Below are 57671 nucleotides of genomic sequence, written 5' to 3' on the forward strand. Positions count from 1 at the left end.
CCTGCGCCACCAGCGCCAGCGACAGGCCCTGGTAATACACTCGCAAGTCACCCGTTCCCTCCTCACCCGCTCCCAAATCCAGCACCAGCGCCGTGTTGAGCAGGCTCAGCAGCGTCGCCGCCTGCCCGTCCGGCGCTCCCAGCGCCGCGCTCGCGTTGAGCACCGTCCCCGTGGTGCCAGACGCCACCGCGTCCGCATACGGGTCCCACGCCAACTCCTGGCTCGTTTGCGTCAACTCCCCATCACCTCCGGGACGCTCCGTTTCATCGAGAGATTCCACTCCGCAAGAACCCAGCAACAACGCCAACGTCGCACTCAGTCCCCACGACAACAGCGCACTTGTACGCATACTCATGGGATACATCCCCCGAGGCATAGGGCGAGACCCGGAATGAGCCACGCTGCCTCACGGAATGAATCGCATGACCGCTCGCACTCCACAGCTCACACACATGACACACTGGCTGGCAACGTCCTCCGGCCAGCAGCAGACATGTGCGAAGGGACAATGGACAGCTACCCAGTCCCGTGTGTTTCATGATGCATGCGCCAGCGGTGCGGGCATGGCTCAAGCCTCCGAGCAGCGCCAGCAAGTCCGCAAGCACCACTTCTCGCCAGCGCCCGCCCCGGAGCAGGTGCGCGGCGGCCCTCCCCACGCCCGCGTGAGCGGTCAGGGGGTGCCTCGCGGCGGACAGCGCCAGGCTCGCTCCATACGAGTCTTTCGGAGCCACGCCCATGCGGGATTCAACCCCCAGCAGCTCGATAGCCCTACGAGACGAGCGCTACCCCGTCGATCAACCACCGGCCCGCACGGAGAAGTCCGGTGCGGGCCGGTGTCTGTCATTTCTCGTGCATCAAGGGTAGGTCACGGAGCCGACGTAGGTGGGCTCGCCAGGAGCGCAGTTCGACGACGACTCGACCGAAGTGTACGCGCCAGGGAAAACACGGTCCGGCTGACCGGGGACACGCACCTTGATGTCGTAGTTCAGGGGATTCCCTGGCGATGGTGGGTGATTGAATTCGATGACTGACAGGCAGAAGTCATAGGTGCCACTCGGCGGCGTCTGGTCCGGTGCCCAGAAGATGTTCTCGGGTCCATCCCCTTCCAGGTCATCCACGTCCAGCGCACCGAAGTCCGTCCCCTCGTCGGGCCCCGTGTTCTCGAAGGAGATGACCTTGCCAGAGGGCGTCCTCACGTAGAGGTCCGCGTCTCCACCCCGGCTCCAGGTCGCGGTGAACTGGAGGTTACCCGTACCCACGCACACTCCCGAGACACAGGACTTCCCCTGGGCGCAGACATTGCCGCAGCCGCCACAGTGGTTGTTGTCGGTGTTCGGGTCGACGCAGGACTCACCGCAGACGAGGCGCGGCGGATTGCACGTGGGCTCCTCCTCCTCGCACTCGAAGCCTCCGGGCGTATTGACGCACACCTCTCCCGGAGCGCACGTGCCCGTGCCCAGGGCGCACTCGTCGATATCCGTGCAGACGCTCGGCGCTCCCGCACACGTGTAGCCCGTCTCCACCTGGCAGACGCTGTTGCAGCCATCCCCGGAGAGCTGATTGCCGTCGTCACAGACCTCCACGCCGCCTGGCACGCCGTCACCACAGATGGGCCGGATGGACGTCTCCACTGCGTCCACCAGGTAGAGCGCGAGCACCGCGCCGCGCAGACGGACGTATCGGTAGGGCTCGTGGCCCGGGTACGTCGCCACCGCCACATGCGTCCCCAGGCCCAGCTCCACCAGGTGCAGCGGGCTGGAGCCGATGAGCGTCCCATCCGCCTTCAGGAAGTCCACCTGCGCCACCAGCGCCAGCGACAGGCCCTGGTAGTAGACGCGCAGGTCGCCGGTGCCCTCCTCACCCGCCCCCAAATCCAGCACCAGCGCCGTGTTGAGCAGGCTCAGCAGCGTCGCCGCCTGCCCATCCGGCGCCCCCACCGCCGCGCTCGCGTTGAGCACCGTCCCCGTGGTGCCGGACGCCACCGCGTCCGCGTACGGGTCCCACGTCAGCGAGGACTCCTCGCTCGTGTACGTCAACGCACCGTCACTTCCCCCATCGTCGAGGGACTCCACACCGCAAGAGCCCAGCAACAACGCCAACGTCGCACCCAAGCCCCACGACAACAGCGAACCTGTACGGCTTCTCATTAAATGTCTCCCCAGAGGGATGGGATGAAACCCGGAATGGGCCATCCCCCTCATGGAATGAATCGCACCACGGCTGACGACCTACTGCTGCTCACGACGCGGGGCCGTCAATCCGGCCCCGCGCCAGTCCTGGGCCTATTGGCAGACGTAGCTGCCCGGCGTATTCACACACACCGTGTTCGCGGGGCACGCGTGAGTCCCCAGCGCGCACTCGTCGCGGTCCACACAAACACTCGGTTCTCCCGAGCAGGTGTAGCCCGTCTCCACCCGGCAGATGCTGTTGCAGCCATCCCCGGAGAGCTGGTTGCCGTCGTCACACAGCTCCCCGGTGCCGTAAATCACGCCGTCACCGCAGATGGCCCGGCGGCGTGCCACCACGGCGTCCACGTTGAAGGGCTTTCCGGCCACGCTCCGGATGACGACGTAGCGATAGGGAATGGTCTGCGAATACCAGACATACTGCATGTCCACCCCCTCCCACCGGCTCCGCAGGTACAGCACGCCGCTCGAGAAGTAGCCCCCGTCCGCCGTCAGGAATTGCACCGTCGCCTGGGCGGACGAGCCCACGGGGCCCTGGGTGTAGACCTCCAGGATGCCGCTGGACTCCTGCCCTTCACCCAGGTCCAGCATCAACCCTTCGCCGGCCTCGCTCGGGAGCGTCGCGAAGACGCCGTCCGGCGCGCCCACCGCCGCCTGCGGATTGAGCACCAGCGCCGTCGTGCCCTCACCCACCGCGTTCGCGTAGTTCGGGTCCTCCAGCGAAGACGTCACCGTTCCCGTGACGTCTTCCTCCGTGACCTGCTCGACGCCACACGCGCCCAACAGCAGACACGAAAGCACCACCCACGCGGAGCCGCTTCCCATGCGTTTCATTGAAGCCCCCATCCCCGAGGCGGGAGAGAGCTCGGCATGAGCCCTCACTCCCCCGGCGAAGTGGGCGGCAGACTATTCCTGGATTTCCGGCTCTTGTCTATTCAAGCCTGCACGTCGAAGCCAGTGTTGGCCCGCCAACAGTCAGCGGTGTCTGGCGCGGCGCCAGCCTCCCAGGAGCGCCAGCACGCCCGCGAGCGCAATCCCTCCCGGAGAGGAGGCACAGCCGCTCGGGGGCTCCTTGCCCGTCACACACGACACGCTCGCGGAGACGACGAGCTCGCGCTCCTCGCCATCGACGGAGACGATGAAGGTCTCCTCCTCGAAGCGCTCCTCCGGCTGCGCCTTCATGGGCAGGGACAACCCGCGCCCGTCGGAGAAGTAGAAGGAGGCCTCCTCCTCCGGCAGGAGCTCCTCGTCACACCGCCCGCCTTCGCACTGGACGAGCGGCCAGCCCTTCAGCGTCACGGGCTCGTCACAGGCATTGCGGACGGTGCTCGCGCCACAGGTCGCACGCGAGGAGATGACGAGGCACGGCATCTCCGACACCACGCTCTGGCGCTCGGTGATGCACTCACACTGCTCGCTCCTGGCGTGTGCCGCCAGCGAGCCACCCACACCCGCCAGCAGCATCCATCCAAACCACGCGGCCCCAACGCGGGGCCTGAAAGTCCTCGCTCGCATCCTGTCTACCTCCGTCTCGAAGTCCTGGCCCCCCAGAGGCGCGCATCCTGCCGCTCGATGGGAATCAACGCCAAGTCATCGTTGCCGGAGGCAACTACCCGGGGCGGCTACTTGGTGCCGAAGAGGCGGTCCCCCGCGTCACCCAGTCCAGGCAGGATGTAGCCGTGCTCGTTGAGGCGCTCGTCCACCGCGCCGGTATAGACATGCACGTCCGGGTGGTGCTCCCTCAGGTTGGCCAGACCCTCCGGACACGCCAATAGACAGACGAAGCGCAGCGAGCCGGGCTTGCTCTTCTTCACCCGCTGGAGCGCCGCCACCGCGGAGTTGCCCGTGGCGAGCATCGGGTCACACACCACCACGTCGCGGTCCGCGAGCTGCCCCGGCACCCGGTAGTAGTACTCCACGGGCGTCAGCGTCTCCGGGTCCCGATACAGGCCGATGTGGCCCACGCGCGCGGAGGGCACCAGTTGGAGCATCCCGTCCAGGATGCCCTGGCCCGCGCGCATGATGGCCACCAGCACCAGCTTCTTGCCCTCCAGCACCGGCGCCGTCATGGGCGCCATGGGCGTCTGGATTTCCTCGTCACGGACCTTCAAGTCCCGCAGCGCCTCGTAGGCCAGCAGCAGGGAGATTTCCTGGAGCAGGGCCCGGAAGGAGGCGGTGCTCGTCTCCGCGCGGCGCATCAACGTCAGCTTGTGCTTCACCAGCGGATGGTCCACCACGGTGCAGTTGGGGAACTCCATTGCGTCCTCCCTCTTGGTCAGCGGTTGTCAGAACACCGTTCCGTCGCTCTCCACGCGAATCGGCGGCACGCCTCCGGGGCGTCGCTCGGCGGCGACCTTGCGCCCCGCCGTCCACGTCCCGCCCTGCAGCACCTTCGCCAGCGGCAGCTCCTCCGCGCTCATCCCCAGCCGGCCACGCACCAGCGCCGCCACGCGGTCCAGCAGCGCCACCGTCAGCGCGCGCCACTCGACGATGGGCTCCTCGCTCGGGTGCAGCGCCTCCTGGGTGAGCCGCGCGTCCCTGGGCACCAGCACGCCCAGGTCCACGAAGAGGCCGCCGTTGCGGTACTCGGGCAGGCCGGTGAGGCCATCCAGCTCCACCACCCGGAGTCCCGCCTCCGCCAGCGGCTCCACCAGCGAGTACGTCAGCCACTGCGACAGCTTGTGGAAGGGCACCAGCGCGTCCACGCTCTCCACCGGGCCCAGCGCGGAGTGCGGCCACACGTCGCCCAGGTTCACCGCGTCCACCATGACGCGGCCCGGCCAGATGGGGCCGAGCGACTCCAGCACCACGCCCAACAGCTCCGAGCCGCGCACGCTCCTGCCCTGCGCGGCGACGATGTCGTGTATCGCGCCCGGCCGGGGCAGCACGCGCGACAGGCCGTGCATCAGGTGCAGCCGCCCCTCCAGCCCGTCCAGCGGATTCGTGTCGGAGACCTGGAGCCCGCGCGCCAGCGACTCGCGCGACAGCCGGCCCAGCGCCTCCGCGTCCGCGCGCAGCGGCCGGTCCGGGTCCGAGGAGAACACGCCGTCCATGAACATGCGGAAGCTGGCCACGGCCAGCCCCTCCGAGCGCGCCCACGTCGTGCCACCCTGCTCGCGGTAGCTCCACTTGGGGCCGCTGCCCGCGTCCAGCAGCACGCTCACCACGGCGAGGTCCAGCTTCGCCCGCGCGCGCTCCTGCGGCGTGACGTCCTTGAGCCGAGCCTCCAGCTCCGCCACGCGCTGGACGCCGCCCGCGTCGAAGTGGCGCCAGCGGCTGTGCAGCGGGATGTCCAGCGTGGGGTACGCCTCGCGCGTCACCTCCAGCACCGTGTCCACCACCGTCGGCAGCCGCGAGGGCTCCACCCGGAAGTGCGACAGCTTGCCGGCCAGTCCCAGGTCCAGCAGTTGATGGCAGCGCTCGCGGATGGCGGCCGGCGTGCGCAACCACGCCACCGCCGGGGACACGTCCGCCCTCGCCAACGGCCGCTCAGACATCGAGGCCCCGTCCCTTCACCTGGGTCAGCGCCGCGGCGTCCGCCACGGGCCCCTTCGTGAAGTAGCCCGCCGCCTTCTTCGCCTCCATCTCCACCTTCGCGTCGGCGGGGACCAGCTCCTCGGGGATGGGCACGCGCTCCAGGATTTCGATGCCCGAGCGGACAATCGCGTCGTGCTTCATGTCGCTCATCGACACGAAGCGGTGGATGCGGGTGATGCCCAGCCAGTGCAGCACGTCCGGCATCAGCTCCTGGAAGCGCATGTCCTGCACGCCCGCCACGCACTCGGTGCGCTGGAAGTAGGTGGCCGCGGAGTCGCCGCCCTCCTGCCGCTTGCGCGCGTTGTAGACGAGGAACTTCGTCACCTCGCCCAGCGCGCGGCCCTCCTTGCGCAGGTAGACGATGACGCCCGCGCCGCCCGCCTGGGCCGTGCGCACACACTCCTCGATGCCGTGGGCCAGGTACGGACGACAGGTGCAGATGTCGCTGCCGAACACGTCGGAGCCGTTGCACTCGTCGTGCACGCGCACGGCCAGGGGGATGTCCTTGTTGGACACCGAGTTGATGTCCCCGAAGGCATACAGCGTGAGCCCGCCGATGGGCGGCAGGAAGACGTGCAGGTCCGGGCGCGTAATCAGCTCCGGGAACATGCCGCCCGTCTGCTCGAAGAGGCCCCGGCGCAGCGCGTTCTCCGTCATGCCGAAGCGCTTGGCGATGCCCGGCAGGTGCCACACCGGGTCCACCGCGGCCTTCACCACCTTGATGTCGCCGTTGGCGGTGAGCAAGTCCCCGTCCGGCTTGAGGCGGCCGGCCACCACCGCGTCGCGCAGCTCCGGCAGGTTGATGTGCGCGCGCGTGACGGCGATGGTGGGACGGAAGTCGATGCCCTGCTCGGACTGCGCGCTGAACGCCTGCGGCGCGACGGCGCCCCACGGGTCCAACGACACAATCCGGTCCGGGTTGCTCCAGGACGGGTGCGGGCCGATCCGCGCGGCAGGCGAGGTGTCCTTCAGGTCCGCGCGGTGGTCCTGCGGCAACATGCCGGCGGCCACGGCGAGCGCGCGATAGACGGCGTAGGAGCCGGCGTGCGTGCCGATGACGTTGCGATGCGCGGGCTCGGTGAGCGTGGCCACCACGGGGCCGCGGCGCGTCGGGTCCGGGTCACCCCAGCGGATGGAGACGGCGTCCCCATCTGGATGCGAGGTGAGGCGGATGTGATTGACGGGCTTCTTGTCTGCCATGGGAGCGCCCTCCTTGCGGGCGCGTTTTGGAGCTCGAGCGAAGCGGACGAGAGGGGCGCGCGACTCAGCTCATCCAGGAGCCGTCGGTGCGCGCCGACCACTTGCGGGTGACCTTCTTGAGCTGCGTCCAGAAGTCGAGGCCGGACGGCCCGGTGATATCCCCGTGGCCGAAGCGCGACTCGCCGGTGCCGCCGAAGGAGAACGGCTCACGCGGGACGGGGACGCCCACGTTGACGCCCACCATGCCCGCGCGCACGCCCTCCACCACCGTCTGCGCCACCACGCCGCTGGTGGTGAAGATGGACGCCGCGTTGCCGTAGGACGACGCGTTCTCCACCGCGAGCGCCGCGGACAGCGTGGGCACGCGGATGATGGACAGCACGGGGCCGAACAGCTCGCGCCGCGCGGCCTCCATCTCCGGCCCCACGTGGTCCAGGATGGACGGCCCCAGCCAGTTGCCCTGGGCCCACGCGTCGCCCTTGGGACGACGACCGCGCCCGTCGAGCACCAGCTTCGCGCCCTCCGACGAGGCCTGGTCGATGGCCGTCTCCAGCCGCTCCACCGCGCCCCTGTCGATGATGGCGCCCATGCCCGGGCCCATCTCGATGCTGCCCGCGCGGCGGACGATATCCGCCAGCAGCGACTCCACGTTGCCCACCGCGAGCACCACGCTGCCGGCCATGCAGCGCTGCCCCGCGCAGCCGGTGAACGAGTCCACCACGGCCTGCGCGGTGAGCTCCGGGTCCGCGTCCGGCGCGACGATGAGGTGGTTCTTCGCGCCACCCAGCGCGAGCACGCGCTTGCCGCGCTTGCTGCCCTCCGCATAGAGGTGCCGCGCCACCGCGGACGAGCCGACGAAGGCCAGCGCCTTCACGTCCGGGTGCGCCACCAGCGCGTCCACCGCCTCCTTGCCACCGTGCACGATGGAGAAGACCCCGGCGGGATAACCCGCCTCGCGCATCAATTCGCCGAGCGCGCACGCGGTGAGGGGGACCTTCTCCGACGGCTTGTGGATGAAGACGTTGCCCAGCGTCACCGCGATGGGGAACATCCACATGGGCACCATCGCCGGGAAGTTGAAGGGCGTGATTCCCGCGACGACGCCCAACGGCTCGCGGCGCAGCTCACACGTGACGCCCCGGCTGACCTCCATGTGCGCGCCGCTGTCCAGGTTCTGCAGCGACAGCGCGAACTCGCACACCTCGATGCCCTTGAGCAGCCCGGCGCGCGCCTCCGCCACCGTCTTGCCCGCCTCGCTCGCGGCCAGGTTCGCCAGCCGCGCGAGGTTCTGCTCCAGCAGGTGCCGGAAGCGGAAGAGCAGCTGGGTGCGCTCGCGCAGCGGCGTGGCGGCCCACGAATCGGCGGCGGACCGCGCGGCCTCCACCACCTGGGATACACCCGCGGCGGAGGTGAGTGGAACTCGGCCAATGACGGTGCCGGTGTACGGACTGCGTACGTCCAGCAGCGGCGAGCCTTGAGGCAGCTGCCACTCGCCTCCCACCAGGTTTCGACACGGAACGACGCTCTCGGGAAGCTCTACGAACGACAAGCGCACCCCCAAAAAATTCAGGTGAGGACGTGCACCTCATCGTATCCGGGAATGCAGACAGATCGGCAACCCACCCCCCAGAAAGCCTGTCAGCGCTGCGGCCGAGTGTCCGGCACCCGAGCACTTCTCCTGTCGGAAACAGGACCGGCTCCCGCGAGGCTTCACCGGACTTCAATGCATGGCGTCATGAAGGCCGCGACGCGTCATGAATTGAACGAGGGTGAGCGTGGACTCAGGTGGGAGGGCTGACTTTCAAGCGCGAGCCGAGGGCCCGAGCCAGGCGCGCAACCGGGTGAGGACGGCGGTGTCCTCGTCGTCGTGGGGACGTCCCAGGGCGCGTGATTCGGCATACAGCGCGAGCGCATAGTGGAAGCGCGCGGTGGCGGTCCGCGTGTCGCCCTGGTCCTGGTGCAGCTCGCCGTCCTCGGCCACGAGCCGGGCCAGCACCTTCACTCGCAAGGGGTCTCCGAGCATCCGCGAGGTGGAGGCGGCGTCCACCATCAGCAGCGCGTCGTACTCCATGCCCAGCGTGTCGAGCGCGGTGGAGCGCAGGAGTTGGGCCGCGTCCGCGAAACGCTTCTCCTGACGGGCCTTGAGGAGCCGGGCCAGGGCGGCGGCGAACTGCTCGACGAGGCGCTCGATGTAGTCCTTGCGGATGGACATGGGAGGTGAAGGCTGAGGCCTGGGTGGAGGCGACGCAAGCGGTATGGGCGCGCCCACTCGGTGGGGCCCGTCGCCGACGGGAGCGCCCCACCCGGGAGGTCGTGGCGAAGCCCACATGCCCCGAGGACCGATGCGGCACGGCCTCGTGACGCTGGCCTCCATGACAGGGAAGCCCCGCAACCAGCCCCCGGGTCCGAAGACCTCGCATAAGCCCGTGCCCCGCCGGGCCTTCGCGAAGAACACCTGCCTCGCGCTAACGTGCGGCGCCTTACTCACGGATGGGGCGGTGCATGAGTCAGAGCGGAAGCAGTGCAGAGGGTGCGCGCGTGCGGTGGCTGGTGGCCGGGGCCTTCTCCTCCACGCCCTCGGGTCGTCGCTTCCACGTGACCTCGGACACCTTCGCCAGCGAGCTCGCCAAGGCCGCCAGCCACGTGCGCTTCATCGTCCCGGACCGGCTCGGCGCCGAGGACACCTGCGCCCTGGAGCTGTCGTTCGAACGGCTGCGCGACTTCGGCGTCGCCGACGTGCTCACCCGCATCCCCGCGCTTCGTGACTTGCACGCGCTGCGCGACAAGCTCACCCCCGCCCTGTCGCCCGAGGAGGCGGCGAAGCGCGTGGAGGCCATCACCGGCCCGGGCCGCCTGCCCGAAGCCGTCGCCGCGGCCCTGCGTGACGCCGCGCCTCCGCCCCCTCCCGCCCCCGTGCCCACGCCCGATGACGTGGCCCTGATGGAGACGCTGCTCACCGCGTCCGAGCCTGGCTCGCCGGCCACCGCGTCCCGCGCCGTCGATGCGTTCTTGAAGGCCCTCAACCCGCGCGCGCCGGCCTCCGCGTCGTCGTCCGCCCCCGCCACCGCCGCGCGCAAGTCCGTGAGGGATTTGCTGGACGAGACGGTGCTGCGCTGCGCGACGGACGTGCTCATCGCGGAGCCCGTGGCCCGACTGGAGTCCGCGTGGCGCGGCCTCAAGTGGCTGGTGGACCAGTGCCCCACGGCCGCGGGCATGGCGGTGGAGGTGCTGGACGTGAGCCGCGGCGACCTGCTCGGCACGCTCGAAGACGCGCTCTCCAGCGAGCCCTTCGACCGGCCCGACGCCGTCTTCGTGGTGGACACGAACGATGACGTGGCGGTGCTGGCCCGGCTGGCCGCGATGGGCGAGCGCGCGCAGTTGCCCATCGTCGTCGCCGTGGCGCCGTCGCTGTTGGGCCTGTCTCCGGACGAGCTGTCCCTGGGCCTGGAGGAGGGCCGGGAGCAGGTCTCCGAGTCGTGGACGGAGCTGCGTCAGGACGAGTCCTCGCGGTGGCTGTGCGCCGTCGTCAACCGCGTCGTCGTGGCCAGCGAGGCCCGGGCGAAGCGCGCGGCCTTCACCAGCCCCGCGCTCGCGGTGGCGGCGATGCTCGCGTCCAGCTTCCGCGATACCAGCGCCTTCGCGCGCATCTTCGGTCAGGCCGGAGGCGTGCGCGCCCCGACGACGTGGGAGATTCCCTCCGGTCGCGAGAAGGGCCTGTCCATCCCCACCGAGGTCTTCCTGCCCATCCGCGCGCAGGCGAAGCTGGAGGAGCACGGCGTGCTGGGCCTGGGCAGCGGGCGCAACGCGGACGCGGTGCTGCTGGCCGCGGCCCCCACGGTGTTCGGCGGCGGCTACGCGGTGCCCCTGCCCGCGCAGGTGCTCACCGGCCGAATCGTCCGCTTCGCGACATGGGTAAGGGACCAGCTCCCGCCCGGCTCCGGCAGCGCGGAGGTCTCCTCCATCTTCTCGCAGGCCGCGGAGGTCTTCCTCTTCCGGGGCGCCACCGAGGACGGCCAGCTCAAGGGCGAGGTCGTCTCCACCGGCAACGGCCACGGCGTCCACGTCACCGCCACCGTCCGGCCCGAGCACGCCGGCACCCGCTTCCAGCTCGCCTTCACCCTGCCGCTGCGCGCCTGAGCGTTCAGGCAGCCAGGCAGCGCTGACGCATGGCGGAGGAGAACTCGGGTTGTAGCGAGAGCTTCGCTACACTCCGCCCCGAGGTGCGCCAGACATGACGAGGAAAGACACAGGCGGACGGGACGCGGGCACGGGTCCGGAGGGCACCGGTACGCAAGACCTGGGCACCGGCCCCAAGCAGGACCTCTCCGGGACGGGGCCCGACGAGGCACGTCGCGCCGCGCCGCCCTTCTCCCAGATTGGGCGGTATCTGCTGCTGCGGCGGCTGGGCCAGGGCGGCATGGGCGTGGTGTACGCCGCCTATGACCCGGACCTGGACCGCAAGGTGGCGCTCAAGCTGCTGCATCCGGACGGTCGCCATGACCACTCGGAGGAGGCGCGCTCCCGGCTCCTGCGCGAGGCGCAGGCCATGGCGCGCGTCTCCCACCCCAACGTCATCCCCGTCTTCGACGTGGGCATGTGGGGCGACCAGGTCTTCGTGGCCATGGAGCTGGTGGATGGCGGCACGCTGGCCTCGTGGCTGAAGGCGTCGCCGCGTTCCTGGCGCGAAATCGTGACGCGTTATGTGGAGGCGGGCCGGGGCCTGGAGGCCGCGCACGCCGCGGGGCTGGTGCACCGCGACTTCAAGCCGGCCAACGTGCTGGTGAGCCGCGCGGGCCGCGTCTACGTGACGGACTTCGGCCTCGCGCGGACGATGGGAGACCTCCCCCAGGACGAGGAGCCCCTGACCGAGGAGACGCGGGAGGCGCTGGCGTCCTCGGCCGGTCGTCGCATGTTGGAGACGACGCTCACCGAGGACGGCCTGCTGGTGGGCACGCCCAACTACATGTCCCCGGAGCAGTTCCGGGGAACGACGCTGGACGGGCGCACGGACCAGTTCAGCTTCTGCGCCGCGCTCTATGGCGCCCTCTTCGGCGCGCGCCCCTTCGAGCCCGGCAGCCTGCGGGCGTATGCCTTCTCCAGCACCAGCGTCAGCGCCGAGTCGGAGCGCACGGAGTCGCTGGGCGCGCAGCGGCCCTCGGTGGCGCCCTCCTCGCCCGCGACGATTCCGGTCCCCGCCGTGCGCGAGCCACCGCGCGACTCCAAGGTGCCCGGCTGGGTGCGCGACGCCGTGCTGCGCGGACTGTCGCTGGAGCCGGACGCGCGCTTCGCCTCCATGGCCGTGTTGCTGGAGGCGCTGTCGCAGGAGCATCGCCGGACGCTGCGGCGTCGGTGGGTAACGGCCGCCAGCGCGCTGGGCGCGACGCTCGCGCTGACGGGCGGCGCGGCGTGGCAGCAGTCGCGCGTGTGCGTGGATGCCGGGGCGCGGATGGACGACGTGTGGTCGCCCACGACACAAGCGAAGCTCTCCACCGCGTTCCAGGCCACGGGCAGGCCCTTCGCGGAAGGCATGGCCCAGAGCGTGTCACGGGCGCTCGGCGACTACGCGGACATGTGGAAGCGCCAGCGCGTGCAGGCTTGCGAGGCCACGCGCGTGCAGGGCGTCAAACCCGAGGAGCAGTTGGACCGGCAGCTCGTGTGTCTGGAGCGCCGCCGCAAGGACTTCAGCGCCACGGTGGAGCTGCTGTCGAGCGCGGACGCGGCCCTGGTGGAGAAGTCCCTGGACGCCGCGCTCGCCCTGCCCTCGTTGTGGGAATGCGAGGACACGGAGGCCCTGGCCGAGCGGCAGCGCATGCCCACCGACCCGCTGCGCCGCGCGGATATCGAACTGCTGGAGGAGAAGCTCTCCCACGTCCGAGCGCGGATGGATGCCGGCAAGCACCCTCAGGCGCTGGAGGCGGTGAAGGCGCTCGTCGCGCCGGTGGAGGCCACGGGCTATCTGCCGCTGCGCGCGGAGACGCGCTTCTTGAATGGCTGGCTGCTGGAGCAGGTGGGCGAGTCGCCCGAGGCCGCGAAGCTCCTGTCGAGCGCCGTGTTCGACGCGGAGGCAGGGCACGCGGACCGGCTGAAAGTCACCGCCCTCAACAAGCTGCTCTTCGTGGAGGACGGGCTGAAGCACTACGAGCCCGCGGCCCGCTGGGGCTCCCTCGCGGAGGCCACGCTGGAGCGGATGGGCGGAGACCCGGTGCTGCTGGGCGACGTGCGCGTCAACCAGGCCAACCTCGCCATCTCCCAGGATTTGTACGAGGAGGCGAAGACCCGCGTGGAGGAGGCCCAGGCCCTCTACGAGAAGTCCCTGCCCGCCGAGCACCCCAAGCGCGCGCGGACGACGTTCCTCCTCGCGCACGTGGTGCACTCGCTCGGAGACTCCACGCGCGCGCTGGCGCTGATGGAGGACGCGCTCCAGAAGACCACCGCCGCCATGGGCCCCCAGCACCCGGACGTGGCCCGGCGCCATGGCCTCTTGTCCATGACGCTGCGCGAGCTGAAGCAGGACGCCCAGGCGCTGCCACATGCCCAGGCCGTGGCGGACATCTTCCAGGCCATCTACGGCGCGGACAGCCCGAAGTTCGCGGAGGCGCTCGACGAGGTGGGCATGTGCCAGCTCGGCATGGGTCGCTTCGAGGACGCGCTGAAGACCTATGAGCGTTCGCTCGCGCTCAAGCGCAAGACACTGCCCGTGGACGACGAGAAGCTCCAGCCGTCCTACGACGGCGTGGGGCAGGCCCTGCTGGGCCTGGGCCGCGTGGGTGAGTCGGTGGAGCCCCTGCGGCTGGCGGTGACGTTCGCCTCCGCGCCGCCGGATGCGCTGGCGGAGTCCGGCTTCGCGCTGGCGAAGGCCCTGGTCCAATCGGGTCAGTCCCCGGAGGCACGGGGCGAGGCCACGCGCGCCCGGGGCTGGTTCACGGAAGCGGGCCTGGACACACGCGTGGGGGACGTGGACACCTTCCTCGCGGCCCTGCCCGTGCCCGCACCCGTGAAGCCCGCCCGTGTGAAGCCCGCCCGTGTGAAGCCTGCTCGCCCTCGCGGGAAATGAGGCACGCGACTGACGGGTGGCGGCCTTTCCGGGCCGTGCTACCGTCCATGGGGTGTCAGTGCCGCCGGATGACGACGAGATGAACCTGGATGCCACGGCCACGTTGACGCGGGGCCGGGCCGGCCAGGTGAAGATGGTGCTCAAGGTCCTCTCGGGCCCTGACTCCGGCAAGGTGCATCCGCTCAAGCAGGGCGTGTACACCGTGGGCAAGGCCCCCACGTGCGACATCGTCCTGGATGACAAGGCCGTGTCACGCCAGCACCTCCGCCTGGAGGTGCATGACGAGCACGTGGTGGCCACGGACCTGGACTCGCACAACGGCTCCTTCTGCGAGCGGCTGCGCTTCACGTCCCTGGAGCTGCGCCCCGGCATCGTCATCACCCTGGGCACCACCGAGCTGAAGCTGATTCCGGAGGACACCCGCGAGCGCTCGGTGCTGCTGTCCTCGAAGGACCGCTTCGGCGCGCTGGTGGGCAACAGCCGGAAGATGCGCGAGGCCTTCACGCTGCTGGAGCGGCTGGCCCCCGGTGGCGCGGACGTGCTCATCCAGGGCGAGACGGGCACCGGCAAGGACTTGTGCGCGGAGGCCATCCACCAGCAGAGCCCGCGCAAGAAGGGCCCCTTCGTCATCGTGGACCTGGCGGGTGTGCCGCCCACGCTCATCGAGAGCGAGCTGTTCGGCCACGTGAAGGGCGCCTTCACCAGCGCGCAGGGAGACCGCGCGGGCGCCTTCGAGCGCGCGCAGAATGGCACCGTCTTCCTCGACGAAGTCGGCGAGCTGCCGCTGGAGCTTCAGCCTCGCCTGTTGCGAGTGTTGGAGCGCCGGCAGGTCAAGCGCGTGGGCGCCAACGACTACCAGACGGTGAACATGCGCGTGGTGGCCGCCACGCACGTGAATCTGGAGCAGGCGGTGACGCAGGGGAAGTTCCGCCGGGACTTGTTCCACCGGCTCGCCGTGTTGCGCGTGAGCCTGCCGCCCCTGCGCGAGCGCCCGGAGGACATCCCGGTGCTCATCGACCACATGCTCCAGACGACGGGCCGTCCGCCCAGCGCGCTGTCGGACCAGACGCGCGCGTTGCTCGCCCAGTACCCCTGGCCCGGCAACGTGCGCGAGCTGCGCAACGTGGTGGAGCAGGTGATGAACCTGGGCGAGGAGGCCCTGCCAGATTTGGAGTCCTCCGGCGAGGGGAGCACCAAGGTCGAGCTGGACCTGCCCTTCAAGGAGGCCAAGGAGCGGCTCATCGAGGGGTTCGAGCGCGACTACCTGAAGAACCTCCTGGAGCGCTGCGAGGGCAATATCTCCCGCGCTTCCCGCGAGGCGGACATCGACCGTGTCTACTTGAAGAAACTGCTGCGCAAACACGAGCTGGATGCGGGGCGGGAGACTTAACGCCCGGCCGGTTTCCGGGTAGGTTGGCCTTCCACGCTCTCCCTGTGCCCAGGAGCCCCCCGTGAGTGTCACCCTGCCCCCGAACCTGGCGAGGACCCCCGTCGAGCAGTCGCGCACCGGAGTCGTGCGCGTGCCCGTCGCCGGCCCCTCGGCGGAGACAGAGACGCAGCCCGCCGCCCCCGTCGCGAAGCTGGAAGAGCAGCCCGCTGACGCGTACGGCGCGCAGGAAGCCTCCCGGCAGGCCTGGTCCCAGCGCTTCACCGCTCCCACCGCCGCGGGCGAGGTCTCCCCCGCCACGGCCCGGATTGTCAGCTGCGTGAAGGACATGGCCGAGGCCGCGCCGGCGCTGGGTGGCTGGGATGAGGACAAGGACCCGTCGGTCCTGGAGCAGACCAAGGACGCCAACTGCGGCTCCGCGGTGGCGGTGATGTTGGGCAAGGCGACGGGCACCGGGACGACGGCCGCCGCGTCGGACCAGCAGACCATGGACGCCCTGGAGTCGCGCTTCACCGACGGCAACGGGACGACGGCGCACGAGCTGTCGAACATGATTGCCCACGAGGGCGCGCAGGTGACGCAGAGCGCCTCCACGTTCGACCGGGGGCTGATGGACGAGGCCCTGAAGCGCGACGGCAAGGCCGCCGTGCTGGTGGACTCCAACAAGGTGGACCCGTCGCTGAAGGACGCCGGCAAGGGCCGCGCGCACTGGGTCACCGTGGATGGCAAGGACGACCAGGGCAAGTACAAGGTGAAGGACCCTGGTACCGGCAAGACTGTCTCCCTGGATGCGGGCGAGCTGGAAGACGCGGTGGGCACCAGCTGGCGCGAGCACCAGGGCGGCGGAATGCTCGTCATCGACAAGGCCGAGGGCACCACCGAAGCGCAGCGCGCGGAGCAGGGTGGCCACAAGGTCGCGGCGCTCGGCAACACCGAGGGCGGTGGCTCCCGGTCCAAGTCGAACTTCGCCCGCGAATCCTCCTGACGGAGAGGTCGCGAGCGGAGGCCGAGACGCTGTTCACCTCCGTGCGGTTCGATCCGGTGGCGGACCTGGCGCTGCGCCCCTCGCTGTTCCGCGCCTGAGCGCGGGAGTCGACTTCAGACTGAGGGAGAAGTCGCGAGCGGAGGCCGAGGCGCGGCCCACCTCCGTGCGGTTCGACCCGGTGGCGGACCAGGCGCTGCGTGCCTCGTCGTTCCGCGCCTGAGCGCGGGAGTCGACTTCAGACGTGGAGCATCGCCACGGCCTGGAGGCGCAGGAGCTGTTTCGCCAGCTCCTGCACGCGCTCCACTTCCGCGTCACCCAGCGGCTTGCGCAGCGCGTTCTTGAGGTCCGTGGCGGCGCGCAAAAGGAACTGCCGGACCTGCGCGTTGCCGAGCATCGGGTTGAGGCGGCGCAGGTGGCCCACCAGCGCGCCGAGCTGCGTCAGCGTCAGGCCGGCGACCATGACCTGCGTCGCGGTGCCCTCCTCGGGAGACAGCGCGACGGCGAGCTGCAGCGGCGACAGCAGGAGCGAGCGGGTGAAATCCGGCTCGCAGGGGAGCTGGAGGCGGGCGCACTCGGCCGCGAGCGGTCCGGTGTCGTGGCCGGAGATGACGGGCTGGATTCGCGCGGCCTCGTAGCGGGTCAGCACCTCTTCGTAGCGCGCGCGGGCCTGCTTGCCGGAAGGTGAGCGCTGGAACTCGTCGAAGGCCGCGTGGATTTCCTGGCGGAGCGTCTGGAGCAGCAGCGCGTCGTCGGCGGTGACGGGCAAGCCGAGCGACTGGGCCAGGAAGTTCCGGTCATCGGACTGGACGCTGACGAGCCTCCAGAACTCGTACGTGACGGAGCTCTCGCTGAGGACCACCGGGAGGGTGACGACGCCCTGGCGGCCGGGGTTCTCCAGGAACGTGGCCAGCTTCTGTTCGACCTCGGTGAGTCCTCGGACCAGCCGTTCCAGCACGGCGCCGCGGAGCATGGCGCGGCCTTCGAGCGCGCCGCGTGCGTCCTCTCGGGTTCCCTCTTCCGCGACGTCGCGCTCTCGCGGGGACTCGGTTGGGACGGAAGGGGCCTGACGCGCGAGCTTCTCTTCCGGGAGTCGCGGCGCCTGTGAGGGATTCGGAAGGTTGGGCGCGGAGGGGGTGGTGCCTCGGGCGGTGCCGGGTGCCAGCCCTTCCGGAGTCCCTCGAGGAGAGCCCCCGGCCAATCCCTCCGCGGAGCCGCGCTGGGTGCCGGACTCCATCCCATCGCGGTGGACGCCACCCTGCGCGCTGTCCTTGTCGCCCTCGGTGGGGCGGGCGCCGGCGCGTCCTCCGGTCGCTGGCTTCCCAGTGGGTCCCTTCGCGGCGGGCTTGTTCGAGGACCTGGCTTCAGCGGGCTTGGACTGCTCGCGAGCGGCCTCTTCCCTGGCCTGCCGGGCGGGGACCCCGGGTCGGGGGACATTCTGGGGCCAGCGGACACTCATGAGGGCGAGGGGGCCGACGCGGGGGCGTCGAGGTGGCTCAGGTCAGGTTCTTCAGGTGGACGACGAGGTTGCTGTCACCACTTCCCAGCGTGCTCGCGTCGTCCTTGGGGATGACGTAGCCCTGGTCCGCGCCGACGTGCTTGCGGAAGAAGTCTACCACCGACGAGTCCTGCACATCCGAGGTGGTGGTCTTCTTGATGCCGTACGCGGAGCCGTCCGGGCCCTTGGCCTTCACGGCGTCGGGGGCGGAGGAGAGCAGGTTGTCGAGGGTTCCCGACTTCCGGCCACCGCTCTCCGGCTGCATCGTCATGGCGGTGTTGTGGCCCTCGATGTAGCTGACGTCGTAGTAGGTCTGACCCATTCCGCCGTTGAACTTCACCTCACCGAGCGTGGCGTTCTTGCCGTCACCGGCGTCGCTGCGGAAGTTGCCGGACCAGCCCTCGGGGAACTTCACGGTGCGGCTCTCGCCGGGCTGGAGGGTGACGGAGTCGACGGCCTTCTCGCCCGCGTTGGGGGTGAAGTTCACGGTCATCGGCTTGTCGCCGTCGTTGTTGAGCGTGAGCGTGTTGCCGTCCTTCTTCACGCCGTTGGGCTGCGCGGCCTTCTGGCTCGCGTCGACCGGCGTGGCGCCCGCTGCGGGCTGCTCGGTGGGCGTGCTGGCGAGGGCCTTCTGCTGGGGGACGGGCGCGCCCGGCATCGGGGGCAGCATGCTGTCCGGAATGCCCGTCTCCGCGCCCAGGCCGGGCACGCCGCCGAACTGCGAGCCCTCACCACCGAGGTCAGGCACACCGCCGAACTGCGAGCCCTCACCACCGAGGTCCGGCACGCCGCCGAACTGCGCGCCCTCACCACCGAGGTCCGGCACGCCGCCGAACTGCGCGCCCTCACCACCGAGGTCCGGGATGCCGCCGAAGGAATCGAGCCCGGCCGGCTGAGCGCCCGCGACAGCCTGATCCGCCAGCCCGCCCATGCGCGGCGCGCCCTCACCCATCGAGCCAGGGTTGCGCACTCCGCCCACCCGGCCCAGGGGAGCGGAGTCGCCGAGCTTGCCCGGGCCGCCCTTGTCGCCACCGAGCGCCTGCGCCAGCTCGCCCAGGGACTGCACCTGCGCGGCGAGCATCTTCACGAGCTGCTGGAGACCCTCGGCGCTCTTGAGGCCACCCGAAGACTCGAAGCCATCCTTCTGGAAGAGCGACTGGACCGAGGACTCCTTCGTGCGCGGGGGAATCGCCTGCGACGACAGCTCCGTGCGGGCAGGGAGCGAAGGAGCGGAGAGGGAACCAACGGGGCGGGAGATGGGGGAGAGCGCCATGACGATGTTCCTCGGGGGATGGGTGGCGAAGGGACCGGATGAGGTCAGCCGATGCAGGACCCTTGAGCACATGGTGTGCCAGGGTCTCCACGCAGGGCCTCGTGGGCCAAGCCCCTGGAAACACGGAGGAAGCACAAGACGCCAAGCCCGAAACAGGGGCGGGCCTGATGACAGACGTCGGGGGGCTGATGACCGTGGTCATCAGGGCGGCGACTCAACGGGGCTCGGGGGAATGCGCTCCAGCAGTGAGCGCGGCACGAGACCCGAATCGATACAGCGAGGAGCAGGCTCCCTTGGGCGCGAAGTAGCGAGCGCGCGGCTCCGAGCCCGAAGGTGCGCTCGCTAGTGCGTGGTCTCCTTGAAGCGCATCACATACGCCTCCAGGTACACGCTGGGCAGGTCGAGGTCGCCCGAGGGCTCACGCAGATAACCACGGGCCATGTACATGCGAACAACCCCGGTCGCGCCGCGACGGACATGCAGGCACACGGCGTCGACATCCCAGCGTCGAGCCATCGCCTCGGCGGAGTCGAGCAGGAGCTGAGCCAGCCCGGAGCCATGGAACTTCACGGCGGTGGCCAGTCCTCGCAGGTCCACGGCGCGAGGCAGCCAGGCTTCGGAGCCAGGAGCATCCGGGGGGAAGAGGGCCACGGTGCCCACGATTTCGCCCTCCACTTCGGCCACCAGCAACGTGGCGATCTTCCGACGGGCGGCCACGTCCCGCAGCTCCCGCTTTCGCTCGTCGGTGTAGACGACGTCGGGGAGCTTCTTCGCGTACTGCGAGGTGAAGGCTTCAATCAACAAGTCACCCACCGCCACGTCATCCTCGGGCCGTGCCTCGCGGATGACGGCCCTACCCACCAAGTCCCGGATGCTCATGCGAGCAGCCATTACCACGCGCACGTGTGACGTGCCTCCGCCCCGCGTCCCGCCCCAGGCCGCCCCTTAAGCGGAGGTTGGGGCGCACGTGAGCGAGTCATGCGACACCGACGACGCGGCTTCACGCTGAGCGAAGACTCGGGCGTGGCTGTGCCTGCCACCGGGCCGCCCCGGTCGGAGCGAGGTGGCCTTCGCGCTTGTGCAGAGCGCTGCGCAATCCGCGCACCCCCGGTGTTGTCATCTCGCGCGGTTGCATCCGGCACACCGCTTGCCTTGGGGCGGCGCCATGATTTTCCACATCCGTCGACTCGTCATCCTCACCGCGCTCTTCGTCATCCCGGGCCAGGCCTTCGCCCAGGAGGACGACACCTCCGGTCAGCCCCTGCTCATCGAAGACACGAGACAGGACACCGCGTCGTGGGGCACGGCGCTCCACTTCGGTCTTCACGGCCACTCCTTCGAAATGGACGAAGGCCCCACGCGGACGCCCGTGTTCATGGTGAACATGGAGCAGCAGTTGCAGCCGGCCTTGACGGTGTTCGGCGGCACGCACCTGGGGCTGGACATCAACGCCGTGGGCCTTCAGCTCGGCAGCCGCATCTACTTCAGCCAGCAGTCCTTCCTGGGTGTCTTCGTGTCGGCGCAGGCGAGCCACACCCTCTTCGACCTGGACGAAAACACGGAGGGGACCCGCACCTCGCTGAGTGGCCTCGTGGGCTACGCCCATCCATTCGGGGACCGGTGGCACTTGTCGGTCAGCGCGGGAGCCCAGACCACGCATACCCGGACGGAGACCACGCGCGAGGTCACCCGCTGCTTCCTGATGATCTGCGAGACCACGGACGTGCTGGAGAAAGTCGAGGAGCAGGAGGCAGTGGAGCCCCTCGTCCAGATGGCGGCCACCTTCCGCTTCTGACCGGGGAGCACTCGCGCGCACCGCGTCGCGACTTCCATTGACTCCTGAGCACGCAGGCCCCTGTGCTCTCCCTTTTCGAAGTTTGAACCGGGAGGGCACCACGTGACACCCAGGTCCTGGGTTCCCCTGTTGCTGATGTTGTCGGTGGGATGCGGCGGCACCACGCGCTCGGTTCGACTGCAACTCGAGCGGCACGAGTCCGTCGTCCTCATCCCACCCAACAGCCACAGTCAGCCGCTGGAAATCGATGGCGACGACTTCGAGGAAGCCCTCGAAGAACTTGCCAGGGCCGCGCGTCCCTCCGCTCGTCCGCAGGAAGCCGCCCAGCGACTTTTCGACGTCAGTGCGCGCAGTGGCTCATACCTGTTCGAACCACGCGGCCATCGCGTCACTCCCCTCGGGCCGGGCGAACACCTGGATGACGAACCATCAACGGCGGAGCAGGAGCTGACCCGCGCCTACCTTCGCTGGTGCGAGCGCACCCACGGAGCAGGTGACTGCCTGAGGCTTCTCGGAGAGCGCGCGACCCTGACGGGGGACAGCCGCTACGCCCTGTCGATGGCCCTGGCCCAAGGCGTGGTGCTCGACGAGATGATGGATGCGTTCCAGGGAATGGCCGACCCCCAGGCCCTGATGACAGCAGCTCTCTGGACGTGGACGACCTACATGATTCTGCTCGCGGTGCCCGAGCCCCTGTCGAAGGGGCTCGCCGCCGTGATGACCGCCACGCTCATCGCCTATGTGGGCATCGACACCTTCTGGAGTCTCATCGAGGGCTTCAAGGCGATGGTGGAGGCGGCTGACCAGGCCACCACGTTTGATGGACTTCGCGAGGCGGGAGAACGCTATGGCAAGGTCCTGGGCCGAAACGCGGCACGCGCGTTCGCCTTGCTGGCTACGGCCGCCATCGGAAACACCGCGGCGGGACTTGCGACCCGGGTACCGAGACTTCCCGGCGTCATGCAGGCGGCGGTCCGGGCAGAGTCCCAGTTGGGCATCCAGTTGATGGCGGTCGGTGGCGTGGAAGCCGTGGCAGTGAGTGCGCAGACAGTCACCATCGCGCTCGCGCCCGGCGCCGTGGCCATGGCGGCCAGCCACCCGAGCGGTAGCGCCACGGCGAGGGCTCGCCCCAGTGGCTACAAATCCTGGGGGTCGTTCAGTGGCTTCAAGAAGGCGATGGGCCCAGCGGGGAACAACCAGGAGTGGCATCACATCGTCGAGCAGACGCCGGACAACGTGCGGCGGTTTGGACCCCATGCACTTCACAACACCGAGAACGTCGTGCCCTTGGACAAGGGGCTGCATACTCGCGTCAGCGCGTTCTTCTCGTCGATTCGCCGCGACATCACGGGCTCGCCATTGACCGTGCGGCAGTGGTTGAAGACGCGGTCACTCGAGTTCCAGCGAGACTTCGGCTTGACGGCCATCGAGAACATCGGGAAAGGGCGCTGGTGATGAACGTGGAGGAACTCGTCGAGCAGTTCGCCGAAAGCGTGGCCGCGCAGACCGAGGCCATCATGCGCGGCGATGCCAGGACCGGAAACAAGCACGCCAGGAAGTACGGTGCAGCCGTCGACAAGCTCCTGGCTCACGGGAATGCCGGTCGGGATGCCCTCTCGGTCCTGCTCGCGCATGAGCGGATGGATGTGCGAGTCATGGCCGCCGCCCATCTGCTCCGCTATCGAACAGCCGAGGCCAAAGCGGTTCTCGAAGAGGCCGCGCGAGGGGAGGGACTGATTCCCTTCGGTGCGCAGCAGGCGTTGAAACGCTGGGAGGAAGGGACCTGGGCGCTGGACCCGGAGCCCTCCTCATGAGCCCTCCCCGCGTCACAGGGTACGCTCAGAGATAGTCGCCGATGAACCCGGGGAGCTGTTCGCCCAGGCGCTGCAGCAGGCCGCGGCGGCGCCACCCATCCCAGTGAATCTCCCGCGAGTGGCGCAGGTCCTTCTCGAACGCGGCGGCGAGCCGTGCCGCCAGCGCCTCGTCCTCCACCACCAGCGAGCACTCGTCCGACGTACTCAGCGCCAGCGGGTCCAGGTTCGTCGAGCCCACCACGGACAGGTCCTCGTCCACGAGCATCGTCTTCGAGTGCATCATCGACAGCTCGTACTCCCAGATGCGAACGCCGCCCTCCAGGAGCCGCGCATACGTCGCGCGCTGCGCCGCGTGCACGGGCGCGATGTCGTGATGACGCCCGGGAACCACCACGCGCACGTCCACGCCCTGCTTCACCTTCTCCAGCAGCATGTCGCTGATGGCCTCGGACGGAATGAAGTACGAGTTGGCGATCCACAGCCGCCGCCGCGCCGCCGCGATGGTGAGCAACGTCATCCGCCGCGCGTCGGAGAGGAACCGGTTCTGCGTGCTCGCGACGAAGCCCGCGCGAGCCCCACCGCGCACGGCGAGCTCCGGAAACGCCTCCACCGGAAGGAAGTCCCCACCCGCCTCCTGCCAGTTCTGGGCGAAGGCCACCTGCATGTCCCGCACGACAGGCCCTTCGACACGCACGCTCATGTCCCGCCAGAACTCCTCCCCCTCCGCATCACCGAGCCAGCTCTTCCAGATGCCAAAGCCCCCGGTGATACCCACCTCGCCATCACGCACCACCAGCTTGCGGTGCATGCGCGTCTTGATGCGCGCCGCATCGAGTGACGGCAGTGCCCCCTGCATCGGCCGGAAGACGCGCACCTCGCAGCCCGCGTTCGACAGCTCCATCCCCACGGGCTCGAAGTTGACGCTGCCCAGCGGGTCCACCAGCACGCGACACGCCACGCCGGGATGCCGCTCGCGAATCGCGCGCACCAACTGCTCCGACGGCTCTCCCGGGCGCCAGATGTAGCTGGCGATGTGGATGCTGGAGCGCGCGGCGCGAATCTCCGCTTCGAGCACGTCGAACACGTGCCCGTTCTCCACCAGCTCCACGCCATGCCCGGGGGCCAGCGGCACACCGAGCGATTGGAAGAACGCGAGCGAGCGCGTCTCTCCCGCTCCAGTGGGCAGAGAGCGCAGCCGGAGGTCATGCCGATGGTTCGGAGCAGGGCACCCGGCGACGAGCAACGCGAAGAGCACGGAGCAGGCCAGCTTCACCGTCCGAAGCTAGTGGCTCCCCGCCCGGTCGGCACCTGCCAACGGACACACCCCGGGCCGTCCAGCCGCCAACACCTCGGGACGAGCACAGTGTGCGACGCAGGGCACTCGGGCCAGGTGCCCGGTGGAGCCAGGTCCCGCGAGTGAGCACCCTCCTCGTCCGCACCCGGCCCGCGAGCCCCATGCCAAGACCGCCTCCGAGAGCACGTTTCCTCCTGAGCACCTGGCTCCTCGCGCTCCTGCTCGGCCCCCCCTCCGCGTCCGCGTCACCAGGCCACTTCGCCGCGGACGCACCGCTGCGGCGAACGGATCCGCGCGATACGAACGCCGAGGGGCCACGCGCGCCGCACGACCCACGAAGCGCCCTCTCCCTCCGCGACGACACCACCTCCGCGGCAAGCCCCGACGGAACGCGCCTGCCCGGCATGAGCGGTGTCCCCGTCCCCTCGGCCCCGGAAGACCTCCCGCTGTCCACGGGCGCATGGGTCGCCCACGGAGGACTGGCCCTGCTGCCACTCGGTGGCGTGTGGGGCGCGACGCGCGTCGGCGGTGACACGCGCCTGGGCGCCACCACGGCGGAGACCGCCGCTGGAATGCTCGCGGGCTACCTGCCCTCACGCCTGCTCTTCCTCCGACCCACCACGCCGGGCGGAGGACGCTGGGCGGACCTGGAAGTCGCCGCATTCGGCGGAGGACTCCTGTTCACCCCACCGCTCGCCGCGCTCGGCACCTGGGGAATGGGCGAGCTCGCCTTCGGACGCAGCCAGGACCAGACCGACGCCTACCTCGGAGCACTCGGCGGCGCGGCCGCGGGCACCCTGCTCGCCGCCGCTGTCGACGGCCTGCTGTCCAAGCTGGCCGAGCCCAGCACCCGCCTCAAGAGCGCACGCGCCCTCATCGGCCTCGCCCTCATCGGCGCGGGTGCGACCCTCGGCTACCAATGGGCCGGCGGTGGGCCTCGCTCCAACCAACACACTCGATAGTTACAAGCGCGCCACACCAACGCTTTGAGCAGCGATGTCTCACCGGCTCGCTGCGTGCGAGTCTTTCCGGCAAAGCCACACGCCCAGAGCTATTCTTGATTTCTTAGTTGTTATCAATTGCGTTCAATACCATGCTTGCCGGGCCGTACAGACACGCAGTCTGGAGACACACCCCCATGTCGGCTCTCAAGAACCTCCGTGTTGCTGCCGCCCTCACCGCGCTCGTCGCGGTCTTTGGTGTGACCACCGGTTTCACGACCGAGGCCCCCAAGTCCGAGTGCGCTCCGTTCTGTTACAAGCACCCCATCACCGGCCAGCTCATCTGCACCGGCCCCTGCCCGTAATTCCCGGGGTCTAGACGTTCAAAGGGGCCCTGTCCGCTGTACGCGGGCGGGGCCCCTTTTCGTGGGACACGGCGGGACTGCAGGTGGCGCATTACTCCGTGCGCATCGCCTCCACGGGGTCCAGCTTCGCGGCGCGAGCGGCCGGATAGATTCCGAACCCCAGCCCCACACCGCTGCTCATCGCCAGGGCCACGCCCACCGCCCAGCCCGGCACCTCGGTGGGCAGGCCGAGCACCCAGCGCGCCAGGTGCGCCAGCCCCACACCCAGGGCCACCCCCAGCACTCCGCCGGTCAGCGACAGCACCACCGCCTCCGTGGCGAACTGCGCGAGGATGCGCCGCTTCTTCGCGCCCAGCGCCTTGCGGATTCCAATCTCCCGGGTCCGCTCCGTCACCGCCACCAACATGATGTTCAGGATGCCAATGCCGCCCACCAGGAGCGACAGCAGGCACACGCCGAAGCTGGCCACGGAAATCACCTGGGAGATGTTGTTGAACATCTCCGTGGAGCTCTCGTTGGAGAACACGAAGAAGTCGTCCGCCTCCAGCGGCTTCAGCCCGTGACGCCGCCGCATCAGCACCGTCACCTCGTCCTGCGCCCGCTTCAGCACCTCCGCCGAGTGCGCCTGCACACTCACCCGGAAGTTGTTCAGGCCGTACAGCGGACGGAACGCCGTCAGCGGCATCATCACCGTGTTGTCCTGGCCGCCACCGCCCAGGAAGCTGCCCTTGCGCTTCGTCGTCCCCACCACCGTGAAGTTGCGGCCCTGCAGGCGGAACGTCTGCCCCAACGGCTCCATCCCCGGCCACAGCGTGTCCGCCAAATCCGGCCCGATGACCGCGACGCGCCGGCCATCCAGGTACTCGGTGTCCGTGAAGGCGCGGCCCGTGGCCACCACCACGGAGTTCGTCTGGAAGTACTCTGGCGTCCCGGACCACACGCCGATGTTGGCGCGCGTCTCGCGCTGCTGCGTGGACAGCTTCTGTCCACCCTTGGAGTCCTCCCCCGCCGCCGTCAGCACCGAGGGCAGCTCGCGGATGGCGTCCAGGTCCTCGAAGGTGAAACGGGGCCGGCGCGACAGCTCCGCCAGGGACAGGTTGCCCGCGCCGAAGGGCAGCCGCTGCACCTGGAAGCAGTTGGCGCCCAGCTCGGACAGGTTCTCGTTCACCTGGTTCCGCAGGCCCTCGATGAGCCCCATCATCGCCACCACCGTGGTGGCGCCGATGACGATGCCCAAGAGCGTCAGGAAGGAGCGCAGCGGGTTGGAGACGAACGTCCCGAACGCCAGCCGCAACGTGTCCAGCAACGCCATCATCGCGGTGTCTCCTCAGTCATGGCGGAGCGCTTCCACGGGGTCCAGGTTCGCCGCGCGCGCCGCGGGCCAGATGCCGAACAGCAGGCCCACCGTGGCGGCGAAGCCCACGCCCGCCACCACCGTCAGCGGCTCCACCGCCGCCGCCAGCGGCGTGATGAACGACACCGTCTTCGCCAGCCCCAGCCCCACCAGCGTCCCCAGGGCGCCGCCCACGGCGGACACGCTGGAGGCCTCCAGCAGGAACTGGATGATGATGGTGCGCTTCTTCGCCCCCAACGCGCGGCGCACGCCAATCTCCCGCGTCCGCTCGCGCACCGACACCAGCATGATGTTCATGATGCCGATGCCACCCACCAGCAGCGTGATGAGCCCCACGCCCGTCGCCGCGCCATACAGCGCACCGGTGAGCTTGGCGTACATGTTGGCGAGCTGCTCGGGCCGGTTGATGGCGAAGTCGTCCTTCACCCCGGGCGGCGTCCCGCGTGCGCGGCGCAGCGCCGCGGTCATATGGTCCACCACGTCGAGCGTGTTTTCGGGCGAGTCCACCGACACCATGATGTTGGGCGAGTTGCGCTTGCCGAAGTGCTCCTGGAAGGTGCGGTACGGAATCAGCACCGTCATGTCCTGATTCTCACCGAGCACGGTGCCCTTGGGCTCCAGCGTGCCCACCACGCGGTAGGGCCTGCCCGCCAGGAGGATGCGGTGGCCCACGGGGTCCAGCCCGGGGAACAGCGTGCGCGTCAGCTCCGCGCCGATGACGACCACCGGCGAGCGCGTGTTCACATCCGCGTCGGTGAGGAAGCGCCCCTTGTCCACGGTGTAGGAGGAGATGATGGAGTAGTCCGCCGTGGTGCCCGCGGCCAGCACGCCCGTCATGCGCCGGTCCAGGAAGCGCACCTCCGCCCTGTCGTAGAAGATGGGCGCCGCCGCCACCACGTGCTCCGAGGACTGGAGGATGGCGGGTATCATGTCCACGGTCAGGTTCTTCCGGTTGCGGTACTCCCACCAGTCACCGCCCATGGCCCAGGGGAACTTGGACACCTGGATGGTGTTGGCGCCGATTTGCGCGAGCTGGTCCGCGAAGGACTGGTTGATGCCCTGGATGATGCCGACGATGGCCAGCAGCGTGCAGACACCCACGCCAATCCCCACCGTCGTCAGCACCGTTCGCAGGCGGTTGGCTCGCAGCGAAAACAGCGCGATGCGCCCGCCCTCCCACACGTCGACCCTGATGCTCACGTGAAACACCCTCTCGCGTCGGCGGTGGCGCCGCACCGGCGGCACGCTCCGGTACCACGCCCTACGCCGGAAGCGGGGCGATGATTGCACGGAGATTTCAGCCCGCCACCTGTCTCCACCCGCGCGCCAGTACAACCACCGCCCGATCCACTTCTTCCGGGGAAGTGTCGGGCCCCAGGGAAAGGCGCACCGCGCCCAGGGCGTCCGCTTCCGGGATTCCCATCGCCCGCAGGACGGGCGAGGCGGACTCCCCCCCATCGTGACACGCCGACCCCGTCGACGCGGCCACCTCCGGCGTCGCCGCCAGCACCGCTCCACCCCGCACCCCAGGGAAGCGCACATGGAGCGTGTTGGGCAGCCGCTCGGCCCCCTGCCCGCTCAAGGTGACGCCCGGCACCGCCTCGCGAAGCCCCGCCCACAACCGCTCCCTCAGGACCCCGAGCGCCGCGCTCCCACCCCGTGCCAGCCGCCTGCCCGCCAGCTCACACGCGACGCCCAGCCCCACCGCGTACGGCACGTTCTGGGTCCCCGGCCGCAACCCGCGCTCCTGGCCTCCGCCGAGCGTCACCGCGCGCAGCGGCGTGCCCTCGCGCACATACAGCGCGCCCACGCCCTTGGGGGCGCGCAGCTTGTGGCCCACCAGCGTGAGCAGGTCCACGCCGAGCGCATTCACATCCACCGGCACCTTCCCCACCGACTGCGCCGCGTCCGTGTGCACGGTGGCGCCGTGACGGTGGGCCCGCGCGGCGACATCCGCCACCGGCTGCAACACGCCCGTTTCGTTATTGGCATGCATCAGTGACACGAGTGCGGTTTCCGCGCCCTCGGCGTCGAGCGCGCGCTCGGCGTCCTCCACGCGCACGCGGCCCTCGGCGTCCACCGGCAGCCACGTCATGCGCCAGCCGCGCCACTCCAGCGCGTCGCAGGGCAGCGTCGTGGCGGGGTGTTCGATGGTGGAGGTGAGCAGGTGGCGCCGCTCAGCTCGGGCCTCGGCGGTGCCCCGGATGGCCAGGTTGTTGGCCTCCGTGCCGCCGGAGGTGAAGAGGATTTCGGAGGGCTTCGCTCCGATGAGCGCGGCCACCTGCGCGCGCGCCAGCTCCAGTGCCTCATGGGCGCGGCGTCCATACGGGTGCGCGCTGGACGGGTTGCCGAAGTGCTCGCGGAGGTACGGCAGCATGGCGTCCACCACCTCCGGGTCCACGGGGGTGGTGGCGTTGTGGTCCAGGTACAGCGGGCGCTCGGGGCTCATGGCCCCGCAGGATTACGGCAGCACCGTGACGGTGTCTCCCTCCAACCGCACCGGGAAGGCCACGGTGTTGGGGTGGACCGTTCCCTCCTCGACGATGTCCCGGGTGTCCACGCTGACCTGGAACGAGTACGTGCCGTCCGCCACGTCGGTGATGTCCACCCACTGGCACGGGGTGTCGAGCGTGTAGATGTCCGACCAGCCCGCGGAGATGCCCATGGGCTCGTGGAAGGTCGAGGCCGCCGCGTCCGAGCAGTAGCTCTGGACGTCCACCAGATAGTAACCCTGCTTGCGCCCCGTCATCACCGCGTTGCCCGCCGAGTCGCGCAGCTCGTACGCGGCGAAGTTGGTGAGGTGGTCATGCCCGTGGCACTCGTCGAAGACGTAAAGGTCCGGGTTCTCCTTGATGGGCGGGAGGACCGCGGCCTTGTTGCCCAGGTTCTGGATGGAGGTGCTGAAGCGCAGGAGCTTGCGGCGACCCGGCGCGAGCACGCACTGCTCCTTCACCTCGCAATCCTCCTCCTCGAAGTTCCTCCACACCACATGCACCGTGCGCTCGAGCACGTCCTGGTCCACGGTGAGGTCCGGCTTGCCGTTCACCTCGTCCACCTGGAGTCCACAGGCCTGGGGCGACGGCAGGTGCGGCGGCGTGGCGGGCGTCGCGGGCACCTGCCCTCCGGCATGGATGGACACCTCTCCCATGGGCACGTCGAGGATGTCCCCGAACTCGGTGGTGGCCACCACCAGGTCATCGAAGCCATCGCCGTTCAGGTCCCCGGGCACCGCGATGGAGTAGCGCCGGTAGGTCCCATAGCCGCTGGGGACCGCGTCCGCGCGCGGCCAGGCCCAGACGGGGTGCATCGACTGGGAGATGCCGTCCTTCGGTGAGAAGAGGTACAGCCGTCCCGAGGAGTGCAGCACGAAGTCGTTGCGCACGCCGTCCCCATCCATGTCTCCCACGGAGGCCAGGCCGGCGAAGCTGCTGACGTAGGGGAACGCGGGGTCGCCCTGGGTGGACCATGCGGGCGTGGGGGAGAAGGTGCCGTCCGGCTGGGAGAGGTGGAACTGGAACGGGCCCGACTCCGAGAACGCGAAGGTCTCCGGATGTCCGTCGCCATTCAGGTCCGGGTGGAGGTTGCCGCGTCCGACCAGGGTCTCGATTCGCCAGGGTTCGGCGGAGATGGGGCCGTCGCACGCGAAGGCGCTCCCGGGCTTGCAGCCCAGGAAGTAGCCCAGGTTGCCACCGCCAAACCCCAGCGACACGTCCTCGGCCCCGTCTTTGTTCAGGTCTCCCACGAACGAGGCCCTCAAGTACCCCGTGCGCGTGCGAGCGAGAGTGAACAGACCGCCCTCTCCTCCCGCCCCTGGCGTGGACAGGTAGAAGCGCTGCGAGGCGCTGTGATTGGCGACGAGGTCGTCGAGCCCGTCGCCATTCAGGTCCACGAACAGGCTGTTCTGGAAGGTGCCATTGCCTGGCACGCGAAAGGACGGCGCGGACAGCATCGCCGCCAGGTCCGCCTGGCCCAGGAAGACGGAGACGCCGTAGCGGCCATACACGAGCAGGTCCGCGTAGGCATCTCCATTCACTTCGCCGGACTCCACGCGGAGCTGTTGTCCGGAGGCGTTCGGGTGCGTGTTCTGCCAGCTCAGCGCGGCGGACACGGCCTGCGTGGAGAAGAACTTCTCCTGCCCCACGAAGATGGACAGGCGCCCCGGGTTGCGTGAGCTGACGAGCAGCTCCTGACAAGCCTGCGAGCTCACCGCCAGATCCTTGCGACCATCTCCATCGAAGTCCGCGAGGGCCACGGAGCTGCCGAAGCACTCGTCGGGGAAGCTTGGGTCCGCCTTCACCTGCCACAGCGGCGTCTCGGAGAGCGTGGGCTTCGGCACAGGAGGCTCCGGCTCCTCGTCCTTGCAACCCACCAGCGACGACAGCAGGCACACGACGACCAGCGACCTCGAGGACACACGCATGAGCGACTCCTCTGTGACCAGGAACAGGGTTGAAGGCAGACGCATCGCGGTCGTTCCTCTCGAGCGCCGGGGAGCAGAGAGGCCCAAGGCTATTCCCGCGGCTCCGCGACTGCTGCCAGATGCTTGTCCCATGACCAGCATCTCTCCACGCGCCAGGCGTCTGTCATCTCGCCAACGCGACCTGTGGGAGCGCTGGCACATCACGCGGACAGCGCCCAAGTTCGCGCGAACCCTTCGCACCGAAGGGCCTTCTCGCGAACATGGCTCCGTCCGCCGCGCCCACGTCTCCGGAGGCAGCGCCCGCCGCGTTCCCCGCGTTCACCCGCGCACAGAAGGTCTTCACGATGCTGGGCGCGCTGCTCGGGCTGCTGCTCGCGGCGCTGGACCAGACGATTGTCGCCACCGCGGGCCCGGCCATCCAGGCGGACCTGGGGATTTCTCCGGCGCTCTACCCGTGGCTCACCACGTCGTACCTCGTCGCCTCGACGATGATGGTGCCCGTGTGGGGGAAGCTGTCGGACCTGCTCGGCCGCCGCGCGGTGCTGGCCGCGGGCATCGTCGTCTTCCTGCTTGGCAGCTTCCTGTGTGGCGTGTCGCGCTCCACGGTGTCGCTCGTCCTGTTCCGCGCGGTGCAGGGGCTGGGCAGCGCGGCGCTGTTCACCGGCGCACTGTCGGTCGTCGCCGACCTCTTCCCGCCCCGCGAGCGCGGCAAGTACCAGGGCCTGTTCGGCGCGATGTTCGGCCTGTCGAGCGTGGTGGGCCCGCTCGCCGGTGGCTTCATCACGGACCGGCTGGGCTGGCACTGGGTGTTCTTCATCAACCTGCCGGTGGGCACGGTGGCGCTCGCGCTCGTGCTGCTGCGCATGCCGAAGCTGCGGCCGGAGGGCGTGTCCCGGGGGAAGCTCGACGTGACAGGCGCGGTGCTGCTCGCGCTGGCGGTGGTGCCGCTGCTGCTCGCGCTCAGCCTGGGACGGGGCTCGGACCAGGTGGCCCATGGGGGCGGCTGGGCGTGGGGCTCCTGGCAGGTGCTGGGGATGTTCGCGCTGGCGGCGGCGGGCACGGCGCTCTTCATCCGCGAGGAGCGACGCGCGCGGGAACCCCTGTTGGACTTGAAGCTGTTCCGGCAGAGGACGTTCGGCCTGGGGAACGCGGCCGTGTTCATCATCGGCGCGGTGTTCCTCTCGGGCGTCGTTTTCCTTCCGCTGTTCATGGTGAACGTGGTGGGGCTGTCGGCGACACACTCGGGGCTGACGCTGACGCCGCTGACGTTGGGCGTGGTGGCGGGCAACGTGCTGAGTGGACAGCTCGTGTCGCGCCTCGGCCGTTACAAGGGGCTGATGCTCGGCTCGCTCGTGTTGCTGATGGTGGGCTTCACGGTGATGGGCTTCACGCTGACGCCGGACTCCACGCAGGCGGAAGTCACGGTGAAGATGGTCCTCGTGGGCGTGGGCCTGGGGCCGTCCATTCCGCTCTACACCCTGGCCATCCAGAACTCCGTGTCACCGCAACGGATTGGCGTGGCCACGTCGGCGGCGACGTTCTTCCGGCAGCTCGGGATGACGCTGGGCGTGGCGCTGATGGGCGCGGTGTTCGCGACGACGCTGTCCCATGAACTGGGGATCCGCGTGGCCAGCGCCACCGAGGGACTCCCACCCCACCTTCGCGAGGAGCTGCTGTCCGAGGTGCCTGGCGCGGGAGGCGAAGGGGGCGCGGCGCGAACGGCCTTCCACGCGGAGGAGGTGAAGCAGCGGGTGCGCGCGGAGCTGGAAGCCGAGCGTCAGCGGGTGAAGGCGTCGGACAGCGCGGTGGCGGGTGTGGATGCCCAGGAAAAGCGCGCGCTGGAGGCCGTGGACCGGACGGACCGGGCGCTGAAGGAGTCCTTCACGCGCGCGGTGAAGGCGGTGTACCGCTGCGCCATCCTCGTCGCGTTGCTCGCCTTCCTGGTGACGCTGCGACTGCCGGAGCAGCCGCTGCAACGCGGGAGGGTGCGGACACCGGCGAAGTGAAGCGCGCTCACGCGAAGGTGCGCGCGGAGGACTCCGATTCGAGCGTGTAGATGTGCACGGGGTGGGGCACGCCCTTGACGGGGTGGTGGCCCAGGTCCTTCACGCCGCCGCGGTAGTGGGCGACGAAGGACTCGGAGAGCAGCACGGGCACGTTGTGCCCCGCGCACAGGCCGGCGATGCGGCTGGCCAGGTTCACCGCGGGGCCAATGACGGTGAAGTCGAGCCGGTCCGAGGCGCCAATGTTCCCGTACATCACATCGCCCACGTGGAGCGACGCGCCGAACTCGTAGGGCGTCAGGCCCTCGCGGCGACGGTTGACGTTGTCGCGCGCGCAGACAGCCACCGCCTGATGGATGGTGCGCGCGGCGGCCTCGCACCGCTCCTCCACCGGCGAGTTCTCGTCGATGCGGTAGATGGCCAGCACCGCGTCGCCCATGAACTTGAGCACCTCCGCGCCGTGAGAGTGGAAGGCGCTGACCATCGTCTCGAACCAGGCGTTGAGCAACTCCAGCAGCGCATCGCGAGGCAGCGCGTCCGACAGCGCGGTGAAGCTGCGCAAGTCACTCAGACAGATGACGGCGGACGTGGTCTCTCCGTCACCACGTCGAATCTGTCCCTGGAGGATGCGTCGGCCGGTGTCGCGGCCCAGGTACGTGTCGAGCAGCACGCCCGTCATGTCCCTGCGAGCGATGACCTCCAGCACCAGTTCGAGCAGCGGATGCAGCGCCTGGAGCATGACACGGTGTGCGTCGGTGAAGCCTCCGGGCGCGGACGTGGACCAGGAGACCGCGTGGCGAGAGCCGTCGCTGAAGCAGACGGGCAGCGCGAGGTACTCGGTGAGGCCCTCCGCGCGCAGCTCGGCGAACATGGGGAAGTCGTCCTCGCCCAGAGGCGTCTCCAGCCGACGGTCGATGATGGGCAGACCTTCTTGCAGGGCCTTGAAGGGGCTGCGCGAGAAGGCGGGCAGGTGCTGGAGGCCGTGGGGGTGGACCTCCGTGGTGCCGTGTTGACCGGGGCGCCAGCGGAAGCTCTTCGCGTGGAGGAGGGGGTGCAGCGTGAAGAGGACGATGGACACCCGGGACAGCGGCACGCCGAGCGCGAACAGGCGCTCACACAGGCCTTCCAGCAGCGGGGCGGGACTGGCCAGCCGCCTCGCCTCCGAGGTGAGCCAGTCCATCAGTTCCCCGGCAGGGGTATCGCGGCGAGGCCGCGAGTCTCCAGCAGTCACAGTCACGAAGCTCTCACCACTTCCCCGGCGGGGCCGTGCCGGGAGAAGCGTCACGGAACCATGACGTCACCAGGGCGTCAACGACGTGCCAGGGGAGCGGGCAGCCAGGTGCCCGTCCTCGCCCGATCCCGGACTCAGGGAGGAAGGGGCCTCGATTCGAGCCACACGTCGAAGGCGGTCGTCGCGAAGAGATGACCTTCCGCGAGGTGCTCCAGGTACTTCGCGTCCGTCACCTCGACGGCCAGGTCGAAGCGGTGCATGCGCGCCCAGGCGGCCTCCAGGAACAGCCACCGCCCCTGGTCCTGGAGGGGGGAGATTTCCTCGAAGGTCTCCCGGAGCTTCTCCTCGCCGACGTCGTTGTACCGCTCCAGGACGGAGGTGCGCTCCACGAAGCGGGGCGTATGCCGGGCGTGCCACTTCGCCTCGAAGACGTTGGCGTTGCCCGCGTCCTTGTGGAGCGACGAGGGCGCGTTGGCGGCCTTCTCCGCCAACGCGAGGTGCGCGTCAGCCACGGCGGGCGGCGCGCTCCTCACGAGATAGCGGGTGTCGCCCGCGCGCTCCTTCGCATCGAGGAGCAGCATCAGCGCGAAGGACCGGGTGTTGGCGTAGTCCGTCAGACCTCCCGCGAACCCCGTCAGACACTGGAACGTGACCTTCCGCTCCTCGACCTTCCCCACTCGAACGTAGAACGCCTCGGACATGAGCCCCTTCCGGGATGAGTCAGCAGGGGCGGCATCCTAGGTCATGATTGCCACCTGGATACAAAAGCAAGTGGCACAGCATTCGAGAGAACCCGCGCGAACGAGCCTCAGGGTCAGAGCTCCGCGAACAGGTCGACGACGGCCTGGGCCAGCAAGGCGCGCTCCTCGTCCTCATGGCTGGCGGCATACGTGAGGACATCCTGGACACCCTTCGAGTGAGCATTCCAGAAGAGCGTCAGCAACCTGTCGCGAAGTGCTCGCCCGTCCTCTCCAGCAGCCTGGAGCGAAGCACGGACAGCCTCGGTCCCCACCAGCTTGACGTATACGAACATGTCGAAGCAGTCCTTGGTCTTCTCGGGGCGCTGCTCACGCTTGGCGCGCTCCTTCATCGAGAGAAAACCAGCGGCATCCGGCAACAGAATCGCCAAGGACTTGCCACCCACTCTGAGCGACACACGCTGACTCCGACGAAGCGCGACCCGTGAGTCCGGCAGCGGTGTCATTCGCGTAGGGAGTTCCGAGACCTCGACGTCGTCAGGCGCGAAGAGGTCCAGGTCCATGTCCTGTCCACTCGGCATGACCTTCGACCAACGGAAATCCCGGACCCTCTTGAAGCCCCTCTGATGGAGGACCTCGGGGAGGCGCTCCGCCATGAACTCTGACCCATCCATGTCGAACAGCAGGTCGGGCTCGAACGAAAATCCTCGATCAACCCCGACCCCCGTATCCGTTTCGACGAAGATGACCCCTGTACCACCCCGCAGACGAGACTCCAGCGCGAGCACCTGCCCACCAATGAGCATCACGCGGTACGCGAGGTCACCCAGGTCGAGCAGCAGTTCACCCAACTCCCCCAGGATTTCGTCGAACCGCTCTTCATCCGTCACGACATTCCCTCCGAGACAGGCAGCGCTCGCGCGTAGCGCATGATCAACTCCTCCGCCTGCTCACTGCCCCTTCCACCGCTGTGCTTGAAGTCCACGGTCAACTGGGGCAGCGAGACGCCCAGGCCATATGGAAGTTGCCGCTGGGCGAAGTAAATGCCCCCCACTTCCGTCTCCGCGGCGGGGTCCGCGCGATGAATCCAGAAGTTGTGCGGCGTCATCCGGCGCAAGCCAAAGGCGGTGACGGCGGCGTCCAACGAACCCGCGAGATAGAGCCCATGCGGCACGCCCGAGACGAAGCGCTCCTCGGGTAACAAGGCGCTGGCCAGGGTGAAGACGGCGCGAATCCCCCGGGACGCCAATTCGGAGAATCCCTGGCGGAGCGCGTCTGGCATCGTCGAGGGCGCGTTGAAACCCTCCTTCGAGGTCGCTGTTGGCCGGCCGCTGTCCACCCATGCCTTCAACAGCCCCACCGGCTCGCGCAGCCGGATGCCAACACCTCGCCCCCCTTCGACATAGCCGTACTGGATGAGCTTCTTGATGACGCCATGCGCGTAGGCGTAGCTCGTCTGCGTCTGCTCGGAGAGCGCGCGGACCGTCCAGTTGCTCGCAGGGGACTGGAGCAAGACGCGCACGATGCGGCTTCCCTTCCCATGGAACACGGGCTCCCGAGGAGCACGGCTCGAGGAGCCACGCCCTTGCACACGAATGAAGGTGCTGCCCGAACGAAGGAAGAACGTTCCGCGCGAGTCGACCAGCGCGACCTCGGCTTCCTCGCAGGCCGTAATCACACGGGAAGACGCGGAGTCGGTCACCAACATCGGCATGCGGAAGGCGGGCAGCCTGTGCGTCCCCGACTCCCTACGCCGGAGTTGCTCACGCAAGTCCCCCAGCTTCTCTCGCTGCGCCAGCACATCCACCGGGAACAAGGGCGCCCGGTAGCTCAACAACACGGGCACCCTCGCCTCTGGGAGCCGGACCTCCGCGAGGTCGTAGGTGGACTCCCCTCCAGGCCCCGTTCGAGGAACAACCAGGGCTTCTTGGCGCAAGAGTTCCACGCCATGGGGGAGTGATGGCGGATTTTCCCAGAATTCTTCCCTGAAATGAGGTCGCTCAGGCTTCATTTAATTTTGTCGATATTGGCCGATTTACAGTAAGGCCGCCAGCAGACTGAGTGTAATCTGCAGACTATCGACAAAATTGAGTGATTCGCTATGCACTCAATTGCAGGGCCCCCCCTGCTCAGTGCCCCGCGCTGGCCTTCTGGGGCGCGGCCACGGGCGCAGAGCCGGGCGGCGCGGCGGGCGCCTCCGGGCGGACGAGCGTGTCCGGGGACTCGGCCAGGGCGTACGTCACCCACGCGGTGGCGGCGGTGCTGCGCGCCAGGTCCTGTGGGTCCACCTTGTCCAGCGTGTCCGCATGCGTGTGGTGCACGTCGAAGTAGCGGCTCGAATCCACCTCCACGCCGAAGAACGGCACCCTCGCCGGCAAGAGCGGGCTGATGTCCGCGCCCCCCGCCTCACGCGCGGAGAAGTTGGCCGCGCCCAGCGCCACCAGCGGCGACAACCAGGGCTTGAGCAGCTCCTGCCCACCCGCGCCCGCGCGCAGGCTCACGCCCACCGGACGCCCACCGCCCGCGTCCATCTCCATGGCCGCCACGTGCCGGGACAGCTCCGCCGCGTGCGCCTCCGCGTACGCGCGCCCACCGCGCAGCCCGTTCTCCTCGTTCATGTAGAGCACCACCCGCACCGTGCGCCGAGGCGCCTGCGGCAGCTTCGCGATGAGCCGCGCGGCCTCCATCACCATCACCACCCCCGCGCCATCGTCATGCGCCCCCGTGCCCACGTCCCACGAGTCCAGGTGCGCGCTGATGAGCACGATTTCCTGCGGCTTCTCCCGGCCCCGAATCTCCGCGACGACGTTGTGCGAGTCCGCGTCCGGCAGCTCCGAGCACCCCAGCACCAGCTTCACGCGCACCGCTCCCTTCTCGAGCTGGCGGTGCAGCAGATCCGCGTCCTCCGTCGTGATGGACGCCGCGGGGATGCGCGGGCCTTCGTCCTCGAAGCGCGTGGACCCCGTGTGCGGCGTGCGCAGGGACGCCGTCGCCAGCGAGCGCACCAGCGCTCCGGCCGCGCCCGCCTTCGCCGCCAGCGCGGGGCCTCGGCCACGCAGCCCGGCGAAGCGGCCGTAGTCCGCGGCCACCGACATCGAGTGGTTGAAGAAGACAATCTTCCCCTTCACCCCGTCGCCCAGCGCGGCGAGCGCCTCCAGCGACGTCACCTCCACCACCTCCGCCGTGAGCCCCTCCGGCGCGGTGGGAGGACTGCCACCCAGCGCGAGCAGGAACAGCGGATGGCCACGCGTGCGCTCGGACGCGAGCACCTCGCCGCGCTCCTCCCCTCGCACCCAGCGCGGCACCTTCACCGGCTCCGTCCACGCCTTCACGCCGTCCGCCTTGAAGCTCCGCAGCGCCCACTGCACCGCGGCCGCCGCGCCCTCGGAGCCCGACAGGCGCGGTCCAATCCCATCCGTCAGCTCCGCGAGCCGCGCATAGGAATGACCTTCCGTCAGCGCGGGCCCCACCAGCTTCTCCGCGACGGCCAGGGGCGGCGTGAAAGCCTTCGCCGTCTGGGCGGGCTTCGTGGGCGCGGACTTCGTGGCAACCGGCGCGGCCCCCGAGACGAGTTGCAGCGCGAGGGATGAAGACAGGATGAACGTGGAGACGGGCAAGAGGACCTCCGAAAGAGGCGCCCACTCTCCGCCCGGCCCTGGGGGCTCGCAAGCGAGATGCGCTCCACGCGGGGTGCGAGCGAGGCGTGCCTGCCTGGTGATTTCGAGGAGCTTGCCGGGAATCCCAGGGGCCACCGCGCGCCGAGAGGGGGAACGCGGCGCGCGGGGCTCAACTGGGACTTCATACGGCGATATCGCTTTTGGGGGAGGCGATTACCGCCGCTGCGTCTCACTCTTTGGGAGGAAACGTGGCGGGCATGTTGAAGATCATTCTCAACGACGTCAAGCCCGGTACCTCACTCAGCGTACAAGCGGACATAATTTCCCGGGTGAAGGTTCACTTTTACAGCACCGCTGACAAAAAGCGGGTATGGAAGTGTGTTCTGGGCTGGCGGGGGAGATCAAAGCCTGCCATCCGGACGCGCGCCTCCGCCCCACGACGTCTGCCCAAACCTCCACCCTTCCCTGACGTGGTGGATATGGGTTGCCGTCCTGGAAGACAGACGTGGTGCGCACTGAAGCCCTGCGCACCCAGCCTGCGGTGGATTCGCACCCCCCTTGGCAACCTGAACAGCGCTTCGACAATGCGACAGGAATTGGCACGCGCCGTCACCGCTCGGCTCCGTGGTTGCCCAGCACCCGGGCACACGTCCGCGCGCTCGGCCCAACGAATTACGGACATGCATTTTTTCCTGAAATGGTGTCTATGTCCGTGAAGACTCGTTTATCCCCGTCATGCACCAAGCGACGTACGGCCCCCTCCCCCCAGGGCCGTGGCGTCTCGCGCCCCTGGGCGTTGAAGGAACGCAATGTTGATGGAGCAGTGGGCTCACCGCTTCTTCGAGCTCTCCACCGAGTTGTTCGTGGTGCTGGGCGCGCAGGGTCGGATTCTGGAAGCCAATCCGGCCTGGAACGTGACGGTGGGTTGGTCTCCCACGGAGCTGCGACTCGAAGGCTCCCGGGGCTTCATCCACCCGGAGGACCTCTCGGCGGTGGAGGCGCGGCTGGAGTCGCTGGCGCGGACCACGGGCACCATGCGCTTCTCCTGTCGGTGGCGGTGTCGGGACGGAACGTGGGCGTGGCTCGTGTGGAGCGCGGCCTGCTCCGCGGCGGGTGGGCCGCTGTACTGCACGGTGAGAAGGCTGGAGTCGCCTCCCGCGCTCGACAAGGAGCGCGGCGCCGTCGCGGAGGCGAATGGCCCGGTGCCGCCGTGGGCGATGAGCGACAGCCTGCCGTTGGGTCTGTACGTGGTGGAGGTCCGCTCCGGCACCGTCCTCTACGCCAACCACCGCTTCTGCCAGCTGTGGGGCATCGAGTCGCTGGAAGGCGCGATGCGCAAGGGCCAGGTCTCCCACGAGGACGTGCTGGGCCACTGCCTGCGCGCGGGTGAGGCCGCGGCCTTCCTGCGCCTCAACCCCACCACCGCGGAGTCGGACGCCCCGCCACCGCTGCACGGGGACGAGGCGGTGCTCGCCAACGGGCGGATGCTGCGTCGGCTCTCCACGCCCATGGGCGCCAGCGGCGACGAGTCGCGCTACCGGTTGTTCGCCTTCGAGGACGTCACCGAGCGCAAGCGCACGGAGGAGGCGTTGCACCGCTCCGAGCAGAGCTTCCGCAAGCTCATCGAGACGGCGCCCGAGGCCATCTTCGTCCACCGGGACCAGCGCTTCATCTACGTCAACCCGACGCTGCTGCGCGCGCTGAGGTACGACCACGCCAGCGAGCTGATGGGCCGGCCCATCTGGACCATCGTCCACCCGGATGACCTGGACGTGGTGCGCCAGCGCGTGCACGCCGTGGTGGCCCGGGGCGAGCTGGCCCCGCTGCGCGAGATTCGGTACATGCGCCGCGACGGCACCTGGTTCGACGCGGAGAGCGCGGGCCTGCCCGTCGACTTCGACGGCGTGGGCGCGGTGGTCGTCATGGCGCGCGACATCACCGAGCGCAAGCGCATGCAGGCCCAGCTCCTCCAGTCGGACCGCATGGTGCTCGCCGGCACGCTGGCGGCGGGCGTGGGGCACGAAATCAACAACCCGCTCACCTACGTCATGGCCAATCTGGAGTCGGCCATGGAGTCCATGGTGCGGCTGGGTGGGGAGCTGGGGCGGATGCTGCCGGATGGGGCGCTCGCGCCGGGCTGGTCCGTGTCCCTGAAGGACACCGGGGAGCTGCTCAAGGAGGCGCTCGAGGGCGCCACGCGCGTGCGCAACATCGTCCGGGACTTGAAGTACATCTCCCGCCAGGAGGAGGAGCGGCGGGAGCTGCTGGACGTGAGGGAGTCGCTGGAGTTCTCCCTCAAGCTGGCGTCCAGCGAGCTGAAGCCCCGAGCCCAAATCGTCAAGCGCTACGAGGACGTGCCGCTCGTCCACGCGGATGCGTCCCGGCTGGGGCAGGTCTTCCTCAACCTCGTCGTGAACGCGGCGCAGGCCATCCCCGAGGGAGACCCGGCGAACCAGCAGGTGACGCTCTGGGTTCGCCCCGGTGTGAATGGCGGCGTGGCGGTGGACGTGAGCGACACCGGCTCCGGCATGCCACCCAGCGTGCTCGCGCGCATCTTCGACCCGTTCTTCACGACGAAGGCGGTGGGCTCGGGCACGGGGCTGGGGCTGTCCATCTGCCACGGCATCATCCAGGGGCTGGGCGGTGAAATCACCGTGCGCAGCGAGCCGGGGCGGGGAACCACGTTCACGGTGCAGCTGCCACCCGCGCCCGCGGACGCGACGCCTCGCGAGGTGCCTTCCGTGGCCGCGCCGTCCTCGGAGCGCAGCGGCCGGCTGCTGGTGATTGACGACGAGCCCGCGGTGGGCCGCTCACTGGCGCGCATCATCGGAAAGCGGCACCAGGTGACGGTGGTGGGAAGTGGCGAGGAGGCGCTGACGAAGCTGACCTCTGGCGGCCCGTTCGACGCCATCTTCTGTGACCTGATGATGCCGGGCATCACCGGCATGGATGTCTACGAGCGGGTGCGGGAGCGGGAGCCCGGGCTGAGCCTGCGCTTCATCTTCATCACCGGTGGCTCGTACACCACCCGGGCGCGCCAGTTCCTGGAGCGCATTCCGAACCCGCGCATCGAGAAGCCCTTCGATGCGCAGATGATTCAACAAATCGTCGGAGAAGTGCTGGCGGTCGACGCCTGACGTCGCCGGGCTTGCCACGAATGAGTGAGACTTCACCGCGCCGGATTTCCCGGTGCGCATCCGAAGGGAGTTCCTGGTGATTGGCGGCGGTTTCGTCATCGATGCGGTTACGCATGCGTACAACCTGCACCCGTCCAACTGGCGCGCGGGGAAGTACGCCGAGTCCCTGGCACAGCTCATCTTCGGACTGCACAGCGGGTTGTCCAACGACTCGCACCGCGTCCCGCAGGCCGACCAGTTCATGAAGGACTGGTCCGTGGACGAGCTGGCGCACATCCTCTTCGTGGAGAGCGACATCGACCTGGCGGTGCACCACGTGCTGCCGCTCCAGACGCTCTACACGGATGGGCTGTGCTCGTACGAGAAGACGGTGGACATCAAGCGGCGCTTCCCGGACCGCTTCCTCGTCTACGCGGGCGTGGACCCGCTGCGGGGCACGGCGGCGCTGGAGGACCTGGAGCGGCAGGCGGAGGAGCTCAAGCCCACGGGCCTGAAGCTCTATCCGGCGGCGTGGCTGGGAGACTCGTTCAAGCACACCGGCTGGCGGATGGATGACCCGAGCATCGCGTTCCCCCTGTTCGAGCGGGCGCGCAAGCTGGGCATCAAGAACATCGCGGTGCACAAGGGCCTGCCGATGGGGGCGGTGCCGCTGGAGCCGTACAAGGTCGACGACATCGGCGGCGCGGCGGATGCGTTCCCGGACCTGAACTTCGAAATCGTCCACGGCGGCATGGCGTTCCTGGACGAGACGGGCATGCAGCTGTCGCTGTTCCCCAACGTGTACGTCAACCTGGAGGTGACGGGCGCGTTGCTGGTGAAGCGGGAGCGCTGGTTCGCGGAGTCGCTGGCCGCGCTGCTCAAGTGGGCGGGCCCGTCGAAAATCATGTGGGGCTCCGGGACGGTGTTCAGCCACCCGCAGCCGGCGCTGCACAAGTTCTGGCACGACTTCCAACTGCCCGAGGAGCTGGTGCAGATGGCGGGCATGCAGGTGACGCCGGAGGTGAAGCGGATGATTCTCTGCGACAACTACGCGCGCTACGCCGGGGTGGACATCGAGGCGGTGAAGAAGCGCATCGAGAACGATGAGTTCTCGCGCAAGCGCGCCAGGGGCGACATCAAGCCCTACAGCTACCAGCAGGAGGCGCGGCCGTGACGATGGAAGCGGCGCTGCGCGAGCGCATCCAGTCGATTCCGGACCCGTGCAGCCTGGCGACGGGGGTGCCGCTGGGCATTGGAGAGATGGGGCTCATCCAGAGCGTGGAGCACCGCGATGGCAAGGTGACGGTGCGGCTGCACATCACGTCTCCCATGTGCATGATGGCGGCGTACTTCATGCGGGAAATCGAGCAGCGCCTCACGGGTCAGGAGGGCGTCGAGTCGGTGCACGTGGAGTTCGACCACGACCTGAAGTGGACGCCGCAGGACATCCAGCCCGAGGCGCGTGAGCGACTGGCGGCTCGGCGTATCACCATGCTGGGTGGGCGCCTGTTGCCGCGCACGGAAGCACCGGCGACGAGCGGGAGCTGAGCGACGCGGACGCGCGGCGGGCCCGAGGGTCCGCTCGTCGCGGCGCGCGGTGAGGTCGAGGCGACGACGTGCACCTAGCCTTCCTGGACAGCGGGGAGGCCGTCCTCCGCCCGTTGTCCGCGGGGTTCGACCACCACAACCACTCACGACACGGAGGACCAGTCCCTCGGGTCCGTGAAGCGGCGGAGCCACGCCCGCGTCCGGCTCTCGTCCCAGCGAGCGCCGCCAAAGGTTCCATGCCGCTGGACCTGGAGCGGCTCGAGTGCGCGCGCAATGGCGGCATAGCCCTCGAGCGATTCTCGCCGGTTCTGGTCACCCAACACGGGCCTGAGCCCCGCCTGGAGCAGGACACCCCCAGGAGTGCGCACCGCGCGGAACGCGGAGCCCTCGGCCGCAGACACCGCGGCGGGTTCCCGCCGCTCAAGACGCTCGCCAATCACGGTGAGCCAACTGGGGCACTTGTAGCCCTCCAGCATGTGGTCCACCGTCACGTCGAGGTCCTCGACGTCGACCCCCCAATACCGGCGCGCCCATGCGTAGATCTGGTCAAACGAGCTGGTTCCGAAGGGTCCGAGCGGCTGCCCCTGGAACATGTAGCCCGCGTATCCAGAGACACACCGCACAAGGGAGAGCACCTGCTCGGAGAACTCGAGCAAGCGGCCGGGCTCGAGCTGCCAGTCGAACTCGAAGCGGAAGAAGCTGGCCTTGCCAGGCTCCATGACCGGCCGATAGCCGTGGAACATGAAGAGCCACGAGTCACGAGGGCGGCCATCGGAGAACACATAGCCCCAGTGCGAGCGCCGACGCAGTTCAGGCAACTCCTGCGCTTCGAAGCGCCGCTGCGCGGCTGGCGACCAGTCCCACATGACTTCTCCGAAGGCAGTCGCGCCGTATCTCGTCAAGCGCTCGCCCCACGTCGCGCGGTAGAGGTCGTAGACGGCGCGGGCGGTCTTCGGCCCCGGTGGCGATTCGACGAAGAGAAGCAGGTGTTGCTTGAGCTCCGCGAGCGGTGCTTCCATCGCGGCATCAGGCGACGAAATGGAGAGCGGATTCGACGGCATCTCAGTCGTCCGCGAGGTGCGCGCGGTCCTCTTGATTGACCGCCAGGGCGTTCGTCTGTATCCGCAGCTGCGCCCTCAAGAAGTCCTCCAGGTCCCGGTACTCGAACCGCTCCCCTCGGGGCGTCACCATCACCACGGGCATCTCACCGCGCGAGTCCGCGCGGAGTCGATCAAAACCGACGAAGGCATTCGTGTCACCAGAGGCGAAGACAAGCTCGTGGACGGGCGCGAAATCGTCCCACCAGGAGAGGTCCTCCGGACGTTGGGAGAGCATCTCTTTCACGGAGCGAAGCGAGATGTCCTGATTCTGCATGTAGTCACGCACACCGTTGCAGACGCCGAGAAGCTGAAGCAGCGAGGGAGGCGGCGTCAACCCATCCTTCGCGAGGACCTTCTTGAACTCCGCTACCTCCACAAGAGGCGCGGGTGGAGCCATGACCGCGTCCGGCCGGCGCGTGCTGCGGAACGTCGCATTCTTGCCCTGTGCATCGAGCGTCGCTTCGATAACCTTCCGCAGCTCTTCATCTGTCATGTGGGGGCGCTCCTACACGGAGTCACTGGCTACAATTGCAGGACACGTGTGCCTTGATTCCTCCTGAATGAATAGCGGGGTCATGCTTGTCCATGGCCGGCCCCACCGTGCAGTTCACACGTGCGTCTGCCCATTTGAGGCCGCTTGAAAGCGCGGGCCCGGAGGTCGGGCCACCAAGCCCCACCGGATGGGCATGGTCCGGGTTCATGGCGAGCTTGCTCTTGCTCCGAGGCACAGGCACGGGCCCTCCCGCACCGACCCATTTCCCGTGCTGGCACTTTGCATGGAACTTGTCCGCCACATCCGGGTGGTCCTTCCCTCTTTCCTCCACCAGTTTCGCGAACGACTCCGTGAACCCCTTCAACCCATCGCAATAGTCATTGAAAGCCGCGTCCTGCAATCTCGCCTGGTCGGCCGACATCTCAGGGAACTTCGAGGACGGATGGGAGGAGCTTGGAGAGACCTTCTTCTTCGGGTGCGGAGACTCGTTGTACGCCTTCACCATCGCGCACAATTGCTCCACCATACATGAGTCCCACATCTTGTCGGGACGTGAGTCCTTCAACTTCTCCCCACAATCGACGTTGAGCTCCATCTGGAGGGGTGGCGGCGCAGGTGCCTGGAATGTCCCGAGGGCTGGGTTCGCGGAATTGGAGGGCATGGGGCAATCCGAGTGCCTCTTCGCGTTACTCGTTGTTGGTCGTGAAGTCGCCGAGCAGGTGGACGTTCTTCCCCTCGAACTTCACGTTCATCGAGCCAGGAGAAATGAACCTGGCCTCCCCATGGGTCTGCCCGGAGACGACTCCGCCACCGGTCCCCTTGCTCGCGATGTCCCCCATGCTCCTGAAGCTCGCGCCCTTCACCGCGACGGGCTTCCCGTTGATGGTCACGTTCTTCGTGAAGCCCTTGGGTGATTCGCCCGATCTCGCGATGTTGGGAAGCGGCGTGGGCATGAAGGGTGCGGGCGGCCCCGGCATCTTGCACACGTTGGGGACCGAGGCAGCAGAGACGCCATTGCTGTCCGTGGTCACGGGCGTCTTGGGGGGATTCACGGAGACGTTGGTAGGCATGCGATTGACCTCAGCGCGGAGGAAGAGACACCACGACGGCTCCTCGGGTGGGGCCCCGCGAGCTCGCCCATACCAAGGCTCGAGGGCCCCGTGCGTACTGGCGCATCCCCGAAGCGATGACCAGCCCGGTGAGCAGGGGCACAGTGGCGGACCCGACATGCCCCCAGCAATCCGACGGCGCCACAAAACGAGACGGACCGCGCAACATGCCAGGCTGCATACGGAGCAGGGCATATGCGTACTCACGCTCGCGGAAGCGCTCCCCGTTGAAGTCGCAGTACCCCATGTCGATGGGCTCGGTTCGCACGTCCAGTCGCGAGAGCGCCCCCCGGAATGCCTCGGTGAGCCCCTGCCCCACGCAGATACCGTCGGAACCATCGGGATGGGGTTCCCGCGCGGACCCCACGCCATCAATCGTCGCGAGTACGGAGAACTTCAGCGAGCGCGCGGTGCTCGGCGATGCGATCAGGAGGGCCCCTGCCCCTTCACCAGGCGGGAAGCCCCAGCGGTTCTCGCTGCTCATCAACCGTCCGGAGCAGTCCAACTCCTCGAGCAAATCGGCATCGATGTCGGAATCGGCCCCCACCACGACACAGAGCGCACCGGATGACGCGCAGGCCTCGACGGCGAGTTGCACCGCGACCGCTCCCGCGGCGTCCCCGAGAGCAAGCGACTTGATGACCGGCCGGCAACGCCCCGCGAGCCCCATGGCGACGTGCGCCACGAGCACATCCTCGTGCTCTTGCGAGAAGTGGCGGCTCCGCTCGGGCAGGGCCAGGAAGATGAACACCTTGCTCGCGGGAGAAAGGGGGGCGGCCTCAAGCACCTCGCCCATGACGCACTCGAGCAGGGCGCGGATTCGAGGAAGCCGCTCGTGCGAGTCCAGCTCACGGTCCAGCGCGACCCGATAGGGCTCGCCGGCCTTGTCCACCATGTAGGGATGCTCGACGATGCGCGAGATTCCAGCGCGGACCGCCGCAGCGGAGGGAGGGGCTCGCAGGCCCACGACAGTCCGCGCACCCCATCCAACGATGCAGGCCATCGTGGCGCTCTTCATCAGACGCGCTCCTTTTCCCGGATGACCGTTGCGTCGATGTCGTCGATATCGTGATGACAGGCCAGGCTCGTGTGCCAGACAAGGATCAACTTCGCCTTGTCGGGCTCGATGATGACTGTGTGCAACCTGGCACGGTGCTCCACGGGTGCCTTGTTCCGGTATCTGGCGAACCGGGTGGTAAAGGCGAGGTAGACCAGAGGCAGCGCGAGCCGGAGAAGGCCCTTGGGGGTCAGGTTCACGAGTTCGAAGCGCAGGTCCATTGGCGGGTGCGGCATCAATTGTTGATCCGCGGGCGCACAAAGATGATGGCGTTCGTCATGGTCCCAGGGAAGGAGCGGTTTGCGAGAGCGTGTCCACGTGTCGTCGTAGGACCCAGCCAACTCGCGTCGCGGACTCCAGTAGCTGCAAATCGCGCCCAGGCCCGCCGTCGTCTTCGTGTGGCCTCCGAGATACTCCACATTGTGGACTGGCTTGTCGACAAGGTGCTCTGAACGCGCGGCCATCCCCGTACCAATGGGGTTCGAAGGGAATAGCTTTTGACGGCGGCCCTCGGGGTCCGTGTCGTCGAAGCCTCCGTAGGCTCGTTCGTAGACGATGGGCAGAGAACGGAACGGGGCAGGAGACGAGGGCCGCACCTGCCCGAACACGCGCCTGTAGCGCCGCTCGCCGTGGACCAGGAGCCGTTTGTCGAAGAGCAGTCGATTCCGAGTGAGGGCGCGAACGGCGACAGGGGCCTCCGTCGCCGACGTACCTCCACTGACGTATGCCGAAGCATTCAGGATGATGTCCGTGCCCGGCTTCGAGGGAGTCATGTCCGCGTCGTAAAGCAAACTCGATTGCCCAGGTGTTCCGCGGTACTCAGGGGTCAAGAGGGGAGCGACCTGCTCTTTCGCGAGGCGCACGCTCCCATCATCGTTGATGTTGAAGGTGCCCTTCGCCACGACAGTCCAGTGGCGTTCCCCCATCTTGTCGATGACGGCTGTAGCCTCTGCCTTGTATGGCGTTTCGTTGATGAGGGCCCACATCTCTCCCGGCAGCTTAAAGCGTGTCACCTACAGCCCACACCGCCGGGTCCGCGAGGATGTTCATCGCAAAACAAGCGAAGCCCTGATGCAAGCCTCGAGGATGGGTATCCAATCGACTGCTCGCGTGACGTCGATGCGCCCTCCCGCTTGAGGCCGCACGGTCGAGAGAGCCACTCGCATGGCCTCTCGGAGGGCTATATGGGTGCGGGCGCCGATTTCCCGCATGCACGTCTTCACGTTCAACCAGCACGATTCGATGGGATTGAGGTCCGGGCTGTAAGGAGGAAGGAAGAGAAGACTCGCTCTACGACTACGAATGAGCTCCTCGACAGTCGGCCGATGATGAGCGCTGAGGTTGTCCATGATGACTACGTCGTGAGGTTTGAGGATGGGAAGAAGTCCCTCGCGGACGTAGTTTTCGAAGCGTTCGCTGTTGGTGGCGCCCTCGAATGTCAGCACCGGCCCTACTCCTTGCAGCGTCAGGTCCCCAATCATCGTGACCACCTGGCGACGGCCCATGGGCACGAAGCCACGAGCGCGCTTCCCACGACGAGCACGCCCATAGCGACGAGTCATGGAGAGGGTGGCGGCGAGTAGCCCAATCGCATGAAGGCACGTCCCATAGTGGGGCGGCTCACCCTGACACCTGTCTGCTTGGCGTAGGCATCCGCGATTTCCTGGGTCGTGCCGTCGGGCTTGGAGTCCAGCAACCGCTTCACCTTGGCCAGTTGCGAATCCGGTATTCGATAGTGCGGCCGAGGGCCGGGGCGCATTGGAGTGATGGTCCCAGTTCGCTTCCAGCGGCCAACGAGGCGATCAACCGTCGCGACCCCTACTCGAAACAGCTTGGCGATATCGCCCCAGGACTCCTCGCGCGCAAGGTACGCGTCGAGAATCCGCTTCCTCGAGTCCATCGGAAGTGGTGCGCCCATGGCCTCAATCTACGGGCTCCGACGCGCTCGGCCTTGCTCCAGCCCTCTGGAACCGGCCCACCAAGCGTCAAGCTCTGTGCTTCCCTCGATCCACGTTCATGAGCACCGTTGTAGGATTGTGTGGCTTCAGGAAGAGTCAGGCGAAGAGACGGAAGACGGTTGCCAGCACCGCGTCGGTAATTGGACCCCGTGCGCATCGAGCACGTCGCCCTCGCTCGACGCGTGCGCGAGCTGCTGGTGAAGGCTGGCCGCATCCAGCCCATCGTGCGCCGATTCGCAAGCGCTACAGCACCCGCCGCACGAGCTGCGGGAACACCTTCGACACCTTCCCCAGCAGATAGTCCCCGTAGGTGCCGTCGAACGCGTGGACGCTCGCTCCATCCCAACGCCGAGCCCGGTCCTCGTCCACATCCGCCGAAGCCACATTCGGCAGCGGCTGGACCTCCGCCGCGAAGTCCGGGTCGAAGAAGAGCGGGAACGAGAGCCTGTCTCGCCCACTCACGTTCTTCACCCGATGCGGCGTGGAGCGATACCAACCGCCCGTCAGCCGGTCGAGCATGTCGCCGATGTTGCACACCAGGGTCCCCGGAAGCGGCGGTGCCTCCACCCACCCGCGCCGCGACTTCACCTGCAGCCCACCATTCGAGTCCTGCGCGAGCAACGTCAGCAGCCCGTAGTCCGTGTGCTCCCCCACGCCCCAGCGCTCCTCACCATCGGCGGGCTCGGGCTCCGCGGGGTAGTGGAAGACACGGAACAACACCGTGGGGTCCGCCGTGTACGTCCGGTGGAAGTAGTCCCGCTCCAACCCCAGGCTCTCCGCCACGCCCTCCATCAGCGCATGCGCCGCGCGAGTGACACCGGCCATGTAATCGAGCACCACCGCGCGCAGCCCCGGCACCTCCGGCGGCCACAGATTCGCACCGTGCAGCGGCCAGCCCGCCTTCACCCGAGGATGCCCTGGCCCCAGCTCCGTGCCCAGATAGAGCCCTTCCTTGCGGTCCGGCTTCCCCGACGTCAGCTCGCCCCCCAGAGGGAACCAGCCGCGCCACGCAGGCCCGCCGTGCGCCATGGCGATGGCCTCCTTCGCTTCACGCGGCAGCGCGAAGAAACGGTGGCTCTCCTCCTCCAGCCGCGCGAGCACCTCGTCCGAGACGCCGTGGCCGGAGACATAAAAGAAGCCGGTGTCACGACACGCCTGCTCGATTTCGCGCGCCACCCGCTTCCGTGCCTCGGAAGGGGACGCGTCGAACAGCGGGGACATGTCGATGACGGGCAGACGCTCCGGCGCGGTGGTGACTCCAGCCATACCCGGAAGCCTACACCGACCCGTACTCGTGGAGCCCGACCTCACACCTGTCCTCCACGAGAACCCCTGCGCACTCCCTTGCCCGGCGTTACTCCCTCACACCCATCGACCTCGCGGCTTCCACGCGCGCGGTGCTCCCACGCGCCCCTCGACCACCAGTACTAACAGGCGCGATGAGAGCCTCACGCGCTGTTGAACCCGGGCGCACACCTCACATCCTCCACACGCGCGGTGCTCCCACGCACTCCGCACCCAGCAAGCAGGCGTGACGCGCCTCACACGCCGCTGGACCTGAGCGCACTCCAGGAAGAGAGTGCGCCGCGCCTCCCATGTCGACACGAGCACCCTCGGAACCGTCTCACACCACCCTCAGCTCCGGGCTGGTGTGGCTCATGGCCGCCGCCTCCGGCGCCACCGCCGCGAACCTCTATTACAACCAGCCCCTGCTCGGAGATATCGGCCGGGAGCTGAACGCCTCCGGCAGCTCGCTCGGCCTCGTGCCCACGCTGACCCAGGTCGGCTATGCGGCGGGCATGCTGCTCATCGTCCCGCTCGGCGACAGCCTGGAGCGACGGCGCGTCATCGTCACCATGTCCGCGCTGGTGAGCCTGGCCCTCGTCGGCGTCGCTCTCGCGCCCACCCTTCCGTGGCTCGTGCTCGCCAGCTTCATCGTGGGCGCCACCACCATCGTCCCGCAGCTCCTCGTGCCCTTCGCCGCGCACCTGGCCCCCGCCGCACAGCGCGGCCGTGTCGTCGGAACCGTCATGAGTGGCCTGCTCATCGGCATCCTCCTGTCGCGCACCGCCGCCGGCTTCGTGGGCACCCACCTGGGCTGGCGCGCCATGTTCTGGATCGCCGCCGGGATGATGCTCCTGCTCGCGCTGCTGCTGCGCTTCACGCTGCCCTCGCAGCCGGCCGTCGCCGCCATGCCCTACCCGGACCTGATGCGCTCGCTGGTCCATCTGGCTCGCACCGAGCCCGTGCTGCGCATCCACTCCGTCCTCGGCGCGCTCACCTTCGGCGCCTTCAGCGTCTTCTGGTCCACGCTCGCCCTGTACCTCCAGAGTCTCCCCCAGCACTACGGCCCCCAGGTTGCCGGCCTCTTCGGAGTCGTCGGCGTCGTGGGCGCGTTGATCGCCCCCCTCGTGGGCCGCTACGCGGACTCGCACGGTGGACGGCGCATCAACATGCTGGCCATCGCCGTGTTGCTCCTGTCCTTCGTGCTGATGTGGCCGCTGGGCCAATGGCTGTGGGGCATCGCGCTGGGTGTCGTGCTGCTCGACCTGGGCGCCCAGGGCAACCACATCTCCAACCAGACGCGCGTCTACGCCCTGCGCCCGGAGGCTCGCAGCCGCCTCAACACCCTCTACATGGTGACGTACTTCGCGGGCGGCGCGGGCGGCTCCTGGCTGGGCACCACCGCGTGGACCCACTGGGGCTGGGCGGGCGTATGCGCGTCGGGCGCGGCCCTGTGCCTCGTGGGACTCGCCGTGCTCGGACTGAGCCGGAACAGCGCTCAGCCCTCCGACGACACACAGCCCCACCACCACTGAATCGAGCGAACGGGCAGCGGCTCCAGCGTCGTGACGTCCACGAGAGGCATCTCGAGCGCCACGACGCCTTCCGCGGAGGAGCGCACCTCTCGCTCGAAGTAGCGACCGGACCGGTTGCTCCAGTCGATGTTCGCGCGCACGAAGTTCCCCAGCCCCTTCAGGTACAGCGACAGTTCCAGACTCGCACTGGACTGTCCCTGCGCCAGCAATCGCAGGAACAGCGCCATCACCGCGTCCCGCATCCGCACCGCCTCGCGAGTGGCCTCCTCCATCGAGCAGCCGCGCTCGTGCATCAACACCGAGAGGAGGTTGTGCTGGTCCTCGCCGCGGCGCGATTCCTTTTCGTGGGAGATGAGGTCGTTGTCCCAGACGACAATCGTCCCCGCCATCTCGCCCGCCGCGCGCACCAGGGGACGCGCCAGCTCCTCGGTGGACACCTCGTGCTGGTTGACGATGTCGATGAGCGTGGGACACACCATCGCCGCGCCGCTGTAGAGCCTGAGCACCGTGTAGCTGTCGACGTCGCAGACGCGCTGGTCGTCTCGGTTGGCCGCCTCCCAGACCTGCGAGTACAGATAGGAGCGGACCGCGTCGGACCAGCGACGCAGTTGCACCGGGCTCGCATGGACCTCCATCCGCAGCCGCAAGTCCCGCAGGCTCTGGGCATACGGGTCCTCGGGAAGCACCTCCGCGTGGGGCGAGTCCAGCAGATGCCCCAACCAACCGGCATAAACGGCCATCCCGTGAGGCCGCTGTCCGAAGCGGCCCTCGTCGCAGAAGGCGTCATCGAACGCGAAGAGCCACATGACGAAGTCGGCGGCGGCCTGGAGCGATGCCTCCGTGCCCGTAGGCATGATGCGCGCGACGAACTCCCCCACACGAATCCGGGAGAGCCGCAGCCACTCCTGCTCATCGGGGTAGATGCGGTGACGCGTCATCCACTCCACGCTCCGCGCCTCCACCTCCTCCGCGCGAGGATGCAGCTCCGGGGAGATGGGGCAGTACAGCGACAGTTTCTCACGCGCTTCCGAGGGGTCCACGTCACGACTCCGGGTCCACCGTCTCCTGACGACGATGGCCCCAAGAGAAAGCACCTCGTTCCGAAACCGGAAGGTCGCACCGTCCCGCGGGGCGCCCGCACCTGCTCATCAGTCCACGAACGTCATGGACCCCAGAACAGGTGGGAGTCCCGTCACGGACATTCCCCTCGCACTCCGGGACAAGGGACATGCGGGGCGCGATGTTGCCCGCAACTTCAGGCCGGCGGCTCCTTCGGCTTCGCCTCCGGCGTGAGCACCACGAGCAACTGCTTCGCGGACACCTGTCCACCCGCCGAGGCATTCACCGCCTCGACGACACCGGGAATGTCCGCCGCGAGCTGGAACTCCATCTTCATCGCCTCCAGCACGAGGAGGACGTCACCCGGCTTCACCACGTCGCCCGGCTTCGCATCCACGCGCAGGATGCGTCCGTCCATCGGCGCGAGCAGTCGGCCCGTGCCCGCCCCCTCCGACGACTTCGCCGGACGAAACGTCACGTCCGTGAGGCGGCGTGCCCCGACGCCCAAATCCAACCAGAGCGAGTCCCCGCTCCGGAGATAGCGCGCCCGGCCACGCGCCCCGGCAACGGAGTAGTCGAACACGCTGTCCGCCAACCCCAACACGCCGACTTCGAACGACTCGCCGCCCGCGCTCACCTCGTACTGCGACGGAGACACCGGCCGCACGGAGACCTTCGACTCACCGTTCCGGTCCTCCAGCGTCATCGCCACCGGATGCGTGTACGCGGTGTTCCAGTTCACCAGCGAGCCGTCCAGCCCGCTCCTCTTCGCGAGGACCTGCGCCTCATCGTGGAAGAGGGCCGTCGCCGCCAGCGCCCGCTCACGGGGAGTCGTCTCGTACAGTCGCGCCAGCGTCGCGCCGTCCGCGTGCTTGCCGATGAAGCCCGTGTCGTAGACGCCGGAGCGGAATGTCCCGTCCTGCAGCACGTGGAGCAGCAGGGCCTTGTTCGTGGTGACACCGAATACGGTGAGCTCGTGCAGCGCCTCCACCAGTCGCCGCCGCGCCTGCTCCCGGTCCGAGCCGTACGCAATCACCTTCGCCTGCATGGAGTCGTAGAAGGGCGGAATGTCCTGCCCCTCGCGCACGCCATGGTCGATTCGCACGCCCTCGCGCGAGGGCAGCCGCCACGTCAACAGCCTCCCCGCCTGCGGTGCGTATTGTTTCGCCGGGTCCTCGGCGCACAGGCGCACCTCGATGGCGTGCCCCTTCCACGTGATGTCCTTCTGCTCGCGCGGCAGCACCTCGCCCGAGGCCACGCGGAGCTGCCACTCCACCAGGTCCAGGCCGGTAATCTCCTCGGTGACGGGGTGCTCCACCTGGAGACGGGTGTTCATCTCCATGAAGTAGAACTCGCCGCTCGGCGCGAGGAGGAACTCGATGGTGCCCGCGCCCTTGTAGGCAATCGCCTGGGCCGCGGTGACGGCCACCTGTCCCATCCGCTCTCGCAGCTCCGCGCTGACGGCGGGGGACGGGCTCTCCTCGACAATCTTCTGGTGACGGCGCTGCACCGAGCAGTCGCGCTCACCCAGGTGCACCACGTTGCCGTGCTCATCCGCGAAGACCTGAATCTCCACGTGCCGCGCGTTGATGACGGCCCGCTCCAGGATGAGCTCACCGCTGCCGAAGGCGTTGGTGGACTCCGAGCGTGCCCCGCGCAGCGCGGCGCGGAGCTGCGACGCCTCGTGCACCAGTCGCATGCCGCGCCCACCACCACCGGCCGCCGCCTTCACCATCAGCGGGAAGCCGATGCGCTCGCCCTCCACCGCCAGCGCCTCGTCGTCCGCGTCCGATGCCTCGTAGCCGGGAATGCACGGCACGCCGGCGGCAATCATCCGCAGCTTCGCCTGACGCTTGTTGCCCATCAGGGTGATGGCCTCGGCGTCCGGGCCGATGAAGACGAGCCCCGCCTCCTTGCACGCGCGAGAGAAGGCCGCGTTTTCGGAGAGGAAGCCGTAGCCCGGATGAATCGCCTGTGCCCCCGACGCCTTCGCCGCGCCGATGAGCTTGTCGATGACGAGGTAGGACTCCCTCGCGGGCGACGCTCCAATCGGCACCGCCTCGTCCGCCGCGAGCACGTGCGGCGCGCCCTGGTCCGCCTCGGAGAACACCGCCACCGTCCGATAGCCCAGCCGCTTGCACGTGCGAATCACCCGCACGGCGATTTCGCCCCGGTTCGCGACGAGGACCTTGCTGAAACGCTCCATCCCGTTCGCTCCTCTCACAGGCGTGCGACTCCGAAGCTGTTGGGATTGACCTCGCGTCGCCCCGCCTCGCGGCAGATGGACAGGACGAACCCGAGCACCCGTCGCGTATCGCGCGGGTCGATGATGCCGTCGTCGAACAGCCGCGCCGAGGCGTTGAAGGGGTGCGACTCCTTGTCGAACTGGTCGACGATGGGCTGGGTGAAGGCGCGGATGGCCTCCTCGTCCACCACCTCACCGCCGCGCGCGAGCTTCTCGCCGAAGACAATCGACATCACCTTCGCCGCCTGCTCCCCACCCATCACGGCCGTACGCGCGTTGGGCCACGCGAAGATGAAGCGCGGATGGAACGGTCGTCCGCACATTCCATAGTTGCCCGCGCCGAACGAACCGCCCACCAGCAGCGTCACCTGCGGCACCGTGGCGTTCGCCACCGCCTGAATCATCTTCGAACCGTGCTTGACGATGCCGCCCTGCTCCGGCTGCGTCCCCACCAGATACCCCGTGGTGTTCTGGAGGTAGACGATGGGCGTGCCCGACTGGCAGCAGAGCTGGATGAACTGCGCCGCCTTCGTCGCGCCCTTCGGGCTGATGGGGCCGTTGTTGCCAATGATGCCAATGGGCGCGCCGAAGAGGTTCGCCCACCCGCAGACGGTGTGCGCGTCATAGGCGTCCTTGAAGCCCGTGAAGTCGGAGCCGTCCACGAAGCGCGCGATGATTTCGCGGCAGTCGTAGGGCTTGCGGTAGTCCGCCGGGATGGCACCACACAGCTCGTCCGGCGAGTAGCGCGGCTCCTCGTAGAGCGTGGGCGCGGCCGCCGCCAGTCGCTCGTTCCAGCCGAGCTTGGACACGATTTCGCGCGCCATGCGGATGGCGTCGGCGTCGTCCTCGGCCAGATAGTCCGCGGTGCCCGCGACGGTGGCGTGCATCTCCGCGCCACCCAGGTCCTCGTCGGTGGCGACCTCGCCCGTCGCCGCCTTGAGCAGCGGCGGGCCCGCGAGGAACACCTTCGCCTTCTTCTTCACCATCACCACGTAGTCGGACAGGCCCGGCAGGTACGCGCCGCCCGCCGTGCTGGAGCCGTGGACCACGGTGATTTGCGGAATGCCCGCCGCCGACATCCGCGCCTGGTTGTAGAAGGTCTCCCCGCCCGGGATGAAGATCTCCTGCTGGTACATGAGATTCGCGCCGCCGCTCTCCACCAGCGACACCATGGGCAGCTTGTTCTGCAGCGCGATGGCCTGTCCGCGCAGCGCCTTCTGCACACCCCAGGGAGACGCGGTGCCCCCCTTGATGGCGGAGTTGTTGACGAAGACGAAGCACCGCACGCCGGACACGTAGCCGATGCCCGCGATGCTGTTGCCGCCCGCCAGCGAGCCGTCACTGTCGTCGTGGTAGCCGTACCCGCACAGCGTGGACAGCTCCAGGAAGGGCGAGCCCCTGTCCAGCAGCATCATCAGCCGCTCGCGAGGCAGCAGTTGGCCGCGCTTGTGGAACTTCTCGGTCGCCTTGTTCTCGGTGGCGCGGACCTTCGCCTCCACGCCCCGCAGCTCCGCGAGGCGCCCGAGCATGTCCGCGCGCTGTGCCTGGAACGACTCCGAGCCTGTGTTCACCCGCGATGTGATTCTTGGCATCGGCCTCAACCCTCTCCTTCACGAAGCAGCGACTCGGGGATGTCCACGTGACGCGAGCGGAGCCACTCCCCCAGCGCCTTGCCCTGCGGGTCGAAGCGCGTCGACGACGACACGCCTTCGCCCAGAATCCCGTCGACCACGAAGTTCACCCCTCGGAGCTGGGGGAAGTCGTGCCGCTCAATCGCGAAGGCCGCCGTCTCCGGTAGCAGCTCGCGCAGCTTCTCCGCCGTGAGGAAGTGCGCAAGCCACCGCCAGGCCGCGTCCGTCCGCGCCCACACGCCGATGTTCGCCGTGCCGCCCTTGTCCCCACTGCGCGCCGCGACGATGCGCCCCAGCGGTGCCCGCCGCGTGGGACCCGAAGGCAGCGCCTCCGGCAACGCGGGCTTCTCGACAGGAGCCAGCTTCAGCGACTGCTCCGTGGGCGCGATGACCGTGCGCGCGCCATCCGGCAGGACGGCGACGTGCTCCACGCGCGTCGCGTCGACATAGGCCGGGGTGTAGACACCGTAAGGCGCGCCATCCGACGGCGGCGCCGTCATGGTGAAGCCAGGATAGGTGCCCAGCGCCAGCTCCACGGCGGCGCCACTGAAGGAGCGCCCCACGAGCTTCTGGTCCGCGTCCTTCACCACGACGCGCAGGAAGGCCGCGGCCTGCTCCTCCGTGGCGGCGTCCTCGCGGTCCGTGCGCACCAACGTCCAGTGCGTCTCCTTCGGCTTGCGCGTGAGCGCCGCTTCCATCTGTCCTCGGATGAGCGCCGCCTTCTCCTCGATGTCGAGCCCCACCAGGATGAACGTCGCCTCGTTCTTGTAGCCACCCAGGTGGTTGAGACAGACCTTCACGGTGGGCGGAGGCGGCTCACCCTTCACGCCCGAGATGCGCACGCGGTCCTTCCCATCCGCCGCCAGGGTGATGGAGTCGAACCGCGC

The 57671-nt window shown here is 68.6% G+C and carries 48 protein-coding genes and 1 pseudogene (1 of these 49 cut by a window edge); 14 read left to right on the forward strand and 35 right to left on the reverse strand.

The genetic code is table 11. The features are described 5' to 3' along the window. From HUA75_RS28955 to HUA75_RS28995, 9 genes and pseudogenes are all read right to left on the reverse strand, one after another. Positions 1–355: pseudogene (locus tag HUA75_RS28955) on the reverse strand (secretion protein); the annotation flags it as partial. A gap of 499 nt (positions 356–854) precedes the next feature. After that, positions 855–2147 (reverse strand): DUF4215 domain-containing protein, encoded by a 1293-nt coding sequence (locus HUA75_RS47000; protein ID WP_256433540.1) that lies wholly within the window; start codon positions 2145–2147, stop codon positions 855–857. A gap of 135 nt (positions 2148–2282) precedes the next feature. Then, positions 2283–3020 carry a DUF4215 domain-containing protein gene (locus tag HUA75_RS28965; RefSeq protein WP_246137584.1) on the reverse strand — a complete coding sequence of 246 codons (738 nt, stop codon included), beginning with the start codon at positions 3018–3020 and terminating at the stop codon, positions 2283–2285. 141 nt (positions 3021–3161) lie between these two features. Further along, positions 3162–3701 (reverse strand): MXAN_0125 family MYXO-CTERM protein, encoded by a 540-nt coding sequence (locus HUA75_RS28970; RefSeq protein ID WP_305794743.1) that lies wholly within the window; start codon positions 3699–3701, stop codon positions 3162–3164. Positions 3702–3808: 107 nt separating this feature from the next. Further along, on the reverse strand, positions 3809–4444 hold the full coding sequence (gene upp, locus HUA75_RS28975) for a uracil phosphoribosyltransferase (RefSeq protein ID WP_141646699.1): 636 nt from the start codon (positions 4442–4444) through the stop codon (positions 3809–3811). Positions 4445–4471: 27 nt separating this feature from the next. Continuing rightward, a complete protein-coding gene (locus tag HUA75_RS28980; RefSeq protein ID WP_141646700.1) occupies positions 4472–5683 on the reverse strand; it encodes a URC4/urg3 family protein in 1212 nt (403 codons plus the stop codon). Next, complete coding sequence (locus HUA75_RS28985; RefSeq protein WP_141646701.1) at positions 5676–6923, reverse strand: GTP cyclohydrolase II; 1248 nt, start codon at positions 6921–6923, stop codon at positions 5676–5678. Before HUA75_RS28985 ends, HUA75_RS28980 begins: the two co-directional genes overlap by 8 nt. Positions 6924–6987: 64 nt before the next feature. Further along, positions 6988–8472 (reverse strand): CoA-acylating methylmalonate-semialdehyde dehydrogenase, encoded by a 1485-nt coding sequence (locus HUA75_RS28990; RefSeq protein WP_174488205.1) that lies wholly within the window; start codon positions 8470–8472, stop codon positions 6988–6990. A gap of 252 nt (positions 8473–8724) precedes the next feature. Beyond that, the gene (locus HUA75_RS28995; protein ID WP_174488206.1) at positions 8725–9135 is read right to left on the reverse strand and encodes a hypothetical protein; all 411 of its coding nucleotides are present in this window, start codon (positions 9133–9135) and stop codon (positions 8725–8727) included. Between the two features lie 290 nt (positions 9136–9425). Between HUA75_RS28995 and HUA75_RS29000 the strand changes: the two genes are divergently transcribed. The 4 genes from HUA75_RS29000 (at position 9426) to HUA75_RS29015 (ending at position 16349) form a co-directional block, all read left to right on the forward strand. Then, positions 9426–11060, forward strand: a complete 1635-nt coding sequence (locus HUA75_RS29000; protein ID WP_174488207.1) for a type VI secretion system contractile sheath domain-containing protein — start codon at positions 9426–9428, stop codon at positions 11058–11060. A gap of 94 nt (positions 11061–11154) precedes the next feature. Continuing rightward, positions 11155–13977, forward strand: coding sequence for a serine/threonine-protein kinase (locus HUA75_RS29005; protein ID WP_174488208.1), 2823 nt, complete (start codon positions 11155–11157; stop codon positions 13975–13977). A gap of 79 nt (positions 13978–14056) precedes the next feature. After that, the gene (locus HUA75_RS29010; RefSeq protein ID WP_174456007.1) at positions 14057–15367 is read left to right on the forward strand and encodes a sigma 54-interacting transcriptional regulator; all 1311 of its coding nucleotides are present in this window, start codon (positions 14057–14059) and stop codon (positions 15365–15367) included. A gap of 61 nt (positions 15368–15428) precedes the next feature. Continuing rightward, positions 15429–16349 carry a hypothetical protein gene (locus HUA75_RS29015; RefSeq protein WP_174488209.1) on the forward strand — a complete coding sequence of 307 codons (921 nt, stop codon included), beginning with the start codon at positions 15429–15431 and terminating at the stop codon, positions 16347–16349. 235 nt (positions 16350–16584) lie between these two features. Here the strand turns inward: HUA75_RS29015 and HUA75_RS46260 are convergent, their stop codons facing one another. The 3 genes from HUA75_RS46260 to HUA75_RS29030 all read right to left on the reverse strand — a co-directional run bounded on the left by HUA75_RS46260 (position 16585) and on the right by HUA75_RS29030 (position 19996). Then, positions 16585–17319: a hypothetical protein gene (locus tag HUA75_RS46260; RefSeq protein WP_217446303.1), complete on the reverse strand. Its 735-nt coding sequence runs from the start codon at positions 17317–17319 to the stop codon at positions 16585–16587. A 523-nt stretch (positions 17320–17842) separates the two neighbouring features. Next, a complete protein-coding gene (locus HUA75_RS47005; protein ID WP_254627804.1) occupies positions 17843–19117 on the reverse strand; it encodes a hypothetical protein in 1275 nt (424 codons plus the stop codon). Positions 19118–19459: 342 nt separating this feature from the next. Next, a complete protein-coding gene (locus HUA75_RS29030) occupies positions 19460–19996 on the reverse strand; it encodes a GNAT family N-acetyltransferase (protein WP_141643967.1) in 537 nt (178 codons plus the stop codon). Positions 19997–20282: 286 nt separating this feature from the next. Between HUA75_RS29030 and HUA75_RS29035 the strand changes: the two genes are divergently transcribed. The 3 genes from HUA75_RS29035 (at position 20283) to HUA75_RS29045 (ending at position 22726) form a co-directional block, all read left to right on the forward strand. Beyond that, on the forward strand, positions 20283–20912 hold the full coding sequence (locus HUA75_RS29035; RefSeq protein WP_174488211.1) for a DUF3575 domain-containing protein: 630 nt from the start codon (positions 20283–20285) through the stop codon (positions 20910–20912). A 102-nt stretch (positions 20913–21014) separates the two neighbouring features. Next, entirely contained in the window at positions 21015–22367 is a 1353-nt protein-coding gene (locus tag HUA75_RS29040) for a hypothetical protein (protein WP_246137283.1), read from the forward strand. After that, entirely contained in the window at positions 22367–22726 is a 360-nt protein-coding gene (locus HUA75_RS29045; RefSeq protein WP_174488347.1) for a DUF2019 domain-containing protein, read from the forward strand. Before HUA75_RS29040 ends, HUA75_RS29045 begins: the two co-directional genes overlap by 1 nt. A gap of 25 nt (positions 22727–22751) precedes the next feature. Here the strand turns inward: HUA75_RS29045 and HUA75_RS29050 are convergent, their stop codons facing one another. Next, entirely contained in the window at positions 22752–23999 is a 1248-nt protein-coding gene (locus HUA75_RS29050) for a phosphatidylserine/phosphatidylglycerophosphate/cardiolipin synthase family protein (protein WP_141643965.1), read from the reverse strand. Between the two features lie 425 nt (positions 24000–24424). On the opposite strand from HUA75_RS29050, the gene HUA75_RS29055 reads away from it, so the two are divergent. Then, complete coding sequence (locus tag HUA75_RS29055) at positions 24425–24982, forward strand: hypothetical protein (RefSeq protein ID WP_254627805.1); 558 nt, start codon at positions 24425–24427, stop codon at positions 24980–24982. 176 nt (positions 24983–25158) lie between these two features. Next, positions 25159–25326 carry a hypothetical protein gene (locus HUA75_RS29060; RefSeq protein ID WP_174456011.1) on the forward strand — a complete coding sequence of 56 codons (168 nt, stop codon included), beginning with the start codon at positions 25159–25161 and terminating at the stop codon, positions 25324–25326. A 91-nt stretch (positions 25327–25417) separates the two neighbouring features. Here the strand turns inward: HUA75_RS29060 and HUA75_RS29065 are convergent, their stop codons facing one another. The 4 genes from HUA75_RS29065 to HUA75_RS29080 form a co-directional block, all read right to left on the reverse strand. Continuing rightward, positions 25418–26641, reverse strand: a complete 1224-nt coding sequence (locus HUA75_RS29065; RefSeq protein ID WP_141643964.1) for an ABC transporter permease — start codon at positions 26639–26641, stop codon at positions 25418–25420. 12 nt (positions 26642–26653) lie between these two features. Then, positions 26654–27880, reverse strand: a complete 1227-nt coding sequence (locus HUA75_RS29070) for an ABC transporter permease (RefSeq protein WP_174488212.1) — start codon at positions 27878–27880, stop codon at positions 26654–26656. A 97-nt stretch (positions 27881–27977) separates the two neighbouring features. After that, a complete protein-coding gene (locus HUA75_RS29075; protein ID WP_174488213.1) occupies positions 27978–29129 on the reverse strand; it encodes a cysteine desulfurase family protein in 1152 nt (383 codons plus the stop codon). Positions 29130–29141: 12 nt separating this feature from the next. Further along, positions 29142–31100 carry a lysyl oxidase family protein gene (locus HUA75_RS29080; RefSeq protein ID WP_174488214.1) on the reverse strand — a complete coding sequence of 653 codons (1959 nt, stop codon included), beginning with the start codon at positions 31098–31100 and terminating at the stop codon, positions 29142–29144. Between the two features lie 260 nt (positions 31101–31360). Here HUA75_RS29080 and HUA75_RS29085 point away from each other — a divergent pair, with 260 nt between their 5' ends. Next, positions 31361–33106: a DHA2 family efflux MFS transporter permease subunit gene (locus HUA75_RS29085; protein WP_174488215.1), complete on the forward strand. Its 1746-nt coding sequence runs from the start codon at positions 31361–31363 to the stop codon at positions 33104–33106. Positions 33107–33113: 7 nt separating this feature from the next. Here the strand turns inward: HUA75_RS29085 and HUA75_RS29090 are convergent, their stop codons facing one another. From HUA75_RS29090 to HUA75_RS29110, 5 genes are all read right to left on the reverse strand, one after another. Continuing rightward, a complete protein-coding gene (locus HUA75_RS29090) occupies positions 33114–34283 on the reverse strand; it encodes an adenylate/guanylate cyclase domain-containing protein (protein ID WP_174488216.1) in 1170 nt (389 codons plus the stop codon). Positions 34284–34468: 185 nt separating this feature from the next. Next, on the reverse strand, positions 34469–35035 hold the full coding sequence (locus HUA75_RS29095; RefSeq protein ID WP_174488217.1) for a hypothetical protein: 567 nt from the start codon (positions 35033–35035) through the stop codon (positions 34469–34471). A 113-nt stretch (positions 35036–35148) separates the two neighbouring features. Next, complete coding sequence (locus tag HUA75_RS29100; RefSeq protein WP_174488218.1) at positions 35149–35922, reverse strand: hypothetical protein; 774 nt, start codon at positions 35920–35922, stop codon at positions 35149–35151. After that, on the reverse strand, positions 35919–36977 hold the full coding sequence (locus HUA75_RS29105) for a hypothetical protein (protein WP_371746216.1): 1059 nt from the start codon (positions 36975–36977) through the stop codon (positions 35919–35921). Before HUA75_RS29105 ends, HUA75_RS29100 begins: the two co-directional genes overlap by 4 nt. A gap of 184 nt (positions 36978–37161) precedes the next feature. Further along, positions 37162–38649 carry a M20/M25/M40 family metallo-hydrolase gene (locus HUA75_RS29110; protein ID WP_174488220.1) on the reverse strand — a complete coding sequence of 496 codons (1488 nt, stop codon included), beginning with the start codon at positions 38647–38649 and terminating at the stop codon, positions 37162–37164. Positions 38650–39464: 815 nt separating this feature from the next. Between HUA75_RS29110 and HUA75_RS29115 the strand changes: the two genes are divergently transcribed. The 3 genes from HUA75_RS29115 to HUA75_RS29125 are packed head-to-tail and all read left to right on the forward strand — an operon-like array spanning position 39465 to position 43313. Further along, positions 39465–41786 carry a PAS domain S-box protein gene (locus HUA75_RS29115; RefSeq protein WP_254623920.1) on the forward strand — a complete coding sequence of 774 codons (2322 nt, stop codon included), beginning with the start codon at positions 39465–39467 and terminating at the stop codon, positions 41784–41786. Between the two features lie 52 nt (positions 41787–41838). Continuing rightward, positions 41839–42939 carry an amidohydrolase family protein gene (locus HUA75_RS29120; protein WP_246137280.1) on the forward strand — a complete coding sequence of 367 codons (1101 nt, stop codon included), beginning with the start codon at positions 41839–41841 and terminating at the stop codon, positions 42937–42939. Positions 42940–42941: 2 nt separating this feature from the next. After that, entirely contained in the window at positions 42942–43313 is a 372-nt protein-coding gene (locus HUA75_RS29125) for a metal-sulfur cluster assembly factor (RefSeq protein WP_141643972.1), read from the forward strand. Positions 43314–43456: 143 nt separating this feature from the next. On the opposite strand, the gene HUA75_RS29130 is transcribed toward HUA75_RS29125, so the two are convergent. From HUA75_RS29130 to HUA75_RS29170, 9 genes are all read right to left on the reverse strand, one after another. After that, the gene (locus HUA75_RS29130) at positions 43457–44332 is read right to left on the reverse strand and encodes a type VI immunity family protein (protein ID WP_174488221.1); all 876 of its coding nucleotides are present in this window, start codon (positions 44330–44332) and stop codon (positions 43457–43459) included. Positions 44333–44375: 43 nt separating this feature from the next. Further along, entirely contained in the window at positions 44376–44906 is a 531-nt protein-coding gene (locus tag HUA75_RS29135; RefSeq protein WP_174488222.1) for an SMI1/KNR4 family protein, read from the reverse strand. Positions 44907–44928: 22 nt separating this feature from the next. Then, positions 44929–45567, reverse strand: a complete 639-nt coding sequence (locus tag HUA75_RS29140; RefSeq protein ID WP_217446304.1) for a hypothetical protein — start codon at positions 45565–45567, stop codon at positions 44929–44931. A 25-nt stretch (positions 45568–45592) separates the two neighbouring features. Then, positions 45593–45976 carry a PAAR-like domain-containing protein gene (locus tag HUA75_RS29145; RefSeq protein WP_174488224.1) on the reverse strand — a complete coding sequence of 128 codons (384 nt, stop codon included), beginning with the start codon at positions 45974–45976 and terminating at the stop codon, positions 45593–45595. Between the two features lie 10 nt (positions 45977–45986). Continuing rightward, a complete protein-coding gene (locus HUA75_RS29150; protein ID WP_174488225.1) occupies positions 45987–47033 on the reverse strand; it encodes a hypothetical protein in 1047 nt (348 codons plus the stop codon). Beyond that, complete coding sequence (locus HUA75_RS29155; protein WP_174488226.1) at positions 47033–48058, reverse strand: DUF2169 domain-containing protein; 1026 nt, start codon at positions 48056–48058, stop codon at positions 47033–47035. The genes HUA75_RS29150 and HUA75_RS29155 overlap by 1 nt, the downstream gene beginning before the upstream one ends. 60 nt (positions 48059–48118) lie before the next feature. Beyond that, positions 48119–48634, reverse strand: coding sequence for an IS630 family transposase (locus HUA75_RS47995; RefSeq protein ID WP_174488227.1), 516 nt, complete (start codon positions 48632–48634; stop codon positions 48119–48121). Next, the gene (locus HUA75_RS48000; protein ID WP_217446305.1) at positions 48631–48990 is read right to left on the reverse strand and encodes a helix-turn-helix domain-containing protein; all 360 of its coding nucleotides are present in this window, start codon (positions 48988–48990) and stop codon (positions 48631–48633) included. The genes HUA75_RS47995 and HUA75_RS48000 overlap by 4 nt, the downstream gene beginning before the upstream one ends. A 283-nt stretch (positions 48991–49273) precedes the next feature. Then, positions 49274–50296 (reverse strand): isopenicillin N synthase family oxygenase, encoded by a 1023-nt coding sequence (locus HUA75_RS29170; RefSeq protein WP_174488229.1) that lies wholly within the window; start codon positions 50294–50296, stop codon positions 49274–49276. 392 nt (positions 50297–50688) lie between these two features. Here HUA75_RS29170 and HUA75_RS29175 point away from each other — a divergent pair, with 392 nt between their 5' ends. After that, entirely contained in the window at positions 50689–51849 is a 1161-nt protein-coding gene (locus HUA75_RS29175; protein ID WP_371746217.1) for an MFS transporter, read from the forward strand. Here HUA75_RS29175 and HUA75_RS29180 read toward each other — a convergent pair. The 4 genes from HUA75_RS29180 to HUA75_RS29195 form a co-directional block, all read right to left on the reverse strand. Beyond that, positions 51813–52889, reverse strand: a complete 1077-nt coding sequence (locus HUA75_RS29180; RefSeq protein WP_141643953.1) for a terpene synthase — start codon at positions 52887–52889, stop codon at positions 51813–51815. The two genes, HUA75_RS29175 and HUA75_RS29180, sit on opposite strands and share 37 nt — an antisense overlap. Before the next feature lie 215 nt (positions 52890–53104). Beyond that, positions 53105–55114, reverse strand: a complete 2010-nt coding sequence (locus tag HUA75_RS29185; protein WP_174488231.1) for an acetyl-CoA carboxylase biotin carboxylase subunit — start codon at positions 55112–55114, stop codon at positions 53105–53107. A 14-nt stretch (positions 55115–55128) separates the two neighbouring features. Next, positions 55129–56745: an acyl-CoA carboxylase subunit beta gene (locus tag HUA75_RS29190; protein ID WP_141643951.1), complete on the reverse strand. Its 1617-nt coding sequence runs from the start codon at positions 56743–56745 to the stop codon at positions 55129–55131. A 5-nt stretch (positions 56746–56750) separates the two neighbouring features. Then, positions 56751–57671 carry the 3' portion of an acyclic terpene utilization AtuA family protein gene (locus HUA75_RS29195; protein WP_174488232.1) on the reverse strand. The gene runs 789 nt beyond the window's last position, so only the last 921 of its 1710 coding nucleotides appear in the window; the start codon falls outside the window, past its right edge; it ends in the stop codon at positions 56751–56753.

This window comes from Myxococcus sp. CA040A, from assembly GCF_013336725.1.
Lineage (GTDB): Bacteria > Myxococcota > Myxococcia > Myxococcales > Myxococcaceae > Myxococcus > Myxococcus llanfairpwllgwyngyllgogerychwyrndrobwllllantysiliogogogochensis.

What these genes read in the sequence shown, in the direction of transcription:
- HUA75_RS47000 (WP_256433540.1), bottom strand. Translation starts at nt 2,147, where the DNA reads ATGAGAAGCCGTACAGGTTCGCTGTTGTCGTGGGGCTTGGGTGCGACG.
- HUA75_RS28965 (WP_246137584.1), bottom strand. Translation starts at nt 3,020, where the DNA reads ATGAAACGCATGGGAAGCGGCTCCGCGTGGGTGGTGCTTTCGTGTCTG.
- HUA75_RS28970 (WP_305794743.1), bottom strand. Translation starts at nt 3,701, where the DNA reads ATGCGAGCGAGGACTTTCAGGCCCCGCGTTGGGGCCGCGTGGTTTGGA.
- upp (WP_141646699.1), bottom strand. Translation starts at nt 4,444, where the DNA reads ATGGAGTTCCCCAACTGCACCGTGGTGGACCATCCGCTGGTGAAGCAC.
- HUA75_RS28980 (WP_141646700.1), bottom strand. Translation starts at nt 5,683, where the DNA reads ATGTCTGAGCGGCCGTTGGCGAGGGCGGACGTGTCCCCGGCGGTGGCG.
- HUA75_RS28985 (WP_141646701.1), bottom strand. Translation starts at nt 6,923, where the DNA reads ATGGCAGACAAGAAGCCCGTCAATCACATCCGCCTCACCTCGCATCCA.
- HUA75_RS28995 (WP_174488206.1), bottom strand. Translation starts at nt 9,135, where the DNA reads ATGTCCATCCGCAAGGACTACATCGAGCGCCTCGTCGAGCAGTTCGCC.
- HUA75_RS29000 (WP_174488207.1), top strand. Translation starts at nt 9,426, where the DNA reads ATGAGTCAGAGCGGAAGCAGTGCAGAGGGTGCGCGCGTGCGGTGGCTG.
- HUA75_RS29005 (WP_174488208.1), top strand. Translation starts at nt 11,155, where the DNA reads ATGACGAGGAAAGACACAGGCGGACGGGACGCGGGCACGGGTCCGGAG.
- HUA75_RS29010 (WP_174456007.1), top strand. Translation starts at nt 14,057, where the DNA reads ATGAACCTGGATGCCACGGCCACGTTGACGCGGGGCCGGGCCGGCCAG.
- HUA75_RS46260 (WP_217446303.1), bottom strand. Translation starts at nt 17,319, where the DNA reads ATGCTCCGCGGCGCCGTGCTGGAACGGCTGGTCCGAGGACTCACCGAG.
- HUA75_RS47005 (WP_254627804.1), bottom strand. Translation starts at nt 19,117, where the DNA reads ATGGCGCTCTCCCCCATCTCCCGCCCCGTTGGTTCCCTCTCCGCTCCT.
- HUA75_RS29030 (WP_141643967.1), bottom strand. Translation starts at nt 19,996, where the DNA reads ATGAGCATCCGGGACTTGGTGGGTAGGGCCGTCATCCGCGAGGCACGG.
- HUA75_RS29035 (WP_174488211.1), top strand. Translation starts at nt 20,283, where the DNA reads ATGATTTTCCACATCCGTCGACTCGTCATCCTCACCGCGCTCTTCGTC.
- HUA75_RS29045 (WP_174488347.1), top strand. Translation starts at nt 22,367, where the DNA reads ATGAACGTGGAGGAACTCGTCGAGCAGTTCGCCGAAAGCGTGGCCGCG.
- HUA75_RS29055 (WP_254627805.1), top strand. Translation starts at nt 24,425, where the DNA reads ATGAGCGGTGTCCCCGTCCCCTCGGCCCCGGAAGACCTCCCGCTGTCC.
- HUA75_RS29060 (WP_174456011.1), top strand. Translation starts at nt 25,159, where the DNA reads ATGTCGGCTCTCAAGAACCTCCGTGTTGCTGCCGCCCTCACCGCGCTC.
- HUA75_RS29065 (WP_141643964.1), bottom strand. Translation starts at nt 26,641, where the DNA reads ATGATGGCGTTGCTGGACACGTTGCGGCTGGCGTTCGGGACGTTCGTC.
- HUA75_RS29075 (WP_174488213.1), bottom strand. Translation starts at nt 29,129, where the DNA reads ATGAGCCCCGAGCGCCCGCTGTACCTGGACCACAACGCCACCACCCCC.
- HUA75_RS29080 (WP_174488214.1), bottom strand. Translation starts at nt 31,100, where the DNA reads ATGCGTGTGTCCTCGAGGTCGCTGGTCGTCGTGTGCCTGCTGTCGTCG.
- HUA75_RS29085 (WP_174488215.1), top strand. Translation starts at nt 31,361, where the DNA reads ATGGCTCCGTCCGCCGCGCCCACGTCTCCGGAGGCAGCGCCCGCCGCG.
- HUA75_RS29090 (WP_174488216.1), bottom strand. Translation starts at nt 34,283, where the DNA reads ATGGACTGGCTCACCTCGGAGGCGAGGCGGCTGGCCAGTCCCGCCCCG.
- HUA75_RS29095 (WP_174488217.1), bottom strand. Translation starts at nt 35,035, where the DNA reads ATGTCCGAGGCGTTCTACGTTCGAGTGGGGAAGGTCGAGGAGCGGAAG.
- HUA75_RS29115 (WP_254623920.1), top strand. Translation starts at nt 39,465, where the DNA reads ATGGAGCAGTGGGCTCACCGCTTCTTCGAGCTCTCCACCGAGTTGTTC.
- HUA75_RS29125 (WP_141643972.1), top strand. Translation starts at nt 42,942, where the DNA reads ATGGAAGCGGCGCTGCGCGAGCGCATCCAGTCGATTCCGGACCCGTGC.
- HUA75_RS29130 (WP_174488221.1), bottom strand. Translation starts at nt 44,332, where the DNA reads ATGGAAGCACCGCTCGCGGAGCTCAAGCAACACCTGCTTCTCTTCGTC.
- HUA75_RS29135 (WP_174488222.1), bottom strand. Translation starts at nt 44,906, where the DNA reads ATGACAGATGAAGAGCTGCGGAAGGTTATCGAAGCGACGCTCGATGCA.
- HUA75_RS29140 (WP_217446304.1), bottom strand. Translation starts at nt 45,567, where the DNA reads ATGCCCTCCAATTCCGCGAACCCAGCCCTCGGGACATTCCAGGCACCT.
- HUA75_RS29145 (WP_174488224.1), bottom strand. Translation starts at nt 45,976, where the DNA reads ATGCCTACCAACGTCTCCGTGAATCCCCCCAAGACGCCCGTGACCACG.
- HUA75_RS29150 (WP_174488225.1), bottom strand. Translation starts at nt 47,033, where the DNA reads ATGAAGAGCGCCACGATGGCCTGCATCGTTGGATGGGGTGCGCGGACT.
- HUA75_RS29155 (WP_174488226.1), bottom strand. Translation starts at nt 48,058, where the DNA reads ATGTGGGCCCTCATCAACGAAACGCCATACAAGGCAGAGGCTACAGCC.
- HUA75_RS47995 (WP_174488227.1), bottom strand. Translation starts at nt 48,634, where the DNA reads ATGACTCGTCGCTATGGGCGTGCTCGTCGTGGGAAGCGCGCTCGTGGC.
- HUA75_RS48000 (WP_217446305.1), bottom strand. Translation starts at nt 48,990, where the DNA reads ATGGGCGCACCACTTCCGATGGACTCGAGGAAGCGGATTCTCGACGCG.
- HUA75_RS29170 (WP_174488229.1), bottom strand. Translation starts at nt 50,296, where the DNA reads ATGGCTGGAGTCACCACCGCGCCGGAGCGTCTGCCCGTCATCGACATG.
- HUA75_RS29175 (WP_371746217.1), top strand. Translation starts at nt 50,689, where the DNA reads ATGGCCGCCGCCTCCGGCGCCACCGCCGCGAACCTCTATTACAACCAG.
- HUA75_RS29185 (WP_174488231.1), bottom strand. Translation starts at nt 55,114, where the DNA reads ATGGAGCGTTTCAGCAAGGTCCTCGTCGCGAACCGGGGCGAAATCGCC.
- HUA75_RS29190 (WP_141643951.1), bottom strand. Translation starts at nt 56,745, where the DNA reads ATGCCAAGAATCACATCGCGGGTGAACACAGGCTCGGAGTCGTTCCAG.